Source organism: Jiangella ureilytica (assembly GCF_004348545.1).
In the GTDB taxonomy this organism is placed as follows: domain Bacteria; phylum Actinomycetota; class Actinomycetes; order Jiangellales; family Jiangellaceae; genus Jiangella; species Jiangella ureilytica.
The window spans coordinates 1-46899 of sequence record NZ_SMKL01000046.1 but is presented as its reverse complement, the minus strand read 5'-3'; the positions used below and the strand labels follow the sequence as shown (position 1 = coordinate 46899).

Annotated in this window: 43 protein-coding genes and 2 pseudogenes; 24 read left to right on the top strand and 21 right to left on the bottom strand. The window is 73.7% G+C overall.

Annotated features, from left to right (window positions below; translation table 11 throughout):
- Window positions 1–439 precede the first annotated feature (439 nt).
- Both E1212_RS19325 and E1212_RS19320 read right to left on the bottom strand, forming a co-directional pair.
- Window positions 440–3100: a glycoside hydrolase family 97 N-terminal domain-containing protein gene (locus tag E1212_RS19325; protein ID WP_162605549.1), complete on the bottom strand. Its 2661-nt coding sequence runs from the start codon at window positions 3098–3100 to the stop codon at window positions 440–442.
- A gap of 151 nt (window positions 3101–3251) precedes the next feature.
- Window positions 3252–4976, bottom strand: a complete 1725-nt coding sequence (locus E1212_RS19320; protein ID WP_131985426.1) for an L-aspartate oxidase — start codon at window positions 4974–4976, stop codon at window positions 3252–3254.
- A 78-nt stretch (window positions 4977–5054) separates the two neighbouring features.
- Between E1212_RS19320 and E1212_RS19315 the strand changes: the two genes are divergently transcribed.
- On the top strand, window positions 5055–6023 hold the full coding sequence (locus tag E1212_RS19315) for a LysR family transcriptional regulator (RefSeq protein ID WP_131985424.1): 969 nt from the start codon (window positions 5055–5057) through the stop codon (window positions 6021–6023).
- On the opposite strand, the gene E1212_RS19310 is transcribed toward E1212_RS19315, so the two are convergent.
- Window positions 5971–6351 carry a pyridoxamine 5'-phosphate oxidase family protein gene (locus E1212_RS19310; protein WP_131985422.1) on the bottom strand — a complete coding sequence of 127 codons (381 nt, stop codon included), beginning with the start codon at window positions 6349–6351 and terminating at the stop codon, window positions 5971–5973. The genes E1212_RS19315 and E1212_RS19310 overlap by 53 nt on opposite strands.
- Window positions 6352–6417: 66 nt before the next feature.
- Entirely contained in the window at window positions 6418–7548 is a 1131-nt protein-coding gene (locus E1212_RS19305) for an epoxide hydrolase family protein (protein WP_162605548.1), read from the bottom strand.
- 58 nt (window positions 7549–7606) lie between these two features.
- Here E1212_RS19305 and E1212_RS19300 point away from each other — a divergent pair, with 58 nt between their 5' ends.
- Complete coding sequence (locus tag E1212_RS19300) at window positions 7607–7951, top strand: ArsR/SmtB family transcription factor (RefSeq protein ID WP_203417009.1); 345 nt, start codon at window positions 7607–7609, stop codon at window positions 7949–7951.
- The gene (locus tag E1212_RS19295; RefSeq protein ID WP_131985416.1) at window positions 7948–8427 is read left to right on the top strand and encodes an SRPBCC family protein; all 480 of its coding nucleotides are present in this window, start codon (window positions 7948–7950) and stop codon (window positions 8425–8427) included. Before E1212_RS19300 ends, E1212_RS19295 begins: the two co-directional genes overlap by 4 nt.
- Window positions 8428–8522: 95 nt before the next feature.
- Here the strand turns inward: E1212_RS19295 and argG are convergent, their stop codons facing one another.
- Window positions 8523–9956 carry an argininosuccinate synthase gene (gene argG, locus E1212_RS19290; protein ID WP_131985414.1) on the bottom strand — a complete coding sequence of 478 codons (1434 nt, stop codon included), beginning with the start codon at window positions 9954–9956 and terminating at the stop codon, window positions 8523–8525.
- A 619-nt stretch (window positions 9957–10575) separates the two neighbouring features.
- The gene (locus E1212_RS19285; RefSeq protein ID WP_131985412.1) at window positions 10576–11145 is read right to left on the bottom strand and encodes an ArsR/SmtB family transcription factor; all 570 of its coding nucleotides are present in this window, start codon (window positions 11143–11145) and stop codon (window positions 10576–10578) included.
- 73 nt (window positions 11146–11218) lie between these two features.
- On the opposite strand from E1212_RS19285, the gene E1212_RS19280 reads away from it, so the two are divergent.
- From E1212_RS19280 to E1212_RS19270, 3 genes are read left to right on the top strand one after another with little or no spacing between them, the layout of a single operon-like run.
- Window positions 11219–11935 (top strand): alpha/beta fold hydrolase, encoded by a 717-nt coding sequence (locus tag E1212_RS19280; protein ID WP_131985410.1) that lies wholly within the window; start codon window positions 11219–11221, stop codon window positions 11933–11935.
- Complete coding sequence (locus E1212_RS19275; protein ID WP_131985408.1) at window positions 11932–12471, top strand: DinB family protein; 540 nt, start codon at window positions 11932–11934, stop codon at window positions 12469–12471. The genes E1212_RS19280 and E1212_RS19275 overlap by 4 nt, the downstream gene beginning before the upstream one ends.
- Before the next feature lies 1 nt (window position 12472).
- Window positions 12473–13138, top strand: coding sequence for a VOC family protein (locus tag E1212_RS19270; RefSeq protein ID WP_131985406.1), 666 nt, complete (start codon window positions 12473–12475; stop codon window positions 13136–13138).
- 105 nt (window positions 13139–13243) lie between these two features.
- Here E1212_RS19270 and E1212_RS19265 read toward each other — a convergent pair whose 3' ends face one another.
- The gene (locus E1212_RS19265) at window positions 13244–14917 is read right to left on the bottom strand and encodes an alkaline phosphatase D family protein (protein ID WP_131985404.1); all 1674 of its coding nucleotides are present in this window, start codon (window positions 14915–14917) and stop codon (window positions 13244–13246) included.
- 185 nt (window positions 14918–15102) lie between these two features.
- Here E1212_RS19265 and E1212_RS19260 point away from each other — a divergent pair, with 185 nt between their 5' ends.
- From E1212_RS19260 to E1212_RS19230, 7 genes are all read left to right on the top strand, one after another.
- Window positions 15103–15735 carry a M15 family metallopeptidase gene (locus E1212_RS19260; RefSeq protein WP_131985402.1) on the top strand — a complete coding sequence of 211 codons (633 nt, stop codon included), beginning with the start codon at window positions 15103–15105 and terminating at the stop codon, window positions 15733–15735.
- On the top strand, window positions 15732–16955 hold the full coding sequence (alr, locus tag E1212_RS19255) for an alanine racemase (protein WP_131985400.1): 1224 nt from the start codon (window positions 15732–15734) through the stop codon (window positions 16953–16955). Before E1212_RS19260 ends, alr begins: the two co-directional genes overlap by 4 nt.
- Entirely contained in the window at window positions 16952–17905 is a 954-nt protein-coding gene (locus E1212_RS19250; RefSeq protein WP_131985398.1) for a D-alanine--D-alanine ligase family protein, read from the top strand. Before alr ends, E1212_RS19250 begins: the two co-directional genes overlap by 4 nt.
- Window positions 17906–17961: 56 nt before the next feature.
- Window positions 17962–19197, top strand: coding sequence for a sensor histidine kinase (locus E1212_RS19245; protein WP_162605547.1), 1236 nt, complete (start codon window positions 17962–17964; stop codon window positions 19195–19197).
- Window positions 19194–19877, top strand: coding sequence for a response regulator (locus E1212_RS19240; RefSeq protein ID WP_131985394.1), 684 nt, complete (start codon window positions 19194–19196; stop codon window positions 19875–19877). The genes E1212_RS19245 and E1212_RS19240 overlap by 4 nt, the downstream gene beginning before the upstream one ends.
- Window positions 19878–19959: 82 nt before the next feature.
- Window positions 19960–20859, top strand: coding sequence for a hypothetical protein (locus E1212_RS19235; RefSeq protein ID WP_131985392.1), 900 nt, complete (start codon window positions 19960–19962; stop codon window positions 20857–20859).
- A gap of 2 nt (window positions 20860–20861) precedes the next feature.
- Window positions 20862–21665 (top strand): DUF429 domain-containing protein, encoded by an 804-nt coding sequence (locus E1212_RS19230; protein WP_131985390.1) that lies wholly within the window; start codon window positions 20862–20864, stop codon window positions 21663–21665.
- A 32-nt stretch (window positions 21666–21697) separates the two neighbouring features.
- Here the strand turns inward: E1212_RS19230 and E1212_RS31175 are convergent.
- Window positions 21698–21799, bottom strand: a pseudogene (locus tag E1212_RS31175) (hypothetical protein); the annotation flags it as partial.
- Between the two features lie 185 nt (window positions 21800–21984).
- On the opposite strand from E1212_RS31175, the gene E1212_RS19220 reads away from it, so the two are divergent.
- Window positions 21985–23433 (top strand): LLM class flavin-dependent oxidoreductase, encoded by a 1449-nt coding sequence (locus tag E1212_RS19220; RefSeq protein WP_131985388.1) that lies wholly within the window; start codon window positions 21985–21987, stop codon window positions 23431–23433.
- Here E1212_RS19220 and E1212_RS19215 read toward each other — a convergent pair.
- Window positions 23420–23677, bottom strand: a complete 258-nt coding sequence (locus E1212_RS19215; RefSeq protein WP_131985386.1) for an SGNH/GDSL hydrolase family protein — start codon at window positions 23675–23677, stop codon at window positions 23420–23422. The two genes, E1212_RS19220 and E1212_RS19215, sit on opposite strands and share 14 nt — an antisense overlap.
- Here E1212_RS19215 and E1212_RS19210 point away from each other — a divergent pair.
- From E1212_RS19210 to E1212_RS19190, 5 genes are all read left to right on the top strand, one after another.
- Entirely contained in the window at window positions 23657–23998 is a 342-nt protein-coding gene (locus E1212_RS19210; protein ID WP_131985384.1) for a hypothetical protein, read from the top strand. The two genes, E1212_RS19215 and E1212_RS19210, sit on opposite strands and share 21 nt — an antisense overlap.
- 524 nt (window positions 23999–24522) lie before the next feature.
- Window positions 24523–25038 (top strand): SigE family RNA polymerase sigma factor, encoded by a 516-nt coding sequence (locus E1212_RS19205; protein WP_131985382.1) that lies wholly within the window; start codon window positions 24523–24525, stop codon window positions 25036–25038.
- Window positions 25035–26186 carry a WD40 repeat domain-containing protein gene (locus E1212_RS19200; protein WP_131985380.1) on the top strand — a complete coding sequence of 384 codons (1152 nt, stop codon included), beginning with the start codon at window positions 25035–25037 and terminating at the stop codon, window positions 26184–26186. The genes E1212_RS19205 and E1212_RS19200 overlap by 4 nt, the downstream gene beginning before the upstream one ends.
- A 54-nt stretch (window positions 26187–26240) precedes the next feature.
- Window positions 26241–26726 (top strand): RNA polymerase sigma factor, encoded by a 486-nt coding sequence (locus tag E1212_RS19195; RefSeq protein ID WP_238992411.1) that lies wholly within the window; start codon window positions 26241–26243, stop codon window positions 26724–26726.
- Window positions 26723–27859: a hypothetical protein gene (locus E1212_RS19190; protein WP_131985376.1), complete on the top strand. Its 1137-nt coding sequence runs from the start codon at window positions 26723–26725 to the stop codon at window positions 27857–27859. Before E1212_RS19195 ends, E1212_RS19190 begins: the two co-directional genes overlap by 4 nt.
- Window positions 27860–27865: 6 nt before the next feature.
- Here the strand turns inward: E1212_RS19190 and E1212_RS19185 are convergent, their stop codons facing one another.
- Complete coding sequence (locus E1212_RS19185) at window positions 27866–28948, bottom strand: hypothetical protein (protein ID WP_131985374.1); 1083 nt, start codon at window positions 28946–28948, stop codon at window positions 27866–27868.
- A gap of 24 nt (window positions 28949–28972) precedes the next feature.
- Window positions 28973–29398: a DUF2510 domain-containing protein gene (locus tag E1212_RS30065; RefSeq protein ID WP_203417008.1), complete on the bottom strand. Its 426-nt coding sequence runs from the start codon at window positions 29396–29398 to the stop codon at window positions 28973–28975.
- A gap of 97 nt (window positions 29399–29495) precedes the next feature.
- Here E1212_RS30065 and E1212_RS19175 point away from each other — a divergent pair, with 97 nt between their 5' ends.
- Window positions 29496–29975, top strand: coding sequence for a DUF6328 family protein (locus tag E1212_RS19175; RefSeq protein ID WP_131985372.1), 480 nt, complete (start codon window positions 29496–29498; stop codon window positions 29973–29975).
- A gap of 5 nt (window positions 29976–29980) precedes the next feature.
- Window positions 29981–30847 (top strand): NUDIX domain-containing protein, encoded by an 867-nt coding sequence (locus E1212_RS19170; RefSeq protein WP_131985432.1) that lies wholly within the window; start codon window positions 29981–29983, stop codon window positions 30845–30847.
- Window positions 30848–30862: 15 nt separating this feature from the next.
- Here the strand turns inward: E1212_RS19170 and ku are convergent, their stop codons facing one another.
- Window positions 30863–31738 carry a non-homologous end joining protein Ku gene (gene ku, locus E1212_RS19165; protein ID WP_131985370.1) on the bottom strand — a complete coding sequence of 292 codons (876 nt, stop codon included), beginning with the start codon at window positions 31736–31738 and terminating at the stop codon, window positions 30863–30865.
- 114 nt (window positions 31739–31852) lie between these two features.
- Here ku and E1212_RS19160 point away from each other — a divergent pair, with 114 nt between their 5' ends.
- Complete coding sequence (locus E1212_RS19160) at window positions 31853–32062, top strand: hypothetical protein (protein ID WP_131985369.1); 210 nt, start codon at window positions 31853–31855, stop codon at window positions 32060–32062.
- Between the two features lie 427 nt (window positions 32063–32489).
- Here E1212_RS19160 and E1212_RS19155 read toward each other — a convergent pair whose 3' ends face one another.
- From E1212_RS19155 to E1212_RS19115, 9 genes and pseudogenes are all read right to left on the bottom strand, one after another.
- Window positions 32490–33182 (bottom strand): ABC transporter ATP-binding protein, encoded by a 693-nt coding sequence (locus E1212_RS19155; protein ID WP_131985367.1) that lies wholly within the window; start codon window positions 33180–33182, stop codon window positions 32490–32492.
- Entirely contained in the window at window positions 33175–34104 is a 930-nt protein-coding gene (locus E1212_RS19150) for an ABC transporter ATP-binding protein (RefSeq protein ID WP_131985365.1), read from the bottom strand. The genes E1212_RS19155 and E1212_RS19150 overlap by 8 nt, the downstream gene beginning before the upstream one ends.
- Window positions 34101–36809, bottom strand: a complete 2709-nt coding sequence (locus E1212_RS19145; protein WP_131985363.1) for an FtsX-like permease family protein — start codon at window positions 36807–36809, stop codon at window positions 34101–34103. The genes E1212_RS19150 and E1212_RS19145 overlap by 4 nt, the downstream gene beginning before the upstream one ends.
- A gap of 109 nt (window positions 36810–36918) precedes the next feature.
- A complete protein-coding gene (locus E1212_RS19140; protein ID WP_131985361.1) occupies window positions 36919–39981 on the bottom strand; it encodes a hypothetical protein in 3063 nt (1020 codons plus the stop codon).
- 53 nt (window positions 39982–40034) lie between these two features.
- Complete coding sequence (locus E1212_RS19135) at window positions 40035–40859, bottom strand: TrmH family RNA methyltransferase (protein ID WP_203417006.1); 825 nt, start codon at window positions 40857–40859, stop codon at window positions 40035–40037.
- The gene (locus E1212_RS19130) at window positions 40856–41608 is read right to left on the bottom strand and encodes a sulfite exporter TauE/SafE family protein (RefSeq protein WP_131985359.1); all 753 of its coding nucleotides are present in this window, start codon (window positions 41606–41608) and stop codon (window positions 40856–40858) included. The genes E1212_RS19135 and E1212_RS19130 overlap by 4 nt, the downstream gene beginning before the upstream one ends.
- A gap of 422 nt (window positions 41609–42030) precedes the next feature.
- Window positions 42031–42936 (bottom strand): annotated as a pseudogene (locus tag E1212_RS19125) (SPFH domain-containing protein); the annotation flags it as partial.
- An 86-nt stretch (window positions 42937–43022) separates the two neighbouring features.
- Window positions 43023–43490, bottom strand: coding sequence for an NfeD family protein (locus E1212_RS19120; protein WP_131985355.1), 468 nt, complete (start codon window positions 43488–43490; stop codon window positions 43023–43025).
- Window positions 43491–43500: 10 nt separating this feature from the next.
- Entirely contained in the window at window positions 43501–44313 is an 813-nt protein-coding gene (locus E1212_RS19115; protein WP_131985352.1) for an ABC transporter ATP-binding protein, read from the bottom strand.
- Window positions 44314–44473: 160 nt separating this feature from the next.
- Between E1212_RS19115 and E1212_RS19110 the strand changes: the two genes are divergently transcribed.
- The gene (locus E1212_RS19110; protein WP_131985350.1) at window positions 44474–45235 is read left to right on the top strand and encodes a hypothetical protein; all 762 of its coding nucleotides are present in this window, start codon (window positions 44474–44476) and stop codon (window positions 45233–45235) included.
- A gap of 69 nt (window positions 45236–45304) precedes the next feature.
- Window positions 45305–46534 carry a phosphoserine phosphatase SerB gene (serB, locus tag E1212_RS19105; protein ID WP_131985348.1) on the top strand — a complete coding sequence of 410 codons (1230 nt, stop codon included), beginning with the start codon at window positions 45305–45307 and terminating at the stop codon, window positions 46532–46534.
- Window positions 46535–46899: the final 365 nt, after the last annotated feature.

Below are 46899 nucleotides of genomic sequence, written 5' to 3'. Positions count from 1 at the left end.
TCCCCGTATCGCGTGCCCGTTTCGCCCGGTTGGCCCGGTTCGCCGGACTGTGCACCGCGATGATCATCGGCGATCCGCTACATCACCAGGCGTTCTGCCACATCACCAGGCATGCAGGCCTGGTGAAGCGGCAGAAAACCTCGTGATGGCCCCGCGAACACCGGAAAATCTCAGCACGTGGACGCACGCAGGACCGCCGACCCCGCACCCGTCGCCAGACTCCCCCCGTCCCCCTGATAGCTGCCCGTTCTTAGGCCCCGGACGGGCGGGTCAAGCGGACCCCCACGGCGCGAAGCGCCACCAGGGTCCGCTTGAGGCGACCGTCCGGGGCCAAGAGAATGGGCAGCAGGGGGACGGGGGAACCCCACCCAACCCCACGGGACCATGAATGGGGAGCTCCCCGGCCGCGGGGGCAGCGGCGGGGAGCTCCCCGGATGGATCAGTTCGTGACGGTGATGCGGTCGATGTCGGGCGCGGCGCCCGCGCCGCCGGTGACGGTGACCGAGTTGCTCGCGCCGGCGTTCAGGCCGAGCCCGAGCGTGACCGTCGCGGTCGCCGTCGCGCCGCCGGTCGACGGGAACGACACCGTGACCGGGGTGCCGCCGTTGACCCGGACCTGCGCCGTGCTGTCGGCCGTCGCGGCGTAGTCGACGCGGACGGTGTGGTTGCCGGCCGCCGTCGCCGTGACGCCGTTGACCGTCACCGACCCGCCGCCGGACAGGCCCGTCACCTTCGAGCCGCCCGAGCACGCACCGCACGCCGCCACCGTCGCGCCGCCGGCCAGCGTGTTCCCGGCCGTCTCCGCCTCGGTGCGCCGCGAGACGATGAGCGCGTCGATGTCCGGCCCGTACGCCGACGGGTTGGAGAACCGGATCGTGTTGGCGCCGGCGTTCAGCGGCACGTCGATGGTCCACTTGTTGACGAACTCCCAGCCGCCGGAGTCCTTGAGCGCCTCGGTGCTGACGACGGCGCCGTTGACCTCGATCTGGATCGACCGCGGGTCACCGGACGTGTAGGTGAAGGTCAGCTCGTGGGTGCCGGCCGTGCTCGCCATGACGTTGTTGAACTGCACCGCGCCGCCGTTGCCGAGGAACCCGACCTTGGCGCCCTTGGAGCAGCCCTTGCAGGTGTCCGCGCCCGCGCCGCCGGTGATGGTGTTGCCCGGCGCCTCGGCCTCGTAGCGCACGTCGCCGCTGCCGATCTGGGCCAGTGGGGTCTTGGAGATGTGCACGGCCGCGCCGCCGGTGGCGATCATCGGCAGCGAGAGCGTGGATGCGCTGGTCACCGTCTGCGTCGTCACGCTGGAGACGCGCCCGCCGGCGTCGTCATTGAAGATCGTTGCGGTGTAGGTGCCGGAGCCGAGGAACGACAGCGGCACCGACGCCGTCCGGGCCGGGTCCGTCATCGCGCCGATGAACCAGTCGTCGCCGCTGCGCCGGGCCATGGTGACGTGGTCGCCCGGGAAGCCCTCGACCACGCGGGTCTCGTCCCACACCGTCGGGACGGCGCGCATGAGGTGCCGGCCCGGCCACTGCTCGTACGCGGCGGCGGAGTCGGAGTAGTTGACCATGCCCGACGTGAAGACGACAGCCTGCGCCAGCGTGTGCGCCTGGGTGAGGATCGAGCCGTTCAGCGAGATCATCGTCGGCGTGTAGTCCATGCCGCCGATCGGGTTGCGGACGAACGGGAACGTCGCGTCCAGCCGGGCGGTGGTGGGCGGCGGGTACAGGTAGTGCTCGGTGCCGGCGACGGCCTCGGAGGTGACGACCCACGGCCAGGTGCGGTTCTCGCCGCCCGGTTTGGTGCTGCCGTGGAAGTTCAACATCAGCTCGTGCTCGCCGGCCGCGTCGCCGATGGACTGGTACCAGCCCATGACCTCCTGCGAGTCGTTCAGGAAGAAGTCGACCTTGAGCCCGGCGACGCCGTACGCCTTGTGCTCGGCGGCCAGCGCGTCGGCCTGCGCGGGCGTGGCGAACGGCTCGGCGGTGACCCAGGCGAAGATGTCGACGTTGCGCTGGGCGGCGTACTGCGAGATGGCCGGCAGGTCCACGTCGGGGTCGTAGCAGCAGTCGACGGTGACGTACTCGAAGCCCATGGACGCGGCGAAGTCGACCATCTGCTTCTGCTTGTCGAGGTCGGCGGCGCTGTCGCCGTCGCTGAACCAGGACCACGCGGCCCGGCCGGGCTTCACCCAGTCCGCGTCGGCCGTCGCGGGCGGGTTGAGGTGTTGCACGAGGTCGGAGTTGACCAGCACGTTCAGGTCCTCGGCGATGACGGCGGCCCGCCACGGCGTCTGGAACGGGTACGTGCTCGAGATCGGGAACGCCTGGTCCGGCGTGCGCTCGACGTTCAGCAGGCCGTCGTTGGCCTGGCTGCCCTTGAGCAGCGCCGGTGCGTAGCCGGCGCCGGCGTTGTAGACGTTGGCCTCGGAGATGACGGTGAAGTACGCGTTGTCGTCGATCGACGCGAGCAGCGGCATCGTCAGCTCGGTGCCGTCGTTCAACCCCGCGGCGCTGCGGTAGACGTAGTCCTGCTCGTAGTTGCCGTTCCACACCGCGGCCCAGCCGCCGGTGGGCGCCGGCAGCCGGAACCCGCTCTTCTCGTCGGTGATGCTGACGGCGCCACCGCCGCCGGGCAGCACGTAGCGGTAGGCGACGCCGTCGTCGTAGGCGCGGACGACCAGCCGCATCGTCTGGCCGCCCTTGGTGTAGCTGAGCACCAGCTCGTTGGCGTGGTCGCGGTACGACGGTTTGGTGCCGGCGGGCAGCGTGTAGGTCTGGTCGATGGTGCTGCGGCTCTGGCTCGCGTAGGTGAGGCCGGTCGAGAAGTCGACGCCGCTGGTCGCGATGCCCAGCGGCGACTCCTCGAAGATCTGGGTGGTGCCGGCGGTGACCTCGTAGGTCAGCGCGCCGGACGGCTGCTCGTGGACGGCGAAGGTGATCTCGCCGTCCGGGGACGTGACGGTGTGCGTGGTCAGCGCCTGCGCCGGCACCACGCCGATGTCGGTCGTCATGAGCGACGCGACGACGGACGTGGTGACGACGACGGCGGCAGCGGCCAGTGTGGCGGGCCGCCTGCGGCGTCTCGAACCTGGGAACACGGCACTCCTCCTCGAGGTGCTGCGGACGGGGGCTGGGGGTCCCCCGCCGCGTGACGCTAGCCGTGACCCGGTGTCGCCCGGAATGACGAAAACGCGCCCACACCTGGAGAAAGCGATGATCATGGAGGAAACGGCCGACCGGACGCCGCGGCTACTCGACGAGCTTGCCCTCGGTGTCGACCTCGCGCATGAGGGCCGCGATCTCGGCCGGCACCGGCGGGATCTCCTCGCGGACGACCCCCGCCGTGGGCGACCACACGAGGTTGACCTGCAGCGCCGGATCGAGCTCGGGGAAGTCGCTGCGGTTGTGGCACCCGCGTGTCTCACGGCGCTCGAGCGCGGCCTCGAGGGTCGCCCGGGCGGCCAGTGCGGACGACTTCAGGTCGAAGGCGTGGGCGAGGTCCTGGAACCCGGCGATGTCGGGATGGATGCCGACGGCGCCGATGCGGGCCTCGATCTCGTCCAGCCGGGCGAGGCCGGCCCGCAGGCCGGTCTCGTCGCGGACCACGCCGGCGTGCTCGGTCATGGTGTCGCGGACGGCCCGCTGCAGGGCGCGGACGTTCTCGGGACCGTCGGCCGCCAGCAGGGTGTCGACCTCGGCGCGGGCCAGCGCCACCGCGTCGGGCGAGCGGCGCTGGGCGTCGAGGCCGGCGGAGTGCGCGACGGCCGCCCGGCCCACGATGCGGCCGAAGACCAGCAGCTCGATCAGCGAGTTGCCGCCGAGCCGGTTGGCGCCGTGCAGCCCGCTGGCCGCCTCGCCGATGGCGTAGAGGCCGTCGACGCCGGTGCCGTGGTCGTCGGGCCGGACCCACACGCCGCCCATGGAGTAGTGCGCCGTCGGCGCGACCTCGACCGGTGACGTGGTGATGTCGAGCATCTGGAACTCGAGCATGGTCTGGTAGACCCGCGGCAGCCGGGACATGATCGTCTCGCGCGGCAGGTGCGACACGTCGAGCCACACGCCGCCCTTCGCGGTGCCGCGACCCTCCTTGATCTCGGTGTACGCCGCCAGCGCGACGCGGTCGCGGGTCGACAGCTCCATGCGGTCGGGGTCGTAGCGGTCCATGAACCGCTCGCCGAGGGCGTTGCGCAGGATGCCGCCCTCGCCGCGGGCCGCCTCGGAGATCAGCGTGCCGGCCGCGTTCTCGGGCTCGATGATGCCCGACGGGTGGAACTGCACGAGCTCGGGATCGCGCAGCCGGCCGCCGGCCCCGACGGCGAGCCGGAACGCGTCGCCGGTGTTCTCGTCGCGGCGCGACGAGGTGCGGCGCCAGATCCGGGTGTGGCCGCCGGCCGCGAGGATGACGGCGTCGGCGTGGATGAGGTAGCGGGTGCCGTCGCGCAGGTCGAAGCCGTACGCGCCGAAGACGACGTTGTCGCGCACGAGGAGGCGCGTGACGTAGACGGTGTCGAGGATGGGGATGTCCAGCTCCTCGGTGCGGCGCACCAGCGTCCGCTGGATCTCCAGGCCCGTGTAGTCGCCGGCGAACGCGGTGCGCCGGAACGTGTGCGCGCCGAAGAAGCGCTGCGAGATGCGGCCGTCGGCCTCGCGGGCGAAGCTCATGCCGTAGCGCTCGAGGTCGCGGATGCCGCGCTCGGCGCCGCGTGCGACGATCTCGACCGTGTGCGGGTTGGCGAGGAGGTAGCTCTCCTTGATCGTGTCGGCGGCGTGCTGCTGCCAGCTGTCGTCGGCGTCCATGGTGCCGAGGGCGGCGTTGATGCCGCCGGCCGCGAGCGCGGTGTGGGCGTCGTGACGGGGCCGCTTGCCGACGGCGAGCACGTCGACGCCCTGCTCGGCGACCTCGATGGCCGCTCGCAGGCCCGACCCTCCCGTTCCGATGACGAGCACGGTGGTGGACAGCTGGCGTTCTCTCATGTCTTCGACGCTAGGCCGGATCCGACGATAACTCCAATGCATTGTTCAGCTCGTTTCGATGCGCGTAGGCTATGGTGTATGAACCTGGACCAGCTGCGTGGCTTCGTCGAGGTCGCCCGGCTCGGCCACTTCACCCGCGCCGCCGAGCACCTGCATCTGGCCCAGCCCTCGCTGAGCCGGCAGATCTCGACGCTGGAGCACGAGCTGGGTGCCGAGCTGTTCCACCGCGCCCGCGGGCACATCTCGCTCACCGCGGCCGGCGAGGCGCTGCTGCCGCTGGCGCGGCGCATGCTCGCCGACGCCGACTCCGTCCACCGCGAGATGGCCGAGCTGGCCGGGCTGCGGCGTGGGCGGGTGCGGCTCGGCGCCACGCCCACCCTGTGCATCAGCCTGGTCGCCGAGGCGGTCAGCGCCTTCCACGGCGCCCATCCGGGCATCGACCTGCACCTGACGGAGGGCGGCTCGCGCGCGCTGGTCGACGAGCTGGCCGGCGGCGCACTGGACCTCGCGCTCATCACCGCGTCCGAGGGACCGCCGGTCGCCGGCGCCAGCCTCACCCGCACTCCCCTGCTGACCGAGGAGCTCGTGGTCATCTCGTCGGCGGCCCGGCCACCGGTGACCACACGGGCGTCGCTCGGCCTGGCCGAGCTGGCCGGCCTGCCACAGATCGTCTTCCACGAGAGCTACGACCTGCGCGTCACGACGGAGGCGGCGTTCCGGGCCGCCGGACTCACGCCGTCGGTCGTGCTCGAAGGGGCCGAGATGGACGCGGTGCTGCGCTTCGTCGAGCGCGGCCTGGGCGTCGCCGTCGTGCCCGCGATGGTCCTGCTGGACCGGCCCGGGCTGCGCTCGGTGCGGCTCACCGGGCCGACGCTGACCCGCACCGTCAGCCTGGCGCACCGCTCCGACGTGACACCCACGCGAGCCGCCGCGGCGATGCAGCGCACGATCGTGACCACGGCTGACGCCTTCGCGGCCCGGGTGCCGGCGACGATCAGCCGTCGGCCGGCGTCGGGTCGGGGCCGCCGTTCCACACCCAGCGGGTGAACGTCTTGGCCGCCATGGCGTCGTCGACCCGGGCGTGGACGGTGTCGTCGTCGACCCGCGCCGCCGCCCCCTCGATGATCAGCACGTCGTGACCGCCGTCGATGTGCACGGCCGCGCGCGGCTCGCCCGCGAGATTGCGGCCCTTGACCGAGGCGGGATCGGTGCTGAAGTACAACCGGCCGTCGAGCCACACACCCCACAGCGGCACCACGTGCGGCCGCCCGTCGGGACGGGTGGTGCTCAGCCAGTAGTCGGAGGCGCGCTCGAGCCGGCGGCGCTGCAGCGCCCACGGGACGGGTGGGTGGCGGTCATGGCGGCACCCTCTCATCCGGCACCGACAGGGCCGCAGGTCCAGTGCAGCGCGGGCGGAGGATGCCGCGCCGGCTCCGCATCCTCAGCTGACGGCGTCGGCGAAGAACATCAGGTCGGCGGCGAGCAGGTCGGGGGCCTCGAGGGCGGCGAAGTGGCCGCCGCGCGGCATGTTGGTCCACCGCTCCAGCCGGTAGATCCGCTCCAGCCACGACCGCGGCGCGTCCTCGCGGAACCCGCGCTCGCGGCCGAACCGGGCGACCGCCGTGGGCACCTCGACCCGGGCGCCCGGCGGCAGCACCGTCGTGCCGGCCGCGCGGTTGTCGGCGTAGTCGAGCACCGAGGTCTCGATGGTGCCCGTCGCCCACCACCAGGTCAGCAGCTCGGGAAGCGCGTCGCGCCCGACCCGGGCTGCCACTGTCGGGCCGAGGGCAGGGTCGGTCCACGAGTCCCACTTGTCGAGCACCCACGCGGCCAGCCCGGCCGGCGAGTCGAGCAGCGCCGGCGCCAGCGCGCCGGGCCGCGTCGCCTGGATCTCCTTGTAGCCGTTCTCACCCCGCCACCAGGCGTCGAACCGGTCGAGGTGGTCGCGTTCCTCGGCCGTCGGCTGCTCGTCCTCTGTTAGCGACGGGCCGAGGTCGACGTTGGACAGGTGCAGCCCGGCCACGGCGTCCGGCCGGTCCAGCGCCAGCCAGGTCGCGGCGGCCGACCCCCAGTCGGTCCCGTGCGCGACGAATCGCTCATGCCCCAGGGTCGTCATGACGGCGGCCAGCTGCCTGGCGGTGTCGCGGGTGGTCCACCGTCCGGCCGGGCGTTCGGACAGCCCGTAGCCCGGTAACGACGCGACGACGACGGTGCGCGGCGCCAGCAGCGGGACCAGCCGCTCGAACTCGAGGAAGCTGCTCGGCCAGCCGTGCAGCAGGAGCAGCGGCGGCCGGTCGTCGCCGTCGTGGATCGCGACATGGACGGCGGCGCCACCCGCGCCGCCGCCGGGCCGGACGAGCAGCTGCCGGGCCCGGTTGACGCGCGCCTCGGCGGCCGGCCAGTCGAACCCCTCGGCCCACCAGCCGCAGAGCTCGCGCAGCTCGGCCGTCCGCGGGCCGAGCGCGGTGTCCGCCGCCTCGCGCCTCGGCCAGCGGGTGGCCCGCAGCCGCTCGCCCAGGTCGGCGAGCACGGCCCGATCGACCGTGACGGCCACCGGCTCGATGTCCACCATCCGCTCAGCGTAGAGGGCACGCCCGAACATCTGCTTGTATGTATATATGCTTTCGTGTATGTTCGACGCCATGGACGAGCTGCAGCACCGGCTCAGCGTGATCGCGGAGCCCAATCGCTTCCGCATCGTCGAGCTGCTCCGGACCGGCCCGCGCAGCGTCGGCGCCATCGTCGACGCGCTCGGAATGGCGCAGCCGCACGTCTCGCGGCACCTGAAGCTGCTGGCCGAGGCCGGCGTCGTCGAGGCGACCCGGCAGGCCCAGCAGCGCATCTACCGGCTGTGCCCGGAGCCGCTGCGCGACATCAGCGCCTGGGCGCAGAGCTTCACCGTCCTGTGGACCGGGCGGCTGGACCGCCTCGGCGACTTCCTCGACGACACCGACCCGAACGGAGAGCGCTCATGACCACCGACAGCATCGTCATCGACGAGCAGGCCCACACGCTGACCATCACCCGGCACTACCCCGCGGCCGCCGACCGTGTGTGGGCCGCGTGGACCGAGCCCGACGCCATCGCCCGCTGGTGGGGGCCGCACGGCTGGTCCACCACCGTCGAGCGCATGGACGTGCGCCCCGGCGGCCAGTGGTGGTACTCCATGGCCGCCGACGACGGCTCCCGCGGCCCCGTCCATCTCGTCGCCACGTACCGCGAGGTGCGCCCGCGAGAGCGGCTGAGCTACCTCGACCAGCAGGCGACCGCGGACTGGGTCGCCCGCGGCGACAGCGTCCCCACCGACGTCACCTTCACCGCCGACGACGCGGGCACACGCGTCAGCATCACCGCCGGCTTCCCCGACGCCGACGCCCTGCGCCAGGGCGTCGAGAGCGGCATGGGCGAGGGCTACCTGGAGGCGCTGGAGCGCCTCGACGCCATCGTCTGAAAGGACACACGCCGGTCCTGGTGCTGGTCGACGACGGCGGCAGCTTCCCGGGAAGGGGAGCCGCCGCCGTCGCCGATCGGCTGCGTGGTACCGGGTCAGTCGGTGCCGGCCTCCATGGCCGCCCGGTCGAGCATGACATCGTCGGCGTCGACCTCACCGCGCGAGGCGATGGCCTCGGCGCCGCCCCGGGCCAGCTCGCCGACCAGGTGCGTGGCGCCGATCAGCTCCGCGTGCGTGCTGCCGACCATGCCGAGGCCGGCGTACTGCTCGAGCTTGGCCCGCGAGTCGGCGATGTCGAGGTTGCGCATCGTCAGCTGGCCGATGCGGTCGAGCGGACCGAACGCGGAGTCCTCGGTGCGCTCCATGGACAGCTTGTCCGGGTGGTAGCTCAGCGCCGGGCCCGTGGTGTCGAGGATCGAGTAGTCCTCGCCGCGCCGCAGCCGCAGCGTCACCTCGCCCGTCACCGCCGAACCGACCCAGCGCTGCAGCGACTCGCGCAGCATGAGCGCCTGCGGGTCGAGCCAGCGGCCCTCGTACATGAGCCGGCCGAGCCGCCGGCCCTCGTTGTGGTAGTTGGCGACGGTGTCCTCGTTGTGGATCGCGTTGACCAGCCGCTCGTAGGCCGCGTGCAGCAGGGCCATGCCGGGCGCCTCGTAGATGCCGCGGCTCTTGGCCTCGATGATGCGGTTCTCGATCTGGTCGGACATGCCCAGCCCGTGCCGCCCCCCGATGGCGTTGGCCTCGAGAACGAGGTCGACGGCGTTGCTGTGCTGCTGGCCGTTGATGCTGACGGGGCGGCCCTGGTCGAAGCCGATGGTGACGTCCTCGGTGGCGATCTCGACCGCCGGGTCCCAGAACCGGACCCCCATGATCGGGTCGACGGTCTCGATGCCGTTGTCGAGGTGCTCGAGCGTCTTCGCCTCGTGCGTCGCGCCCCAGATGTTCGCGTCGGTCGAGTACGCCTTCTCGGTGCTGTCGCGGTACGGGAGGTCGTGCTCGCGCAGCCACTCGCTCATCTCGCGCCGGCCGCCCAGCTCGCCCACGAACTGCGCGTCGAGCCACGGCTTGTAGATGCGCAGGTTCGGGTTGGCGAGCAGGCCGTAGCGGTAGAACCGCTCGATGTCGTTCCCCTTGAACGTCGACCCGTCGCCCCAGATCTGGACGTCGTCCTCGAGCATCGCCCGGACCAGGAGCGTGCCCGTGACCGCCCTGCCGAGGGGGGTGGTGTTGAAGTAGGCGCGGCCGCCGCTGCGGATGTGGAAGGCGCCGCAGGTCAGCGCGGCCAGCCCCTCCTCGACCAGCGCGGCGCGGCAGTCGACCAGACGCGCGATCTCGGCGCCGTAGAGCTTCGCCCGCCCCGGCACCGAGTCGATGTCGTCCTCGTCGGCCTGGCCCAGGTCGGCGGTGTACGTGCACGGCACCGCCCCCTTGTCGCGCATCCACGCCACCGCCACGGAGGTGTCGAGGCCGCCGGAGAACGCAATGCCGACCCGCTCGCCGGCGGGCAGGGAGGTGAGCACCTTGGACACGAGCAAAAGTATGCAAGGTTCCGCATGAGTATGCAAGCCGCCGTCTGGTGATGTGGCGCACCCAAGGGGTTTCTGGTGGGGCGGGGCGTTTGCCGGGGTGATGAGGTGGGCCCCGTCCCTGCTGCCCCATTCTCTTGCCGCGACCGTGCGCCTCGAGTCCGACGATCGGGCGCTTCGCGCCGGAGAGACGGACTCGACCCGCACGGCCCCGGCCGAGAACGGGCAGCTATCAGGGGACGGGGAGGAACTGGCGACGCCTCGCCGTACGCGTGCTCGTATCGTCCGGTTCGCCGGGCTGTGGACAGCGATGATCACCAAGGATCGCCTACATCACCAGGCGTTCTGCCGCTTCACGAGGCATGCAGGCCTCGTGAAGCGGCAGCAACCCTCGTGATGGCCCCACGAACACCGGGAAATCCCCCATCGCGGACACCAGCGGGCCCGTCGGCCCCGCACCCGTCGCCAGACTCCCCCGTCCCCCTGATAGCTGCCCGTTCGTAGGCCGCGGGTGCACGGGTCACGTCCATAGCGCCCCCAGGCGCGCCGACTTGAGGCGGGTGCCCGCGGCTAAGAGAATGGGCAGCAGGGGGACGGGGAACCCAGCGCAACCCCACGACCCTCAGCTGTCGCCGTCAGGCGACGGATCGGGCAGGGCGGGGTGGTCGGTCGGGTACAACCCCGCGACGAAGGCGAAGACGGTGTCACCGGAGCGGGGCATGGTGCTGAACTCGCGGACCAGCTCCAGCACCTTCTCCCAGAACTCCATCCCCCGCTCGCGCGGTATCCGGGCATGCCGGTGGATGCTCATCATCACGTCCGCCTCGTACGCCGCCCGCGCTTCGGCCGCCGCCACGGACAGATCGTTCTCCCAGATCACCGGGTGGTCGATCTCGCCGATGCGGAACAGTCGAGCCGTCCGGCCGTAGTAGCGCTCGTCGATGGCCCGCACGCGCCGGGTCCGGACCACGCGGAGCATGCCGGCGTCGACCAGCACCCCCACGTGGTGAGCCACCGTCGATTTGGGGCGACCCACCGCCACAGCCAGCTCGGACACCGTCGCCGCCCGCTCGAGGACGAGATCGAGGATGGTCGATCGGAGCGGGTCGGACATCGCGCGCAGCTGAGCCGGAGCCGTCACGACGGCCTGGTCGTCCAGGTCGTAGTCCGGCATCGCGCGATCGATCGACATTTCCGGTCCGTTCGACTAGCTTGGATTGATCCGTTGAACTGGATCATACCGAACCCCGAGAGGGCGAACCAGCATGCACATCGTTCTGATCCCCGGCCTCTGGCTCGACGGCTCGTCGTGGGACCGGGTGATCCCCGTCCTCGAGCAGGCCGGACACATCGCACACCCGCTCACGCTCCCCGGCCTGGAGTCGAAGGACGCCGACCGCTCGAACATCACCCTGCGCGACCACGTCGACGCGGTCGTCGCGGCCGTCGACGCGGTGCCGGCGGACCAGGGCACGGTGCTCGTCGTCGGTCACTCGCTCGGCTCGGCGCTCGCCTTCGCCGCCGGCGACGCCAGGCCCGACCGCGTCGCGCGGACGGTGTTCATCGGCGGGTTCCCGGCTGCCGACGGCGAGCCGCTCGGCGAGTTCGCGGCCGAGAACGGCGAGATCCCGCTCCCGAGCTGGGAGGACATCGGCGAGGACGACCTGAGGGATCTCGACGACGCCGCCCGCGCCGACTTCCGCGCCCGCGCCGTCCCGTCGCCCCAGCGGGTCACCACCGACCCGATCCAGCTCACCAGCGACCGCCGCTACGACGTCCCGGTCACCGTCATCTGCCCGGAGTTCTCCGCCGCCGACCTGCGCGAGTGGATCGACGGCGGTGAGCCGCCGGTGCAGGAGTTCACCAAGCTCCGCGACGTCGAGTACGTCGACCTCCCCACCGGTCACTGGCCGCAGTTCAGCCGGCCCGAGGACCTCGGCCGGGCCATCAACGACGCTGCCGCGAAGGCCGGTCAGCGGTGACGGACGTGGACGAGCACGGCCGGCCGGAGCCACCGCCCAACGGCGACGAGCTCGCGACGCTGCTCGGGTTCCTCGACTTCCACCGTGCGACGCTGGCGTGGAAGTGCCGCGGCCTCGGAAGCACGGACCTCAACGCCACCGTCGGGGCCTCTGCCATCACGCTCGGCGGGCTGCTCAAGCACCTCGCCTACGTCGAGGACGACTGGTTCAGCCGCTGGCTGTTCGACCGCGAGCGCAGCGCCCCGTGGGACACCGTCGACTGGGCCGTCGACAACGACTGGGACTGGCACTCCGCCGCCGACGACACCCCTGAGCAGCTGTTCGCGCTCTGGGAGCAGGCGGTCGAGCGGTCCCGCGCGAACGTCGCCGCGGCCGTGGCCGACGGCGGGCTCGACCGGCCCACCGACCGCGCCTGGCCCGACGGCCGCTCCCCCAGCCTGCGCTGGGTCCTCACCCACATGATCGAGGAGTACGCGCGGCACAACGGCCACGCCGACCTGCTGCGCGAGTCCGTCGACGGCAGCACCGGAGAGTGACATGACCGAACCGATCACCATGCGCGTGTTCCACGCCGACGCCGAGTCGCAGGACTGGCGGGTCGTCGGCGACGGCGCCACCGCGGTCTTCCGCACGGGTTCGTTCTCCGCCGGCGCCCGGCTCGTCGAGGCGATCGCGGCGGCCGTCGGCGACGGCGTCCCCCACCGTCCCGACGTCGACCTGCAGCGCGACACCGTCACCGTCCGGCTGCTCACCGTCGCCGACGACTACATGGGCATGACCACCGACGACCTCGACCTGGCGAAGCGGATCTCGGCACTCGCCCGCGAGCAGGGCCTCGCCGCCGACCCGGGGCTGGTCCAGACGGTGCAGCTCACCGTCGACGCCCTGGTCAGCGCCGACGTCATGCCGTTCTGGGCGGCCGTGCTCGGCTACGAACGGCGCGCCGACAGCCCCGACGAGGACCTCGTCGACCCGCGCTGGCGCGGCCCGTCGATCTGGTTCCAGGACATGGACGCGCCGCGCCCGCAGCGCAACCGCATCCACATCGACGTCTGGGTCGCGCCGGAACTGGCCGAGGCCCGGGTCGCGGCGGCGCTCGCCGCGGGCGGCCGCATGGTCCGGGACGCCGGGCCCACGTACTGGACGCTCGCCGACACCGAGGGCAACGAGGTCGACGTCACGTGCGCGGCCGGGCGCGACTGACTGCCCACGGGGAGTCCGGCGGGGTCCCGGAGGATTCGACGAGGTCCGGCGCCGCGCCCGCCCGATGAGAGCGCGGCGCCGGACCGCTCAGGGGCGCGGACGGTGTCAGCGCTGCAGGTCCGCGAGCTCCTCGACGTCGTCGACCTCATAGACCGGCCCGGCGTCGCGCCGGGCCTGGGCCCGCAGCTGCGTCGTGCGCGGCTCCTGGTACTCGACGGTGACTCCGGGCCGCCCCGCCTCGACGAGGAACTGCGCCGACGTCCGCACCGTGGCGCCCTCGGGCTGCCAGACGGTGTCGACCAGCCGCAACGAGCTGAGCATCCGCTCGGAAGTCACGTCGCAGACGACGTAGCCGCGCTGGTTGTCCCAGTACTTCCAGTGCGGGCTCTCCTCGGCGATGGGCCGGTAGGTGTTCTGGAACGCCACCGGGTCGGAGTCGCCGCCCGACGAGATCGAGGTGCCGGTGATCTCCGCGCCCACGACCGGCGACGACGGGTCGTCGAAATCGGGCTCGAGGTCGGCCACCCACGTGCAGTGCCGGTCCCCCGTCAGCACGACCGGGTTGTTCACCTCGCCGCGGCCGAACAGCTCGAGCATGCGGCGTCGCTGGACGCGGTAGCCGTCCCAGTTGTCGAAGTCGAACGTGTCGACCTCGCCGGCCGTGCGGTCGTTCTGTGCCCACATCACCTGGTTGGCCAGCAGGTTCCAGCGCGTGCCGCCGTCGGTGAGGCCGTCGACGAGCCAGCGCTCCTGCTCCTCGCCGGTCATGGTGAGCGGCGCGGTCTCGGCCTGCTCGAGCGTCGTCGGCTGGTCCGAGCGGTACTGCCGGGTGTCGAGGACGTGCAGGTCGACGAGGTCGCCGAAGCGCAGCCGGCGGTACAGCTGCAGGTCCAGCCCGCGCGGCCGGGACCCGCGGCGCAGCGGCATGTGCTCGTAGTACGCCTGGAAGGCGGCCTGCCGCCGGGCCCGGAACGCCTCGGGGCTCTGCTGGGCGGGGTCCTGCGGGATCTCGTCGGCCCAGTTGTTGTCGACCTCGTGGTCGTCCCAGGTGACGATCCACGGGAAGCTGGCGTGTGCGGCCTGCAGGTTCGGGTCGGAGCGGTACTGCGCGTGCCGGTTGCGGTACTGCACCAGGCTGACCGGCTCGCCGGTGCCCTCGTGGGTGCGGACGGTGGTGGTGCGCGGCACGGACTCGTAGATGTAGTCGCCGAGGAACGCGACGAAGTCCAGATCCTCACCGGCGAGATGGTGATAGGCGGTGAAGTAGCCGTCCTGCCAGTTCTGACAGCTGGCGAACGCGAACCGCACGGCGGCGACGGAGCCGGCCGGCGCGGTCTTGGTGTACCCGACGGGCGAGATGCGGCCGCCGGCGCGGAAGCGGTAGGCGTAGGTCGCGCCGGGCTGGAGGCCCTCGACCTCGGCGTGGACGCTGTGGCCCTGCTGCGGCAGCGCGACGACCCGGCCGCGGCGGACGACGCGGGCGAACGTGTCGTCCTCGGCGACCTCCCACTCGACGGGGTACGGACGGTCCGGCATGCCGCCGCCGAACAGGGGGTCCGGGGCGAGACGGGTCCACAGCACGACACCGCCGGGCAGCGGGTCGCCCGAGGCGACGCCGAGGGAGAAGACACCGTCCGGCAGCGTGCCGCCGGTGCCGGGCGGCGCCGCGTGCGCGCCGTCGACGCGGATGAGACCGGGGACGGAGGCCGCGGCGGCGGTCGCGCCGAGGCCGGTGACGAAGAGACGACGGGACAGGGGACGCTGGGGGGAGACATCCATGGACTCACGCTTCCCGCCGGGATCAACGGGGAGGATGACAGGACGTGACCGTCCGGCGAACGTCGCGCCCGGGGACCGGGAGCGGCCCGCCCGGACCCGAGGGTCAGGGATCTCGTCCTCGGGGACAGCGGTCCGGCACCTCAGGTGGAGGACCCGGACCGGCCGCGATTCCTAGCGTGCCGGACATGACGATCCTCCTGTCCGACCCACGGGTCGCTGCCATACCCGTCGACGACGAGGGCGAGCCGCTCGTCGAGCTCCCCCCGTCGTTCGGCCCGGCGCGGGCGACCGTGCGGGTCTCACTCGCCCAGCGGCTCCTCCTGGCCCGCGACCGGCTGCCCGGCGGCGTCGGGTTGTGCGTGGTCGAGGGGCACCGCAGCGTCGCCGATCAGCGCGCGATCATCGCCCGCTACGCGGCGGAGCTGTCCGCCGTCCACTCCGGCCTGGACGGCGACCCCGTCGAACTCGAGCGCCTGACCAGCCGGTTCGTCGCCCCGGTCGCCGTCGCCCCGCATGTGGCGGGAGCGGCCGTCGATCTCACTCTGGTCGACGGCGACGGGCGCGAGCTGGACCTCGGCACCCCTATCGACGCCACGCCGGAGCAGAGTGAGGGCGCCTGCTACTTCGCCGCCACGACCATCAGCCCGGAGGCGCGAGTGCGCCGTGCCCTGCTCGCCGACGTCCTCGGGTCGGCCGGGCTGGTGAACTACCCGACCGAGTGGTGGCACTGGAGCTACGGCGACCGCTACTGGGCGCTGACGACCGGGGCGCCGGCCGCCCTCTACGGCCCCGTCAGCGCCCGCCTGGTGGCGGCATGAGCGCCCTCGCGATCGAGACGCGACCCGTCGCCGTGACCAGCCGGCCCACTCTCACCGCCGACCTCGCCGCCGTCGCCGCCAACACGCGCGACATCGCCGCCCATGCGCCCGGCGCGGCCCTGATGGCGGTCGTCAAGGCCGACGGGTTCGGCCACGGCGCCGCTGAGGTCGCCGTGACGGCGCTCGCCGCGGGCGCGACCCGGCTCGGCGTCACCAGCGTCGACGAGGCGCTGGCCCTGCGCGCCGCGGGCGTCGGCGCGCCGATCCTCAGCTGGCTGAACCCGGTCGACGCGGACTACGCGGCCGCCGTCGCCGCCGGGACCGATCTGGCCGTCCCCAGCCGCGACCACCTCGACGCCGTCGTGGCCGCGGCCACGACCGCGGGGACCGCACACGTGCACCTGCACCTCGACACCGGCCTGGCCCGCGACGGCGCTCCCCTGGCCGAGTGGGCCCGGCTGTGCCGGGCCGCGCGCCTCGCCGAACAGCGCGGGCTCCTGCGGGTCGACGGCGTGATGGGCCACCTGGCCTGCGCCGACGTGCCCGCCGACCCCTCCAACGCCACCGGCCGGACCCGGTTCGCCTGGGGCGTCGAGGTCGCCCGCGCCACCGGGCTGCGGCCGGCGCACCGGCACCTCGCCGCGACGGCCGCGACCCTCACCGACCCGCGGACCCACCACACGCTGGTCCGTGTCGGCGCCGGGCTGTTCGGCATCGACCCCTCGGGCACCGTCCGGCTGCGACCGGCGCTGACGCTGACCGCCCCGGTCGTGTCGGTCCGCCGCGTGCGGGCCGGGACGCCGGTCGGCTACGGGCACACCTGGACGGTGACGGCGGCGACGCACCTCGGGCTGCTGCCGCTCGGGTACGCCGACGGGTTGCCGCGGTCCGCGTCCGGGCCGGACGGGCGGGCCGAGGTGCTGGTCCGCGGCCGCCGCCGCCGCGTCGTCGGACTGATCTCCATGGACCAGGCCGTCGTCGACCTCGGGGACGATGCGGTCTCGCCCGGCGAGGTCGCGACGGTGTTCGGCCCCGGCGACGACGGCGAGCCGACGGCGGCCGACTGGGCCGCGTGGGCGGGGACGATCGAGCACGAGATCGTCACCGGCATCGGCGGGCGGGTCACCCGCCGGACCGTTGGCGATGAGCACCTCCACGCACCGGTACGTAGGGGTGCTCATCGCACAGCGGGTCCGACCGGACTGCGGAGCGTCCGATGAGCGCCGCCGGAACCGCCCGGGTCGCCGTCGTCGGCGGCGGGCAGAACTGCGAGCACGAGGTGTCGCTGGCCTCCGCGGCCGCCGTCGCCGGCGCGCTCGAGACCGCCGGGTACACCGTCGTGCGCCTCACCATCGACCGCGACGGCGGCTGGCGGCACGGCGACGACGGCTGCCCCGTCGACCTCGCCGACGCGATCCACGTGCTGCGGACCTGCGACGTCGCCGTCCCCGCGCTGCACGGGCCGCGCGGTGAGGACGGCACGCTCGCCGCGCTGTGCGAGCTGGCCGGCGTCCCGTACGTCGGGTCCGGCGTGCTGGCCGGCGCGCTGGCGATGGACAAGTGGGCGACGAAGCTGATCGCTGCCGACCTCGGGATCGCCATCGCGCCCGGCGTGCTGCTGACGCCGTCGGCCGCGCCCGCCTACCGCTGGACCCGTCCGGTCGTCGTCAAGCCGGTCGCGGCCGGGTCCAGCCAGGGCGTCGCGCTGGTCCGCGACGCCGCCGAGCTCCCCGCCGCGCTCGCGGCCGCCTTCGCGCTGGACGGCCGCGTCCTCGTCGAGGACCTCGTCGTCGGCCGCGAGATCGACCTCGCCGTCCTCGCCCGCCCGGACGGGTCGCGCACCGTCGCACCCGCGCTGGAGATCGTCGCCGACGGGCTGTTCGACTACGAGCAGAAGTACGGCGGGGGCGCGGACTTCCGCATCCCGGCCGCGCTCGCCGACACCGAGCGCAAGGCGCTCGAGGACGCCGCCGTCGCGATGTTCGACGCGCTCGGCTGCGCCGGCTTCGCGCGGATCGACTTCTTCCTGACCGCGGACGGGCCGGTGCTCAACGAGGTCAACACCATGCCGGGCTTCACCGAGCAGTCACAGGTGCCGAAGATGTTCGCCGCGGCGGGCGTCTCCTACGCCGAGCTGCTCGACCTGCTCGTCCGCGACGTCCTCGGATGACGAGCGTGGTTCCATTGCTGGGAGACGCCCGTACCCCACGCGCCGGAGGAACCGCCATGACGACGGACTGGCGGGCCTGGGTGCCCGACGTCACCGTCGCGGCGGTCGTGGCGTTCCTCGGGCTCTACGAGGCGGCGACGGCGTGGGTGCTGCCGGGATCACGGGTCGAACTGGTCTTCGTCGCCGTCGGCACCGCTGCCGCCGTCGGGCTGAGCCGCCGGCTGCCGGCCGCGGCACTGGGGCTGGTGTGGGCGGTGTGCGGGCTGCAGCTGCTGGCCGGCATCGACCTCATGCTGGTCCAGGTGACCATCGCCGCGGTGGCCTTCGGTACGGCGCGCTGGGGCAGCGCCGCGACGGTGTGGCTGAGCGCGCTGTCCATCCCGGTCGCCGCCATGATCGTCAGCGTCATCATCAACTCGCGCGGCCTCGGCGGCCTGGCCGACCTCGCCGGCAACCGCGGCCTCCTCGACACCGTCCGCAGCCTCAGCATGACGTGGCAGCTCGCCGCCGTCGTCATGGGGATGGCGACGCTCGGGGCGCCCTGGCTGGTCGGGCTCGCCCTGCGCTTCGGCGACCGCGCCCGCACCTCGCAGGCGTCACAGGAGGCCGCCGAGGAGGACGCCGCGCGCGCCGTCCGCGAGACCGAGCAGGCCCGCGAGATCGCCCGGTTGCGCGAAGACCAGGCCCGCCTCGCCAACGACGTGCATGATGTGGTCGGGCACTCGCTGGCGGTGATCCTGGCGCAGGCCGAGTCCGCCCAGTACCTCGACGACACCGACCCGCAGGCGCTGAAGGACACCATGGCGAAGATCGCGATGTCGGCGCGGACCTCGCTGCGCGACGTGCGGCAGGTGCTGGCCGACACCAAGCAGCCGCCCGCGCAGCCGGCCGGCCTCGACACCCTGATCGACGGCGTTCGCGCCAGCGGGCACGAGGTGGTGTCGACGGAGATCGGCGCGCCACGGCCGCTGCCGCCGGAGCTCGAGGTCGTCGCGTTCCGGGTGCTGCAAGAGATGCTCACCAACGCGATCAAGCACGGCCGGCGCGACTCCCCCGTCCACGTCGAGCGACACTGGGAGGGCGAGCTGCGCATCGAGGTGCGCAACGTCGTCGACGTCTCGCCGTTCGCGCCGTCGTCGGCGTCCTCGGGTTCCGACGGTGCCGGCCTCGACGGCATGCGCCGCCGGCTCGAGTCCGTCGGCGGACGGCTGGACGTCCGCCGGCGCGACGAGGACGGCCGCACCACCTTCACGGCGACGGCGTGGGTGCCGGTGCGATCGGGCGGCGCATGACGGCTGCTCCCGCGGGCGACATCCGGGTGCTCCTGGTCGACGACCAGGAGCTCTTCCGTGAGGGGGTCCGGGTCATCGTCGAGGCCCAGGACGGCATGACGGTGGTCGGCTCGGCCGGCGACGGGCTCGAGGCGGTCCGCCTGGTCGACCAGCTCTCCCCCGACGTCGTCCTCATGGACATCCGCATGCCCGACATGGACGGCGTCGAGGCGACCCGGCAGATCTTCCTCCCCGACCGGGTGGCACGGCGGTCGGCGCCCGTGCGGGTGGTCGTCCTGACGACCTTCAACCTCGACGACCGCGCGGCGACGGCGATCCGCTACGGCGCGAGCGGCTTCCTGCTCAAGGACACGACGCCGCTGCAGCTGCGCGACGCGATCCGCACCGTGTACGCGGGCAACGCGGTGCTGGCGCCGCAGGACCTCGCGACGCTGCTGGACGGCCAGTTCCGGTCCCGCTCCGCGGTGCCCGCGGCCTACCTGTCGCTGACGGACAAGGAGCGCGAGGTCTTCGCCGCCGTCGCGCGCGGCCTGTCCAACACCGAGATCGCCGGCCTGGTCTTCGCCAGCGAGTCGACGGTGAAGACCCACGTGGGGGCGATCCTGCGCAAGCTCGCCCTGCGCGACCGCGTCCAGATCGTCGTCTTCGCCCACGAGCACGGCCTCCTCGACCAGCCCTGAGCGCGTCGGAACTCGCTCGCTCCGCGCGACGCGGCTGAGTTGCCGCTAGAGTCCGCTCGTGACAGCCCATCATCGAACATACGTGACCCCGCGCATGACGGTCCGTGCCGCCTTCGGTCTCGCCGTCGTCACGGTGCTCACCGCGGGGTGCGGCAGCGAGACCGAGCCCGCCGGCGCCGAGGACGACGTGACGGCGACGGCGCCGGCCACGGAGTCCGCGACCCCGCAGCCGGCCGAGTTCGAGGACGTCCCGTGGGAGACGCTCCAGACCTACCTCGCCGCACCGCGCGGCCGGTACACCAAGGTCCACGGACTCAACGAGAGCGGGTCACAGACCACGATCGTGCAGGAGACGACCCGGTTCGACCTCGATGCCGGCTACGTCGAGCGGACGATGAAGATTCCCGCCGCCATCCTGCCGCCCGACATGGCGGCAGAGGCGCCGAACGGCCTCGACTTCAGCTTCATCCAGACCGCGAGCGCCTTCCTCATGTCCCACGCGAACATGCCGGAGACCTGTGACGCGAAGTGGGTCGACATGACCGAGAACGGCTTGCCGGCCATCCCGGGCCTGAGCAAGGGGGAACAGGCCCTGATCATCGAGCCGCTCGACGCCCTGAGGCGCGCGGTCGGTGAGCCGGTGCACCTCGAGACCACCGCCGAGGGCTCCAGCTACGAGATCACCCTGCCGGCCGACGCCGGGCTCACCATCTCGGCGCAGCAGCGCACCGACCCCGCGGTCGTCGACACCCTCGCGGGTCTGCAGACCACCGCCCGGGTGCTGCTGCCGGCCGACGGCGGGCCGCTCGAGGTCGGCATCGACTTCAGCCAGGTCATGAGCGCACTCGCCGGCCAGCCGTTCCCCAAGGGCACGGTGATACGCACCGACTGGACCGTCAGCACGGACCTCCGGCCCTTCGACACCAGCCTGCCCACCGACCTCGCCGACCCGAGCTGCCTCGTCGGCCCGACCGAGGGGTGAGCATGCGCACCGTCGGCGTCGATCTGAGCGCGGAGCCGGCCGGCACGGCGGTCGCCACGCTGGAATGGGCCGACGGTGCCGCCGTCGTGACCGAAGTGGCCGAGCGGGCCGACGACACCGCCGTCATCGAGGCCGTCGAGCGGGCGGACAAGGCCGGCATCGACTGCCCGTTCGGGTGGCCCCTGCCCTTCGTCGAGTTCGTGTCGGGCCACCGCGACGGGCATGTCTCCGGCCATCCCAGCCTCGAGGGGCGCGACTGGCGGCGAGAGCTGGCCAACCGCACGACCGACGAGGTCGTGCGGGAAAGCACCGGGCTGATCCCGCTCAGCGTCGCCGCCGACCGCATCGGGCACGCCGCGTTCCGGTGCGCCTGGCTGCTCTCGCAGCTCGCCGGTCGCGGGGTCGACGTCCATCGGGCCGGCACCGGCCGGGTCGTCGAGGTGTATCCCGCGGCGTCACTGAAGGTCTGGGGGCTCAGCCACCGGGGCTACAAGGGCGTCGCACACCGGCAGGCGCGCGGCGACCTGGTGACGCAGCTGTGCGCGGCGGCGCCGTGGCTCGACCTCGGCGCTCACGACGCCGCCTGCCGCGCGTCCGACCACGTGTTGGACGCCGTCGCCGCCGCCCTGAGCGCCAGGGCGGCGGCAATCGGGAAGGCCTCGGTGCCCGGCCTCGGACACGAGGCCGCGGCCGCCGTCGAGGGCTGGATCGCCGTCCCGACCGGCGGTCTCGCCGGCCTGGTCACCACCCCTGCAGGCGACCAGGCCGGTTCGACCGGGGTCAGGAGGACGAGCCGCCGGACATGATCGGGCTCGCCGGCGAGCGAGACGACGTACCAGACGCTGCCGTCGCCCTGGCCGGTCACGTCGCCGGGCGCCCGGTCCTGCGCGTACAGGTACAGCGGCGTCGGCCGACGGTGCCGCGGTCTCGCCGCCGTCACCGTCGTCGTCCGAACGGCCCGCCAGCGCGAGCACGGGTCCGGCGCCCAGGGCCGGTACCGTGCTGATCCTCATGAGGACCCCCCTGACGCCGCGGCGTTCGCGGCCACACGGTGTACTACGGGCGGTCGCCGTGCGGGGATGGCGCCGTGACCCCACCGTGACGTCCGGCGGCTAGCCTGGCCGGATGACGACGCAGCCGCCGATCCCCGATCCCGCGCTGGTGGTGCTGGTCGGCGCCTCCGGCGCGGGCAAGTCGACGTGGGCGCGGGCCCGCTACCGCGCGGAAGAGATCGTCTCGTCCGACGACCTGCGCGGCGTCGTCGGCAGCGGCCGGCACGACCTCGACGCCACGGACGACGCGTTCGACCTGCTCGACCGCATCGTCGCCGCCCGGGCCGGCCGCGGGCTCACCGTCGTCGTCGACACGCTGGGCCTCGACGCCGGCCGCCGTGGCGGCTACCTGGCGCGGGCCCGAGAGGCGGCGCTGCCCGCGGTCGCCGTCGTCTTCGACACGCCCGCCGACCTGTGCCGGGCCCGCAACGCCGCCCGCGCCCGGCCGGTTCCGGCGCCGTCGCTCGCGGCCCAGTTGCGACGCGCCGGCCAGATCGGTTCCGAGCTCGACGACGAGGGCTGGGACCTCGTCGTGACGGTGCGCGCCGACACCCCCGCGGCCGCAGCGGACGCCGTCGTGACCCCGTCGTCGGAGCGCCCGGAGCAGCGGCCGGACCGGCAGGTCATCCTCCAGGTCTCCCGCTTCCCGTGGGGCGACGACCCCGCCACCTGGCTCAAGGACGTGGCGCTGGCGGCCGACGCCGCCGGGTTCGCGGGCCTGGCGCTGATGGACCACCTGATCCAGATCCCGCAGGTCGGCCGCGCGTGGGACCCCATCCCGGAGCCGTTCACCACGCTCGGCATGCTCGCCGGACTCGGCACCGGGCTGCGGCTCGGCCCGCTGTGCACGCCGGTGACGTTCCGCCGCGGCGGCATCATCGCGAAGACCGTCGCCACACTCGACGTGCTGTCCGGCGGGCGGGCGTTCGTCGGCATCGGAGCCGGCTGGTTCGGCCGCGAGCACGAGGTGCACGGCCTGGCGTTCCCGCCGCCCAAGGAGCGCCTCGACGAGCTCGAGGCCGCCGTCGAGACCATGCGGGCGCTCTGGGCCAGCGGCACCAAGGCGTACTCCGGTACGCGCGTCGAGCTGCCCGAGACGACGTCGTACCCGCGGCCCGTGGGTGCACCGCCGATCATCGTCGGCGGGGGCGGCGACCGGTCGCTGCGCATCGCCGCCGAGCTGGGCGACGCCTGCAACCTGCGCACCGACGACGGCTTCGACGAGAAGCTGGCGCTGTTCGAGAAGCACCGCGACCGCACCGGCCGCGACGTCGCCGTCACCGTCCTCGACCTGCCCATCGTCGGCCGCGACCGCGACGACGTGTGGCGGCGGGTCGAGCGGGCCCGCGGCAACGCCCCGGCCGCCGCGTACGCGCGCAAGCACCACGCGTCGACGGCGCAGGCGACGGCCGAGCGCTACCAGGAGCTGTTCGCCCGCGGCGTCCAGACGATCTTCGTCGCCGTCCAGGACCTCGCCTCCCCTGACGACGTGCTCGCGCTCGCCCCGATCACCGCCCGCTGACGCCGTCGAACAGCGCCGTCTCGAGCAGCTCGCACCACGCGGTGATTCCTGCCGGCGACGGGTGCACGCCGTCGGCCAGCCAGTCGTCGGTGACGACGGCGGCCCAGTCCACGACGACGAGGTTCGGGTGCAGCTCGGCGACGGCGCGCAGCTGGTCGTTGATCCAGTCCGAGTTGTGCCGGTCGGCCGCGCGCTGCGCCGCGTCGCCCCGCCAGCGGTCGACGTGGACGGTGAGCCAGTACACCGGGCGGCCGTCCGCCGCGGCCAGGACCCGCTCGACCTGCCGCCACCAGCCCAGCGGCGCGAGACGTCGTTCGCGCCGCTGACCACGACGACGCCCCGGTCCGGGATCAGCGCGGCGTTCTCGACCAGCCAGTCCACCGCCGGCGCCGTCGGCCGGCCCGGGTGCGCGTTGACGGCCACCGGCAGGCCGCGTGCGACGGCGGCGACGCGGGCGGCCAGCTCGGCCACCGTCGCGCGGGCGATCGAGTCGCCGACGACCAGGACGCCATCGCCCTCGACGACGGCCCGGAACCGCCCCGGGTCGCTGATCCGCGGCGTGTAGTCGCGCCACTCGCCGAGCGCGCCCGAGCCGGGCACCGTCCGGTCCTCGGTCAGCGCCGGCGGCAGCGCGGTGGCCAGTACGGGCGGACGCGCGCGTGCGGACGGTGCCGGTGCCGGCTCGGCGGCCAGCGGCGATGGGACGGCCAGCGGCGATGGGACGGCCAGCGGCGACGGGACGGCCAGCGCAGCGACGTCGTCCGCCGGGGCGGCGCCGGCGGACGCGCAGCCGGCCACGACGAGGACGAAGGCGCACGAGGGCAGGCTGAAGCGAGGCAGGGTGAACCGGGGCATGGTGGTGCCCTTCCGCAAGCCGGCGCCGCGACGAGGGCGCCGTGATGGGAGGCCGGGCGTCGTCGCGCGCGCGGCCGGTCGGCGGCGGGGGTCCGTCCGTCCGCCCGCCTCACTCCGGAGACGAAGCGGCCCCCCTTCCGGGTTGCATCGTGCGAATGTAGGACGTGGCATGCATCGCTTCGCCGCCGCCGCGCGTCCTCGGCAGTGAGAGCGTGATGGCGGCAGGGAGGCAGCGTGGACTCGCAGACCGAGGAGCAGTTCCGGCGCTTCGTCGAGGGCCGGTCGCTCGCGCTGCTACGCACGGCGTACGCGCTGTGCGGCGACCGGCACGCCGCCGAGGACCTCGTGCAGGGCGCGCTGGCCAAGCTGTACCGGCGCTGGCACAAGGTCGACGAGCCCGAGGGGTACGTCCGCCGCATCATCTACAACGACCAGGTCAGCCGCTGGCGCCGGCGCTCGGTGTTGCGCGAGGACCCGGTCGACGAGGTCCCCGAGGACGCGCTGCCCGACCGCGCCGCCGTCGTCGACGACCGGCTCGACGTGTGGCAGCTGCTTCAGCAGCTCGCGCCGCGGCAGCGCGCGGTGCTGGTGCTGCGGTACTACGAGGACCTGTCCGAACGCGAGATCGCCGCGGTGCTCGGCTGCTCCCTCGGCACCGTCCGCAGCCAGGCCTCGCGGGCCATCGCGCGGTTGCGGGTCCTGGCGCCGGAACTGACCGCCACTCTCCCCGTGGACGGAGGGCACGCATGAACCTCGAGGAGCTGCTCAGGACCGCGGTCGACGACGGTGTCCGCTCGGTGCCGCCGGGCTTCGCCGACGGTGCCATCCGGCGCGCCAGGCGACAGCGGCGGACCACCCGGATCGCTGTCGCCGGCGGCGTCGCGGCGTGCGCACTGGCGGCCGCCGCCGTCGCCGTCGTCGATCCCGCCGACCCGCGCACCGACGCCCCGCCGGCCGAGTCGCCCGATCCGGCTCCCGACGTGCTCGTCGATGACGTCACGGACTTCGACGCGGTCCGCACGGGCAGCGTCCCCAGCCTGCCGTGGTACGCCGACGGCGCCCTGCACGTCGAAGACACCTCCACCCCGTTCGACGTCCCGTTCACCGAGCTGTCGCTGGACCGGGTCGACGGCGGGTTCGTCGCGTTGGTGCGCGACCACCAGCAGGGCGCCGTGCTCTACCTCGTCCGCGACGGCGCCGAGCCGGAGCAGGTGCACGTCGGGACGCTCTCCGATGTGGTCGTGTCGCCCGACGGCCGCGCGTTCGCCTGGGCGACGCCCACCTCTGCCGGCGACGGGCCGGCGCGGGGCATGGTGACGGTCACCGACGCACGCACCGGCCGCGACCGCTTCTCGTCCGCAGAGTTCGACACCAGTGCTCACCCGGTGCACTTCGCCGGGCCGGACGAGGTCGTGGTCGAGACAGAGCTGAGCGGCGTGCTGCTCTACTCGACCATGCGTCCCGGGAGCACGGCGTCGTGGCCGGGCCCGGTGCCGTCCGACGGTTCGCAGGCCGCGATGTCGCCCGACGGGCGGCTCGTCGCAACGGTCGACGGAACGACGCACGTGATCTGGGACCGGTCCGCCGCCGAGCAGACGATCTGGAGGCTCGAGCCGGGGCAACGGGACCCCCGGTTCTCGCCGGACTCGCGGCTGCTCGCCTCGGTCGCAGCGGACGGGATCTCCGTGCAGGACGCGCTCACGGGCGCCACCTTCGACTCCTTCCCGGCCACCGACCCGGGGCCGCCGCGCTGGGAGTCCGCCGCCACCGTCGTCTTCATCGCCCGGTCCGACGACGGCGACGCTGCTGCCGAGGCCGTTGTCCGCTGCACCGTCGGCGAGGGCTGCGAACTGGCGACCGAGCCGGGTCCCCGCGGCCGGATCCGGCTCGGCGACTGACATCCGCCGGCTCAACACTTCCGGCGACGTGTGCGTGTTGACTGTGTGAGCACGATGGACGAGGACTTCGCCGACTGGTACACGGCGCTGCGGCCGCGCGTTCTGCGCGCCGTGACCATCGCCGTCGGCGACCGCGACCTGGCCGAGGAGGCCACCGCCGAGGCGTTCGCCCGGGCCCTGGCCCGCTGGCCCGCCGGCGCGGCGCTGGACTCCCCCGTCACGTGGCTGCTGAAGGTCGCCGTCAACGAGGTCCGGACGCGGTGGCGGCGCGGCCGGCTCGAGCGCCGACACCTGCAGCGCCTCGCCGCGGAGCCGGAACGCCACACCCCGGCCGCCGAACCCCGCGACGACGCCCTGTGGGCGGCGGTCGCCGCGCTGCCCGAGCGCAGCCGCCAGATGGTCGCGATGCGCTACGTCCTCGACCTCGCCGAGCACGAGATCGCCGCCGCGCTGGGGGTCACCCGCGGCACGGTCGCGTCGACGCTGAGCCGGGCCCGCCAGCAGCTCGCAACCGCCATCACCCGCGAGGAGACACCATGACCCCGTTCGACGACGACGAGCTGGCCCGGGCGCTGGCCCGGGTTCCCGTCGGCGCGTACGCCCCGCTCGGCCGGCTGCAGGGCCGGGCCCGCCAGCTGCAGGTCCGCCGCCGGCTGGCCGGCACCGGCATCGCCCTGGCCGCGGCGCTGGCCGTGGCGATCCCGTCGGCACTGGCCTTCGGCGACGGCGATGTCTTCACCCCCGCGCCCCCGGCCGGCGGCACGCCCGGCCCGTTCCCGACGGAGGGTTTCCAGACGGAGTGCCCCGCCACCTACGGCGACCGCCTGGACGCGATCGAGCCGATCGAGACCCTCGTGCACCTCGCCGGCCCGGACGCGCTGCCGCCGTCGGTCCGGCTGCTCTGGGACGAGAGCGCCGCGCCCGCACCGAGCACCGCCTCGGGCACGGACAACAGCCAGGAGACCGACGCGGTCGGGGCCGCCTTCGCGATGTGCCCTGCCAGCTGGGACCAGAGTGTGCTCGTCGTGCAGTCGGCCGACGGCGTCATCGAGCGCACCGTCCATGTCGCGGCGGTGGGCGACCAGCGCCTCGTGGGCGACGAGAGGCGGGAGCTCGAGGCCGGGTCGACGCGGATCCGCATCGACACCGAGATCGGCGAGCAGGCCGGGCTGCTCCTCGCCGAATGGGACGATGCCGAGGGCATGACCTGGCGGCTCACGTCGAGCTCGATGAGCGACGACGAGCTCGTCGAACTGGTCCAGACGATGGTGACCGAGGGTGACGAGATCGACCTTTCGGGATGGTCCGGGGCCCAGGACGCCGAGCAGGTCATCCAGCACACCGGCGCCGGCGACCGTCCCGCCACCTACGTCTACACCGCATTCGCCGAGCAGGCGCAACTGCAGCTGACAGTCACCGATGACAACCGCACCCGCTGGCTGGACGCGGGCGCCGGCACGCGCGAGGTCGACGTCGCCGGCGTCCCCGGGCTGCTGTCCGAGGACGCCGCCGGCGGCTGGACGCTCGTGTGGCAGCCGGATCCCGCGAGCACGGCCATGCTGAACGGCGTCGTGGACCCGGAGGAGCTACTGGCGATCGCCGCGACCGTCGGCCGCGTTCCCAGCAACGACCAGCGGCTCGTCGACGCCTGGACGCCCAGGGCGTCGCAGTGAGCGCCGTCAGCCGCGCAGAGCGAGGTACTGCGCCCGCGCCTCGAACACCCCGCGCATCTCGTGGGTCACGCCGGCCATGAACTCGTCGCGGTAGGTGGAGTCGGTGAGGATGGAGATGGCGTAGTAGAGCCCGGTGATCGCGGCCATCCCGCCGGCCACCCGCAGCAGCGTCTCCGTCAGCTGCAGCGGGTGGCCCCACAGGTCGAACCCGTACGCCCAGTCGCCGGCGGTGCCGGCCCAGCCGACGCCGACCTCCGGCGACAGCGCGAACAGCCCGAACGCGACGAAGAACGCGCCGACACCGACAGAGACCACGAACACCTGCAGCACCTGGCTCACCACCAGCGTCAGTCCGACGTTGAGCCGCTGCCGCCGGGTCAGCGCAGGGGTGCCCTGGTTCAGCTCGGCCTCGAGCTGGTGCACCAGGCCGGGCGCGCGCACGATCAGGAACACGAGGCCCAGGCCGAACAGCAGCCCCGTCACGACCAGCACGAACGGCCGGGGCATCGTCCCGAACATCTCCCACATCTCGGCGTTGACGAACAGCACCAGCGAGAAGATCAGCAGCAGCGGCAGCGTCCGCACCAGCCGCCCCAGCGACGCCGCGAGCTCGTCGGCCATGCGGCTGAGCGCCCAGAACACCGTCGCGATGAAGCCGAACCCCACCACCAGGTAGATCAGCAGGAGTAACAGCGTGTTGCCGGCGGCGATGGCGAGGAACTGCCGCCACTGGCCGCCGAAGATCACCGGCAGCAGCGCCGGCACCAGCACGAACGCCGCCAGCTCCGGCCATCCGACATCGTTGGGCAGCTCCAGGAACCGGCGGCCGCGGGCCCGGTTGAGCAGCCCGAACGCCACGATGAGGATCGCCATCCCACCCAGCGCCGCCACCAGGTTGAGCAGGAGCGGCCATTCGAGCTCCGTCGCGGCGAGCATCTCGCCCAGGAACACCAGCGCCAGCAGCGGGGCGGCCCGCGTGAAGATGTCCTCGCTCGCGGTGTAGTCCTCGATGAACAGCGGCAGCCCGCTGCGCCGGAACCGCCGCTCGTAGGCCCCAAGATCGTGTTCGGCGTCGTCCTGTTCAGCCACGGGTGTGGACTCTACCGACCACGCTCAGTACGCCCAGGTCGACAGCACCACGATCACCAGCGCCGTCAGCATGAACGACGCCGTCCCCGCCATGATTCCGAGCACGCCGAGCGCCAGTCGCCGCCGTCGCAGCGCCCCGACGCCCAGCCCGACGGCGACGATGCCGAGCACGACGGGCAGGAAGAGGCTGCCGTTGCCGATCTCGCCGACCGGCCGGACGAACGCGTACAGCCCGAGTGCGACGCCGATGAGTCCCGTGACGAGCGCGGCCAGGCCGAGCAGGACGCCGTCGCCAGTGGACGCCGGCTCGGGCGGCGGAACCGCCTCAGGCGCCCCCACCCGGGCCGACGGCGAGGTGTGCGACCAGAACTGGCCGTTCCACCACCGGACATTTCCGGCAGCGTCCGGGTACCATCCGGGCTGCCGTGGTTCGCCGCGCCGCTCCGTCATCCATCCCAGGCTCGCAGGCCGGCGTGAACGGAGATTGAACACCGCGGTGTCGTGACGAGCCCGGCATTGGGTACACATCGGTCCACGAGGAGGAGCTGTGGCTGAGGTTCGCTACAAGCGCGACGAGGACCAGGCAGAGCGCTACGACCGGCATTGGAACGAGCTGCTCCAAGAGCTGCGGATCGCCCAGACGGGCGTGCAGATCCTGTTCGCGTTCCTGCTGACCATCGCGTTCACGTCACCGTTCCGCAACGACTCCGACGAGTTCGCGCACGACGTGTTCGCGGTGACGATCGTCCTCGCTGCGATGTCGATGGCGCTGCTGATCGCGCCGGTGTCCTTCCACCGGATGGTGTACAAGAAGAAGCTTCGCGACAGAATGATCCCGATGGCGTCGAAGATGACCGCGGGTGGGCTGTTCCTGCTCATGCTCGCCGTGTGCGGCGGGCTGCTGCTGGCGCTGGACGTGGTGCTCGCCCGCTGGCTGGCCATCACCGTCAGCGGTGTCGCACTGCTCTGGTTCGTGACGTTCTGGTACCTCATCCCCGGGCGGGTCCGCGCGGGAGGCCGGTCTTGACGCTCGTGCACCACCGGCACGACGGTGACGGCTGGGTCGACTGCGACTGTGGTCAACGCCACTGGGGCCGGTTCGGCGCGGCCGGGCTGCTGCTGGTCGACGAGCAGCGCGGCGCGCTGCTGCAGCACCGGGCGCTCTGGAGCCACCACGGCGGCACATGGGGCGTTCCGGGTGGCGCGCGGTCGTCGGCCGAGACGGCGCTCGAGGCGGCCCTCCGCGAGGCCGCCGAGGAGGCCGCCGTACCGCCCGACGCCGTCCGCCCCAGCCACGCCTGGGTCGAGGACCACGGTGCCTGGTCCTACACGACGATCGTCGCGCACCCCACGCGACCGTTCGACGCGCGGCCGGCCGATCCCGAGAGCCTCGACATCACCTGGGTGCCGCTGGAGTCGGTCGCCGACCTGCCGCTGTTGCCGGCGTTCGGCACGATGTGGCCGCGCATCCTCGCGTCGGCCGCGGCGGAGCTGGTGCTGGTGGTCGACGCTGCCAACGTGGTCGGCTCGCGCCCCGACGGCTGGTGGCGCGACCGGGCCGGCGCAACGGCGCGGCTGCGCGACGAGCTCGGCCTGCTGGCGCCCGTGCCCGCGGCGTCGCTCGGGCTGCCCGCCACGCTGTGGTGGCCGCACATCGTGCTGGTCGCCGAGGGCAGGGCGCGCGGGGTGCCGTCGCTCGACGGCGTCGCCGTGGTCGACGCCCCGGGCAGCGGCGACGACGCCATCGCGGCCGCCGTCGCCTCGGCGGTCGCCGACCGCCCGCAGGACCACGTCATCGCGGTGACCGCCGACCGTGAGCTCCGGTCGCGGGCCGAGGCCGCCGGCGGGCAGCACATCGGCCCGTCGACCCTCCTCGAACTCACTCGCCGCAACTCCTGAGCGGCGGCCGGCGCGTCAGGCGGACTTGCGCTTGGCGGCCGTCTTCTTCGCCGCGGTCTTCTTCGCGGTCTTCTTCGCCGGGGCGGCGGCGTCGTCGGACTTGGCGGCGCGGCCCTGCTTGGCCTCTTCGACGCTGCGGCGCAGGGCCTCCATGAGGTCGACGACCTTGCCCTCGGCGGGCTCGGCCTCAGGCGGAGTGACGACCTCGGCGCCCTCGGCCTTGGCGGTGACGACCTCGAGCAGCGCCTCGCGGTACTCGTCGTGGTACTCGTCGGGGTCGAAGTCGCCGGACAGCGTGTCGATGTACGACTCCGCCATGGCCATCTCCTGCTTGCGCACCTCGACGTCCTCGTCGAGGAAGTCGAACTGGGGCTTGCGCACCTCGTCGGGCCACAGCATGGTCTGCACGATCAGCACGCCCTCGAACGAGCGCAGCACCGCCAGTCGCTCCTTGTTTCGCAACGCCACCTTGACCACGCCGACCCGGCCGGAGCGCTCGAGGGAGTCGCGCAGCAGAGCGTAGGGCTTGGTGTCGCCGGTGGGCTCGGCGTAGTAGGCGCGGTTCAGCGAGGTGGGGTCGATCTGCGAGAACGGCACGAACCCGAGCACCTCGACCGCGCGCGACGACGTGATGGGAAGGTCCTCGAAGTCTTCGTCGGTGAGCACGACCATCTGGCCGCCGGGCAGCTCGTAGCCCTTGGCGATGTCGGCGTAGGCGACCTCGTGGCCGCCGGCCTCGCACACGCGCTTGTACCGGATGCGACCACCGTCGGCAGCGTGCACCTGCCGGAAGCTGATGTCCTTCTCCTGTGTGGCCGACACGAGCCGGACCGGGATGGACACCAGGCCGAACGAGATCGAGCCCTTCCAGACCGTCTGTACTGCAGGCATGTTCCACTCCGTCCGCCGGCACCTCGTCGTCGTGCCCGTCCAAGCCTAGTGTGGCTCCTGCACGCCCCGGCGCGCCTCCTCGGCCCCGTCCACCTGGCGTGTCACTCTCGAACCATGAGGGCAAGACGAGATCTGAACGTCGCGGCGCCCGAGCTGCTCATCGGCTCCCTCACGGCCTGGTGCAGCGAGTGCGACGCGGAGACCGAGTTCGACAAGGTCCCCGGCGGCATGGGCGTGGAGTTCGCCTGCCGCGAGTGCTCGGCCGCCGTGTTCAACGGCGACCTGCCGCTGATCGAGTCGATCTTCCAGCCAGTGGCGGTCTGACCAGCGACGACGGCGTCAGCTTGCGGCGTCGCCGTGGGGGTCGCGGTGCGCCGGGTGCGCCTTGCGCCGAAGATGCGGCGTTCGCCAGCCCCTGACGCCGGCCGAACACCGGCCCCGGCGGCTCTTACCGCTGTGACTTCAGTCGGGCTGGCCGCTACCTGTCCACGGGTAGCCGGGCGGTCAGCCCCGCCGCGGTCCCGGCCCGCCGGCCGCCAGGACGGGCCGTCACGAGGATGACCTGACCATCACCACGCCTACAGGCCTCGTGCGACACGCGATCCCCTGCTGAACGTGATCAATCCGGGGGCGGAGAGCGGGTGGCGGCCCGGCGCATCCGGCCACGGCGGGACCGGCTGCCGAACACCACAGACCGGTCGCTGGGCGGATGCGCCAACCCGAGAGACCGCGCGGTCACGCCACCGCGCGGTCACGCCACCGCGGCGTCCACCACCCGGCCGTCGCGCAGTTCGACCGTGCGGTCGGCCTGCTCCATCAGCGCGGGGTCATGGGTGGCGACGACCGCGGTCATGCCGCGGGTGCGCACGAGGTGGTGGATGAGCGCCATCACCGAGGCGCCGGTCCGGGTGTCCAGCTGCGCCGTCGGCTCGTCGGCGATCAGCACCTCGGGGTCACCCGCCAGCGCCCGCGCGATGCCCACCCGCTGCTGCTGGCCGCCGGACAGCTCGTACGGCCGCTGCTCCGCGTGCCCCTCGAGGCCGACCAGCGCCAGCAGCTGCGCCACCCGCGCCGTCCGCGCGGCCGGGTCGAGCTCCTGCAGCCGCAGCGGGATCTCGACGTTCTCGGCGGCGGTGAGGATCGGGATCAGGCCGAACGACTGGAACACGTAGCCGATCTCGTGCCGGCGCACGGGGACGAGGTCCTTCTCGCTCATCGCCGACACCTCGAGGTCGCCGATGAACACCTGCCCGCTGGTCGGCCGGTCCAGCGCGCCGAGCAGGTTGAGCAGCGTCGTCTTCCCCGACCCGGACGGCCCCTTCACCACGAGCAGCTCGCCGGGGTGGGCCTCGAGGTCGACGCGGTTGCAGGCGTGCACCTCGCGCGCGCCGCTGCCGAACACCCGGCTGACGGCGACCGCCCGGACGGCGTGACCCTCACTCACCGGCGACCCCTTCCGTGCGACGGACCCGTTCGTCGGGCCACACCCCGATGTGGTCCTGCTCGAGCGCCAGCCGGACGCGGTCGCGCAGTTCCAGCGCGCCGACGAACTCGTCGGGAAGCTGCAGCCGGCCGGCGCGGTCGAGGACGGCGAACTCCTCGGCGATGTGCTGCTCCTGGCCGTGCTCGTCGAGCTCGGTGCGCCGCAGGATCTCCGTCGCCGTGCGGCCGTCGCGGATCTGCACCGTCCGCCCGACGTGCCCGGCGACCGCCTGGTCGTGCGTCACCACCAGCACCGTCACGCCGAACTCGGTGTTGGCGTGCCGGATCGCCTCGAACACGTCGGCCGACGTGGCCTCGTCGAGCTCGCCGGTGGGCTCGTCGGCCAGGAGCACGCGCGGCTCGTTGACCAGCGCGACGGCGATGGCCACCCGCTGCTGCTCGCCGCCTGACATCTCGGCCGGACGGCGGTCGCGGCAGTGCCCGACGCCCATCGCCTCGAGCAGCAGGTCGACCCGTTCCCCACGTCTGCGGCCACCGCGCCCTGCGATCGCGGCCGGGACGGCGACGTTCTCGGCAGCCGTGAGGTACGGGAGCAGGTTGCGCGACGTCTGCTGCCACACGAAGCCCACGGTGTGGCGCTGGTAGCGGACCCGCTCGCGGCCCTTCATGGTCAGCATGTCGTGGCCGGCGACCTTCGCGACGCCGGCCGTCGGGGTGTCGAGCCCGGACAGGATGTTCAGCAGCGTCGACTTGCCGGACCCGGAGGCGCCGACGACGGCGACCACCTCACCCGCATCGACACGCAGGTTGAGACCCTGCAGCGCCTGCACCTCCACGCCCTCGGCGGTGTAGATGCGCACGAGGTCCTCGCACACGATGTCGCGCCGGTCGGCGCTCCGGTCGTCCACCAGCAGTTCTGTCACGTCTCGTCACCCATCCGTAGCACGCCGGCCGGAGCCGGCCGCCGTCCCGTCAGCACCGCCACCACCACCGCCACCGCGACCACCAGCACGAAGCCCAGCGTCACCGCACCCAGCAGACCGAGCGGCAGGTGCACCGCCGGCTGCTCGCCGCCGCCGGTCAGCGACCGCAGGTCGACGCCGGAGAGCACCGCCCACGGCAGCACCACACCGAGCAGCAGCCCCGTCACCAGCGACACCGCCGCCACCGGAGCGGCCTCCCAGACGACCAGGCCCTCGCCCTGCCGGCCGGACAGCCCCAGCGTGCGCAGCTGCGAGAGCAGCCGCCCGCGCGACGGCGCCCCGACCACCATGGTGAGCACGACGGCCGCCGCGCACAACAGCCCGGTGAGTGCGATGGCGCCGACGATGGCCCGCGCGGTGCCGTCGTTGACCGGTCCGCGCAGGTCCGCCATGGCGGTGTCCGGCGTGGTCACCGTGCGCGCGCCGATCGCGCCCGCCACGGCGGCCGAGCTGGCGCTGTCGTTCAGGTCGACCAGTGTGAGCCGCGGCGGGATGATCGTCACGCCGGCCTCCTCGAGCACGCCGCGGTCGGCCAGCATCCACTGGCTGCCGGTGGTGAGCCCGGGGATCGTGCCGGCGCTCCCGGCCACCACGGCGTTCAGCCGCTCGCTCAGCGTCAGCGTGCCGGTGGCGCCGTCGTCGACGATGCCGTCGGCCACCAGCAGCGGCACCTCGCCGCCGGGTCCGAGCGTGGTCAGCCCGTCCGGCAGCGGGTCGAGCGCCGACCCGCCCGCTCGCACGGCGTCCAGCTCGGCGACGTCGACGACGTAGAGCGGGATGCGGTTGTCGATGGGGCCGACCTTGAACAGCGTCGGCCCGGTGGTGACGACGGTCGCGACGGCGGCGACACCGGGAGTCTCGCGGACGGCGGCCAGCTCGGCCTCGCTCAGCGGCGACCCGGACACCCGGACGTCGGCGCCGACCTGCTGCCAGGCGGTCTGCTCGATGCCGCGCTCCGTGGTGGACCAGACGACGGTGGAGAACGCGGCGATCGACATGCCCACGACCAGCGCCAGCATCGGCACGAAGCCGGCGACCGGGTCGCGGACGGCGCGCGCGGCGCCGAGGTAGGCGACCGTGCCGCGGCGACCACCGAGCATGCGGCCCATGGCCGCCATGGGCCGCGGGTACAGCCGCATGACCAGCACGCTCACCGCGAGGGCGAGCAACAGCGGGGTCGCGGCCGTCAGCGGGTCGACCCCGCCGCCGTCGCCGGCGTCGAGGCCACGGGCGTTGAGCGCGACGGCGGATGCCACGGCCGCGCCGACGGCGAGCCCCTCGACCAGCTTGCGGGCCCGGGACGGCCGGCCCAGGCCTAGGTCGCGGCGCACGGCGCGCAGCCCCTTCGGGCGCGCGGCCAGCGGGAGCAGGACCGCCGGAGCCAGCCCGACGGCGAGCGGCAGCAGCAGTCCTGCGCTGCCGCCGCGGCCGTCGACGACCTGCCGGACCAGCACCGTGGCCAGCGCGGCGGCCGGCAGCCCGAGCAGCAGCCCCTCGACGCCCATGAGCAGCCGCAGCTGCAGCGGCGAGGCGCCCCGGGCGCCGATGAGCCCGAGCGCCGTCCGCCGCCGCTCGACCATGAGGCGGGCGGCCAGCGCCAGCACCGCGAGGGCGACGCCCAGCGGCCCGGCGGCGACGATCGCCATGACCGCCGACGAGCTCGCGTGCCGGTCGGCGACGCGGTCGAGCACGTCGATGGAGCCGGTGGTGAGGATCGGGCTGACCAGCGTGCGGGTCGGGTCGGCGACGTCGCCCGAGGCCAGTGTCGGGGCGGCGGCGACGAACCGGCTCAGCCCGTCGCGCAGCGGCTCGGTGAACCCGGCCCGCGCGTGCGACACGTCGACCGGGAACCAGAGCCTGGTTTCGACCGGCCAGCCGATGATCGGCGCCAGCGCGGGCCACGAGTTCGGCTCGATGTACGCGGCCACCGTCAGCACCCGGCCGCGGTCCCAGTCGTCGAAGACCTCGGGCTCGAGTGCGGCGCGGTGGTGCGCCCACACCGGCGCCTCGGCGTCGATCGGCTCGTACACGCCGGACAGCCGGTAGATCAGCGGCGACGCGGTGGCCGTGGCGCCGCGCGCCGGCGCGACGGTGGTGGTGTCGCCGACCGCCCAGCCCAGTGTCTCGGCCGACGTCGCGGCCAGCATGACGTCGACGACGACCGGCTCGCCCGCCGTCTCGGGCACGACGGGCGGCGCCGGCGCCCGGCCCTCGACGACGCGGACGGTCTCGGACCAGTACGGGTCCACGGTGGGCAGCACGTCGGTGGCGCTCTCGGGCGCGTGCACCTCGACCCGGGCGGGCGGCGTGGTGACGACGAAGCGGCCCGGCCCCGTGGCCTCGCGGACCGCCGCCGGCGCGTCGTCGCGGACCGACGCGAGCGCCCTGCCGAAGGACGCCCAGATGTCGTCGCCGCTGCCGAGGGCCGGCGGTACGGCGGCCACCGACGTCACGTCGCGCAGCGTCGCCGGCGTGCCGGCCATCTCCGAGCGCAGGTCGTCGGTGAACACCTGCTCGGCCAGCCGTGGCAGCGCGGCCGCCACCAGCGCGAGCACGAACACGACGCCGACCACGACCAGCGCGGCCGCGCGGTCGGCGAGGAACTGGCGGCGGAACAGCCGCCCGGTCCCGAGACCCCGGCTCACCGTCGCGCCACCTTCCCGGTCGCGCTCCGAGACTCGCTCGCTGCGCGGGCGCCTCCGCCGCGCCCGGCGGCGCCGCGCCCGGCTCCGGCGACCACTCCGCTCGCTCGCCTCATCGCCGCTCCTCCCCCGGCACCGCGGCCGCCGCGTCACGCCCCGCGCGCGAGGCGTGCAGCAGCGCCACCGCAGCGACGACACCGGCCAGCACCAGCGCGAACACCGCCAGCGCGCCCAGGCTCGCCCCGCCCACCGGGTCGAGCGCCTCCGGCACCCCGGACGTCGCGGCCCGGGCCAGGACCGTCACCGTCAAGGCGGCGACCACCACCCCGCCCACCGCACCCGCCACCATGGCCAGGATCCCCATGCCGGCCTGCTCGATGCGCCGCGACCGGGCCTGCTCCGACGGCGCCACGCCCACGACCCGCAGCACGGCGAGCTCGCCCCGGCGCTGCCGCTGCAGCGTCGCCGCCGACGCGACCGCGCCGATGGCCGTCAGCACGATCGCCGCCGCGGCCACCGACCAGAACGCCGGCACGACGTGTCGCGCGAGCCCGTGGTCGAGCAGCCCGGACCGGACCGTCTGCCGGTCGGTGACCTGCGCGGCGACGGCCGCCCCGGAGTCCTCGACGGCCGCCGCGAGGGCCGCGGTGTCGCCGCCGGCGCCGCCGGACACCCCAGCGCTCAGCCAGACCTCGGTGATGCGCTGCGGCCGGCCGGCGGTGCGCAGCAGCGAGTCGGTGACGCTCGGCAGGTCGGCGACGAACGCGACGGGGTCGGCCACGCCCGGGACGACGGCCACGGCCGACTCGACCCGCGCGTCGACCCGGGTGCCCACGACGTGCAGGCTGACCGGGTCACCGATCTCGAGGCCGAACCGGTCCAGCGCGGCCTGCGACGCGACGACCGGGACCGGCTCGCTCGCGTCGCCCGGCGGCATGAGCCGGACGGTGGCGCCGGTGCTGTTCGCGTGGATGGCCGCCGACAACGGCGACTCGCCCGGGTCGCCGAGGCTCACCCGGTAGCTGGCTGCCAGCTGCGGCGTCCACGGCGCGACGCCGTCGAGCGGCAGGTCGGTGGCCGTGCCGGAGCCGTCGACCGCGCGCAGCGCGGTGACGGCGGCAGCGGTCGGGCCGGCCACGGACACGGTGAGGTCGGCGGCGACGACGGTGCCGAAACCGGGCAAAACCTCGGCCACGCCGTCCTCGACCACGGCCTGGGCCAGCACGCCGTCGGCGTCGGCGACCAGCAGCGTGGCAGCGGCGACGCCGTCGGTCTCGACCTCGATGCGCTCGGTGCCGGCCGGCAGCTCGATGCCGGTCATGCGCTCCCGCGCGGGGGTGACGGCGTCGGCCACCCGGGCCGCCGGGAACACGTCGTCGCGGGTCTCGACGACGTCGCGCAGGCCGTCGGACGGGAGGGCCAGCAGGGCGGCGCTCTCGTCGCCGATGCGGGCGCCGGTGGCCAGCACGCCGACCGCGTCGTCCACGCCGTCGACCCGCAGGAACGGCTCGGCGGACTCGGCCGGGCGGGCCTGGGTCAGCGGGCCGGCGCGGTCGAACGTCACCCGCACGTCGGCGCCGGTGCGCACGTCGGCGAGATCCTCCTGCAGGCCGGTCCAGGTCGCGGAGTACGCGGCCGCCAGCACGCCGGCGCCCGCCGTCACCACCACGAGTACGACCACCGACGCGTACACCGGCAGCCGGCGGGTGACCTGCCAGGCCGGCAGCAGCAGCCCGAGCCGGCGGCGGCCGGCGAGGGCGCGCTCGGCCAGGGCCAGGGGGAACGGGACGGCGAGCAGCGCGACCGCCGCGCAGGCCAGCAGCGCGAGCGCCGGGCCGGGCGTGGCCAGCAGGTCCGCACTGCCGCCGCCGTCGGCGCCGGTGCCGTAGCGGCGCAGCTGCCAGATCGCGACCGCCGCGGCGATCAGCGCGACGGCGGCGAACGTCCAGCCGATCGCCCCGGTGGCGCGCCGGCTGGTGAACGCGACGGTGTCCTCGACCCCGTGGCGCGCGGTCAGGGCGGCGCCGGTGACCAGGAGTCCGAGGGTGCCGACGGCGACGCCGGCGGCACACCAGGCGGCCACGCTCACGTCGACGGCCGGGCCGCCGCTCGCCCGCAGCGCGGCCACCGTCGCCGCCGAGCCGAGCGCCGCCGACGGCAGCACCACGGCCACCGACTCGAGCACCGACCACCACACCAGCTGCGCCGCGGACAGCCCGCGCGAGCGCAGCAGCGTCGTCTCGACCTCGCGGACGACACCGAGCAGGCGGGCGACCTGCGCCCCGGTGACGACGGCGACGGCCACGAGCACGATGAGCGGGACGGCCGAGACGCTGGTGCCGCGGTCGACGTCGGCCTCGAGGGCGGCGGCCATGGCGGCCAGCTCGCCGCTGACGGCGACGCCGCGGACGTTGACGCGGTCGTCCTCCTCGAGCGTGGTGGCGAGCCCCGGCAGATCGCCGGCCAGTGCCGCGACCTGGCCGGGTGTGATGTCGCCGGCCCGCGGGGTCACCCGCCAGCGCACCTGCGGCGCCGGCTCGACGGCGGCGAGAGCGGCCTCGCTGATCACGAACGGCCCGTAGGCGGAGCCGTCGACGCCGGTGACCTCGAGCGGGTCGCCGAACCAGAACGGATCGGCCGGGTCGGCGGGCAGCCAGGTGCCGCTGACCAGCACGCGGGTGGCGCCGATGAGGATGTCGTCGCCGGTGGCGAGGCCGAGCGCCTCGGCGGCGGTGGCGTGCAGGGCGGCGGCGACGGTCCCGCCGCGCGTGGCCTGCGCCTCGATGGGCCAGACGCCGTCGACCAGCTCGGCGTGCGCGCCGAGGTCGTCGTAGACGGCGAGGACGCCGCGCGCCTCCTCGTCGCTGCCGGGAACGGCCAGCGCGTCCTCGCCGCCGGCGAGGCTGCGGTACACCTCGAGCGGCGCCCCGCCGGAGCGGGCGGCGACGGCGTCGCGGACGGCGGCGTCCTGGTCGGCGGGGTCGGGCCCGAGGCGGGTGGTCGCCTGGACCGCGGCCTCCGTGGGCGGGGCGTCGCGCAGGGCCTCGCGGACACCGTCCTGGCTGGCCACGACCAGGTAGCCGACCAGTCCGGTGGTGACGGCGGCGACGACGAGCACCCAGGCGGCGACCGTGGCGATGACGGCGCCATGGGCTCGCGCGCGCTTGACCCTCATCGGTGCTGTCCGCCGGGCCGGCAACCGTTTCCCCCACGCATGATCGGCATAGATTACCTGTGCCGACGCAGGGCATAACAGGCCACAGCAGTCGCCGCAGCCACATTGAGACTGTCGACGCCGGCCTGCATGGGGATCCGGACCCGGCGGTCCGCCGCCGCCATCCACCGCGCCGACAGCCCGTGCCCCTCGCCGCCGACGAGCAGCGCCGTCCGGTCCGTGGGAACCACGTCGGCGAGGTCGACGGCGTCGTCGGCCGGCGTCAGCGCCAGCGTCTCGAAGCCCGCCGCGGCCAGCGCGCCCGGCGTGTCGTACCACTCCTCGACCCGCGTGTACGGGACGGAGAACACCGTGCCCATCGAGACCTTGACCGCGCGCCGGTAGAGCGGGTCGGCGCAGCGCGGCCCCAGCAGGACGGCGTCCCAGCCGAGCGCCGCGGCGCACCGGAAGATCGCGCCGACGTTGGTGTGGTCGACGAGGTCCTCGAGCACGACCACGCGCGCCGCCGCGGCCAGCACCTCAGCGACCGGCGGCAGCGGCCGGCGGTGCAGCGACGCCAGTGCGCCGCGGTGCACGTGGAAGCCGGTGACGGCCTCGATGACCGGCTCCGGCGCGACGTAGACGGGGGCGTCGCCCGCCGTGGCGATCACGTCGGTGAGCGCGTCGACCCAGCGCGGCGCCATGAGGAACGAGCGCGGCCGGTACCCCGCCGTGACGGCCCGGCGCACCACCTTCTCGCCCTCGGCCAGGAACAGCCCGTGCTCGGCCTCGAGCGACTGGCGCAGCTGCACGTCGCGCAGCGAGACGTAGTCGGCCAGCCGCTCGTCGTCGACGGCGTCGATCCCGACGATGCGGGGCGGCCGAGCCTCGCCCGTCACTGCGTCACCAGGTAGACGACCGCGCTGACACCCACCACGATGATGACGACCCGCAGCACCGCCGGCGACAACCGCCGCCCGATGCGCGCGCCCAGCAGGCCGCCCAGCGCCGACCCGGCCGCGATGAGCCCGGCGACCGCCCAGTCGACGTCGGCGACGAACGCGAACACGATGCCGGCGACCAGGTTGACCAGCCCGGCCTGCACGTTCTTGACGGCGTTGAGCCGCTGCAGCGTGTCGGACAGCGCGAGGCCCATGACGGCGAGCAGCAGCACGCCCTGCGCGGCGCCGAAGTAGCCGCCGTAGACCGCCGTCAGCAGGATCAGGAACCAGACGACGGGTCCGCCGTGCTCACGCCCGGCCGGGCGCTCCTTCAGCCGCCGGGCGATCCACGGTTGCAGGGCGACCAGCACACACGCCAGCACGATGAGCACGGGCACGATCGCCTCGAACGCCCCGGGCGGCAGCGCGAGCAGCAGGACGGCGCCCGCCGTCCCGCCGATCAGAGCCAGCAGCCCGAACCGCAGCACTCGGCCGCGCTGGCCGCGCAGCTCCTCGCGGTACCCCCAGGCGCCCATGACCGAGCCGGGCACCAGCCCGACCGTGTTGGACACGTTGGCCACCACGGGCGGGTAGCCGAGCGCCAGCAGCGTCGGGAACGTGATCATCGTCCCGGAGCCGACGACGACGTTGATCGCACCCGCCGCGAAGCCGGCCGCGACGATAGCGACGACGTCGAGCAGGCTCACCCCGCCGGAGGCGCGGGCGGAGCCGGCGGGCTCGGCGGCGTCGAGGGCGACTCGTCGTCCGCGCCGCGCTCACGCGAGCCGGCGCCGTCGTCCTGGGTCAGGTCGCGCCCGATGGCCGGGCCGGTGCTCGTCGGCGCGTCGTCCCCGGACGGCGCGGAGCCACCGCTGACGCGTCCGAACTCACCCGTCGAGACGGAGTCCTCCGACGAGCCGGGCTCGCCGGTGTTGATGCGCGCGGGCGGGAGCGGTGTCGACGGGTCGGACGCGACCTCGGCCGCCTGCAGCGCGCGCCGGACCTCCTCTTGGGCGGCGGCGGCAGCGGCCTCGCCCTCGGCGGCGGCCTCTTGCGCGGCGGCCTCGACCTCTTCGGCCGCGTGGTCGTCGACCGGGATGGCGCCCGGCGCGAAGCCGGAACCGAACCGGCCGACGGCGTCGCCGAGACCCTCGAGCGCCTTGCCGAACTCGCTGGGCACGATCCAGACCTTGTTGGAGTCGCCCTTCGCGATCTCGGGCATCATCTGCAGGTACTGATAGGCCAGCAGCTTCTGGTCGGGGTTGCCGCGGTGGATCGCCTCGAAGACGGCGCCGATGGCCTTCGCCTCACCGTCGGCGCGCAGGATCTGGGCCTGCTTCTCCGCCTCGGCCCGCAGGATCTGCGACTGCTTGTCGCCCTCGGCGGTGAGGATGGCGGACTGCTTCTGGCCCTCGGCGGTGAGGATCTGCGACTGCCGCACACCCTCGGCGTTGAGGATCGCCGCACGCTTGTCGCGGTCGGCGCGCATCTGCTTCTCCATGGAGTCCTGGATGGAGGGCGGCGGGTCGATGGCCTTCAGCTCGACGCGGTTCACCCGGATGCCCCACTTGCCGGTGGCGTCGTCGAGCACGCCGCGCAGTGCGTTGTTGATCTCTTCACGGCTGGTCAGCGTGCGCTCGAGGTCCATGCCACCGATGACGTTTCGCAGCGTGGTGACCGTCAGCTGCTCGATGCCCTGGATGTAGTTGGCGATCTCGTACGTCGCGGCCTTGGGGTCGTTGACCTGGTAGTAGATGACGGTGTCGATGGACACCACCAGGTTGTCCTGGGTGATCACCGGCTGCGGCGGGAACGACACGACCTGCTCGCGGAGGTCGAGCAGGGGCAGCACGCGGTCGATGAACGGCACCACCACCGTCAGGCCGGGGTCGAGCGTGCGCTGGTAGCGGCCGAGCCGCTCGACGATGCCGGCTCGCGCCTGGGGCACGATGCGCACCGACTTGGCCAGCGTCACCAGCACGAAGATGGCCAACAGGATGACGACGAGGAGGACGAAGATCTGACCGGCTTCCATGAACGACCTTCCGCTGCATTTCCTTGGGGCCAGGCGAGTCTGCGACAACCTATCAGTGGGTGACGGCCGTCACGGTGTCGAGGGTTCTAGCGCGGGTCGGCGTCGAACACGAGCGCCGTCGCGCCCTGAATCTCGATGACATCGACGTCACGGCCGGCCTCGATGACGGAGGTGCCGTCGTAGCTGCGCGCGGTCCAGATCTCGCCGGCCAGCTTGATGAGGCCCCGCTCGGAGTCGACGGTCTCGACGACGACGCCCTTGCGGCCGACCAGCGCGGCGGCGCCGGTGCGGGTCCTGCCACCGGTGCGCATGTGCTTCTTGGCGACCGGCCGGACGAACCCGAGCAGCGCGACGCTGACGGCGATGGCGATGACGATCTGCAGCCACAGCGCGTCGATGCCGACGGCCGCGGCGAGCGCACCGGCCAGGGCGCCGCCGGCCAGCATGAGGAAGATGAGGTCGAGAGTGGTGGTCTCGACGATGCCCAGGACGAACGCCAGGCCCAGCCACGCGACCCAGTCGTGGTCGGCGAGCCAGTCCAGGAAGTCCTGCATAGGGTCGAGTCTATGGTGTTCCGACGCTCTCGCGCGCGCCCGCGACGGCGCGCGCCGACCACCGTCCGTCCTCGTGCCGGAGGCGCAGCGGAAGCCCGAACGCCGTCGTCAGATGCTCGTCCGTCAGGGTCTCGGCGATGGGCCCGGAGGCCACGACCCGGCCGGCCGACAGCAGCAGCGCGTGGGTGAACCCGGGCGGGATCTCCTCGACGTGGTGGGTGACGAGCACGGTGGCCGGCGAGGCGGGGTCGGCGGCGATCTCGCCGAGCGTGGCGACCAGGGTCTCGCGCCCGCCGAGGTCGAGGCCGGCGGTGGGCTCGTCGAGCAGCAGCAGCTCGGGATCGGCCATGAGCGCACGGGCCAGCTGCGTGCGCTTGCGCTCGCCCTCGGACAGGGTGCCGAACGTGCGCTCGGCGAGGTGCGCCACGCCCATGCGGCCGAGCAGCCAGCGGGCGCGGTCGTCGTCGAGGTCCTCGTACGACTCGCGCCAGCGGCCGACGACGGCGTAGGCGCCGGTCCGCACGACGTCGAGCACGGACTCCTGGCGCGGGATGCGCTCGGCCAGCGCGGCGCTGGTGATGCCGATGCGCGGCCGCAGCTCGAACACGTCGACCGCGCCCATCATCTCGCCCAGGACCGCGGCGTAGCCGCTGGTGGGATGCATCTGCGCTGCCGCGATCTGCAGCAGAGTGGTCTTGCCGGCGCCGTTCGGGCCGAGGACGACCCAGCGCTGCCCGTCGGTCACCGACCAGGTGACCTCGTCGAGCAGCCGGTTCCCCGAGCGCACGAGTGTGACGTCGGCAAGTTCGAGCACATCGGACATCGCGTGGACCGGCTCCCTCGACAACGGCTGACGGAGGCGATGGCGGTGCTCGCCCCGAACCCCCGCCCGACTCTATCCGCCTTCCCCCTGACAGGACTCACCGCCGCTTGGGGACCTCACGGTCGGCATCGATCCTCGCGCGGGTCGTAGGCTCTGGGTCATGGTCACCCTCCCCCGCTCCGCACGCCTCGCGGCGTGGGGCACGGCCTGGCTGCGGAACGAGGCCGGCCTCGACGACGTCGTCGACCGCGTCCGCGCCGACGACGAGCCGCACGACGCCGTCGACGTCCCCGGCGCGGCCACCGCCACCGGATTGTCCGAGGCGCTGCAGGCGCTGCGCGGCGCCGGCGCCACGGCGTTCCTGGTCGCCCTGCCTGCGCCCGGCGACCCCACCGGCCTGGGCGGTCCCGCCGATCTCAACGGCTACGCGGTCGACGCCGGCGAGGTGGTCATCGCCGACGGCGCCCCGTACGCCCTGGTGCCCGACGTCCGCACGTTCGGCCCGCCCGGCGACCAGGGTCACCTGGTCACCTGGATGGTCCGCTCGGCGCAGCCGGCTCCTCCGGGTCCGTCCCTGTCCGACGCCGACAAGGAGCTGACGGCGGCGCTGCTGGCGGCCGGGTCGACGCTCACCGACCTCGACGTGCCGTCGTGGCGGCCCGAGGTCGAGGCGCTGCTCGGCGACATCCGGGCCAACCGCGAGTCCGATCCGCTGCCCCGTGCGTTCCCGCAGCAGGCCCAGGCCGTGGCCGCCCGGGCGGCGCGGCTGCTCGCCGTGGTCCGGTTCGCGCTGGGCGACGACGGTGGCGCGGTGACGGCGACGGAGGCGAGCTCGCGGCGGGCGGCGCTGCAGCCGCTCGAGCGGGCGTCGCGTTCGGCCCTGGCCACCGCGTGCAACGCGCTGGCCGTACGCCAGGGATGAGGCGCCACCCGACCGCGAGGTCCCAGGCGGCGGCACGTCCCACGAGGCAGAAGGAATAATGGCCTTGCGATGAGCCTGCCACCGGAACCCCCCGCGAACACCCTGCTCGTCAGTCTCACCGGCCGCGACCGGCCGGGTCTGACCGCGCAGCTGTTCACCGCCCTCTCCTCGCACGACGTCGAGGTGCTCGACGTCGAACAGGTCACGGTCCGCGCCCGGCTGGTGCTGGCCGTGCTGCTGAACCCGCTCGCGTCGTTCGACGAGGTCGCGTTCCGCCGCGCGCTGGTGACGCTGGGCGACCAGCTCGGCGTCGAGGTCGAGATCGCGCCCGGCCACGGCGACCACCGTCGTCCCCCGGGCCGGGCGCACATCACCGTCCTCGGCTTCCCGCTGCGGCCGGGCGCCGTCGCCGCGCTGACCGACACCGTCGCCAAGGCCGGCGCGAACATCGACCGCATCGTGCGCCTCGCCTCCTACCCCGTCACGTCGATCGAGTTCGAGGTGTCGGGCGCCGACCCGGCCCGGTTGAAGACCGAGCTCGCCGCCGTTGCGCTGGCCGAGGGCGCCGACGTCGCCGTCCAGCCGTCTGGCCTGCTGCGCCGGTCCAAGCGCCTCGTCGTCATGGACGTCGACTCCACGCTCGTGCAGGGCGAGGTCATCGAGATGCTGGCCGCCCGCGCCGGAGTCCTCGACCAGGTCGCGACCGTGACGGCACGGGCCATGCAGGGCGAGCTCGACTTCGCCGCGTCGCTGCGCGAGCGGGTCCGGCTGCTCGCCGGGCTGCCCGCCTCCGCCGTCGCCGAGGTCCGGGCCGAGGTGCAGCTCGCGCCCGGCGCGCGGACGCTGGTGCGCACGCTGAAGCGGCTCGACTACAAGTGCGCCATCGTCAGCGGCGGGTTCTCGCAGATCACCGACCCGCTGGCCGACGAGCTCGGCATCGACTACTCCGCCGCCAACACGCTCGAGATCGCCGACGGCGTGCTGACCGGCGGGCTGGTCGGGCCCGTGCTGGACCGGGCGGGGAAGGCCGCCGCGCTGGCCAGGTTCGCCGCCGCCGAGGGCATCCCGCTCTCGCAGACCATCGCCGTCGGCGACGGCGCCAACGACCTCGACATGATCGCCGCCGCCGGCCTGGGGGTCGCGTTCAACGCGAAGCCGATCGTCCGCAGCGCCGCCGACACCGCCGTCAACGTCCCGTACCTCGACGCGATCCTCTACCTGCTCGGCATCAGCCGCGACGACATCGAGGCCGCCGACGCCGCCGACGGCACACCCACGCCGGCTCCCCCCGTCCGCTGACGTCCGCCACCAGCCCGGAATGACCACGTTCACCACCCGGTCCCCTGCTTCACCAGGCCTGCAGCCCGGGTGATGCAGACGAATGCCTCGCGGAGTGCGGCCGGCAACCGCTGACCGCCGGTCGAGGCGAGCCGTCACGAGGATGACCCCGCCATCACCACGATGACAGGCCTGGTACGACGCGTGCTCCCCTACTGAACGTGATCTCTCTGTCAGGGTTCTGCTACCGGGGCGCTGCTCGACGGGGCGGGGCCTGGCGTGGTCGCCGGGTGACTCCAACGTGATCTGCCCGCTGTGTGTGGCTTCGGTAATGACGTGTCCATGGTGATCACGGGTGAGAGCCCGGCCGGGAGTGACTTGATAGA

Coding starts and splice junctions, on each gene's coding strand:
- E1212_RS19320 (WP_131985426.1), bottom strand. CDS start 4,976: ATGAGAGAACGCCAGCTGTCCACCACCGTGCTCGTCATCGGAACGGGA.
- E1212_RS19315 (WP_131985424.1), top strand. CDS start 5,055: ATGAACCTGGACCAGCTGCGTGGCTTCGTCGAGGTCGCCCGGCTCGGC.
- E1212_RS19310 (WP_131985422.1), bottom strand. CDS start 6,351: ATGAGAGGGTGCCGCCATGACCGCCACCCACCCGTCCCGTGGGCGCTG.
- E1212_RS19305 (WP_162605548.1), bottom strand. CDS start 7,548: ATGGTGGACATCGAGCCGGTGGCCGTCACGGTCGATCGGGCCGTGCTC.
- E1212_RS19300 (WP_203417009.1), top strand. CDS start 7,607: ATGTTCGACGCCATGGACGAGCTGCAGCACCGGCTCAGCGTGATCGCG.
- E1212_RS19295 (WP_131985416.1), top strand. CDS start 7,948: ATGACCACCGACAGCATCGTCATCGACGAGCAGGCCCACACGCTGACC.
- E1212_RS19285 (WP_131985412.1), bottom strand. CDS start 11,145: ATGTCGATCGATCGCGCGATGCCGGACTACGACCTGGACGACCAGGCC.
- E1212_RS19280 (WP_131985410.1), top strand. CDS start 11,219: ATGCACATCGTTCTGATCCCCGGCCTCTGGCTCGACGGCTCGTCGTGG.
- E1212_RS19270 (WP_131985406.1), top strand. CDS start 12,473: ATGACCGAACCGATCACCATGCGCGTGTTCCACGCCGACGCCGAGTCG.
- E1212_RS19265 (WP_131985404.1), bottom strand. CDS start 14,917: ATGGATGTCTCCCCCCAGCGTCCCCTGTCCCGTCGTCTCTTCGTCACC.
- E1212_RS19260 (WP_131985402.1), top strand. CDS start 15,103: ATGACGATCCTCCTGTCCGACCCACGGGTCGCTGCCATACCCGTCGAC.
- alr (WP_131985400.1), top strand. CDS start 15,732: ATGAGCGCCCTCGCGATCGAGACGCGACCCGTCGCCGTGACCAGCCGG.
- E1212_RS19250 (WP_131985398.1), top strand. CDS start 16,952: ATGAGCGCCGCCGGAACCGCCCGGGTCGCCGTCGTCGGCGGCGGGCAG.
- E1212_RS19245 (WP_162605547.1), top strand. CDS start 17,962: ATGACGACGGACTGGCGGGCCTGGGTGCCCGACGTCACCGTCGCGGCG.
- E1212_RS19240 (WP_131985394.1), top strand. CDS start 19,194: ATGACGGCTGCTCCCGCGGGCGACATCCGGGTGCTCCTGGTCGACGAC.
- E1212_RS19230 (WP_131985390.1), top strand. CDS start 20,862: ATGCGCACCGTCGGCGTCGATCTGAGCGCGGAGCCGGCCGGCACGGCG.
- E1212_RS19220 (WP_131985388.1), top strand. CDS start 21,985: ATGACGACGCAGCCGCCGATCCCCGATCCCGCGCTGGTGGTGCTGGTC.
- E1212_RS19200 (WP_131985380.1), top strand. CDS start 25,035: ATGAACCTCGAGGAGCTGCTCAGGACCGCGGTCGACGACGGTGTCCGC.
- E1212_RS19195 (WP_238992411.1), top strand. CDS start 26,241: ATGGACGAGGACTTCGCCGACTGGTACACGGCGCTGCGGCCGCGCGTT.
- E1212_RS19190 (WP_131985376.1), top strand. CDS start 26,723: ATGACCCCGTTCGACGACGACGAGCTGGCCCGGGCGCTGGCCCGGGTT.
- E1212_RS30065 (WP_203417008.1), bottom strand. CDS start 29,398: ATGACGGAGCGGCGCGGCGAACCACGGCAGCCCGGATGGTACCCGGAC.
- ku (WP_131985370.1), bottom strand. CDS start 31,738: ATGCCTGCAGTACAGACGGTCTGGAAGGGCTCGATCTCGTTCGGCCTG.
- E1212_RS19160 (WP_131985369.1), top strand. CDS start 31,853: ATGAGGGCAAGACGAGATCTGAACGTCGCGGCGCCCGAGCTGCTCATC.
- E1212_RS19140 (WP_131985361.1), bottom strand. CDS start 39,981: ATGAGGGTCAAGCGCGCGCGAGCCCATGGCGCCGTCATCGCCACGGTC.
- E1212_RS19120 (WP_131985355.1), bottom strand. CDS start 43,490: ATGCAGGACTTCCTGGACTGGCTCGCCGACCACGACTGGGTCGCGTGG.
- E1212_RS19115 (WP_131985352.1), bottom strand. CDS start 44,313: ATGTCCGATGTGCTCGAACTTGCCGACGTCACACTCGTGCGCTCGGGG.
- E1212_RS19110 (WP_131985350.1), top strand. CDS start 44,474: ATGGTCACCCTCCCCCGCTCCGCACGCCTCGCGGCGTGGGGCACGGCC.
- serB (WP_131985348.1), top strand. CDS start 45,305: ATGAGCCTGCCACCGGAACCCCCCGCGAACACCCTGCTCGTCAGTCTC.